Origin of the sequence: Nitrospira tepida (assembly GCF_947241125.1) — a bacterium.
In the GTDB taxonomy this organism is placed as follows: Bacteria; Nitrospirota; Nitrospiria; order Nitrospirales; family Nitrospiraceae; genus Nitrospira_G; species Nitrospira_G tepida.
In genome coordinates this window covers 2,233,701-2,290,879 of record NZ_OX365700.1, presented here as the reverse complement: position 1 = coordinate 2,290,879, position 57,179 = coordinate 2,233,701, and the positions used below count along the sequence as shown (strand labels likewise).

Below are 57,179 nucleotides of genomic sequence, written 5' to 3'. Positions count from 1 at the left end.
GCGCAAACCCTGGATGATTTTCCCTGCCCGACCTGCCCGTCGCGCCATGCCTGCCAGAAGGACCATCCGACGGCGCTCAAGCTCCGGCAGGAGATCGCCAGGACGACCAAAGCGATTCAAGCGCTTCGCACGAGCCTCTGGCACCGATTCCAGGAAAAGGTGGAAGTGCTCCAGCAGTTGGGGTATTTGACGCCGGCGGCGCAACTGACTGCGGACGGTGAATGGGCGCGGTTGATCAGGATCGATCACTCGCTGTTGATCACCGAGCTGATCCGAGCCGAGGCCTTCTCCGCGATCGAGCCGGCCTTGCTCGCGGCCGTGATGGCGAGCATCGCCCACGACGACGACCGGCCCGGCGCCTTTCCCCGCGCGAGCGCAGGACTCAGCACGGTTCTGAATCAGGTGCGACGGCTGGCGCATGAACTGGCCGCCTTCGATGACCCGCCTTTGCTCCGGGGCGACATCGCCGCGCTGACGGAACGGTGGGTGGGCGACCCGGCGTTGACCTGGATCGGCCTCTGCCGTGCGACCACCATGGCCGAAGGGGATATGTATCGGCTGTTCGCCCGCACCTTGGAATATCTGTCCCAGATCGAGAGCCTGCGCTCTTCGCACCCAAGTCTGGCCGACACCGCGGCCCGCGCCATCGCCAACTTGCGTCGAGGCGTGCTGGAGGAATTGCCGTGACGCAGCAAGACGCGTCAATCGTCATACGTCAATCGAGAGTGCGAAACTTCCTGGCTACTTCTCTTTCCGATTGACGGTTGACCCATGACGAATGACGGGGTGTTTTCGTGACAACCGAGGAACTGGAACAACTCATGGTGCAACAGCCGTTGGGCCTGCTGCACCGCCTGGCTCGCGGACGCATTCCACGTCATTTCCGAATGGGAAAGCGGCGCCTGATCGAGGCCCTGCTCAGACATTCGGCCGACAATCGTTCCGGCTTTGAATCGGACTTGCAAGCCCTTATCGGCGATCGCGCCCAACGGGACCGGCAGCAGCCTCACGGCCGGCAGCACGCACAGCCGGCTGCGCATTCGCACCCTGGGCGCACAGCGGCCTCCAAGGCCCGAGTCCACGAGCCGGAACCGCGCGAGCCCGGCGTCACGCTCGGAGCCTTTCTGGAGGGAATCGGTGTCCCGGAGCCAGCGCCTTTTGTGCCGGACCCCTGGCAGGAGGAGGCGCTGGAGGCGCTGGTCGAGACCGACGTCATCGTCAGCGTCCCGACCGGCAGCGGCAAGACCTACGTGGCGGTCGAAGCCGCGCGTCGCGCGATCGACGCCAACCGGACCGTGATCTACACGTCGCCGCTGAAAGCGCTGTCGAACACGAAGTTCACTGAGTTTTCCCGGATCTTCGGACCGGAGCAGGTGGGCATCCTCACAGGAGATCGGCAGGATAATGCGCAGGCTCCGCTGTTGATCATGACCACGGAGATCCTGCGGAACCTGCTCTACGACGCGGCGGGAGGAGAGATCGACCTTCGCCTCGACCAGCTAGGATTAGTGATTCTGGATGAATCACAATACCTGGCCGATCCCGAGCGGGGCGTCGTCTGGGAGGAGACCATCATTTTTTGTCCGGCGCAAGCCAGGCTGCTGTTGCTCTCGGCCTCGATCGGGAACCCGCAGGACATCGCCGACTGGTTGACGCACATTCGGCCTTCTCCCTGCCGGCTGGTGAGACATGCGCGGCGTTCGGTCCCGCTGCGCGCCGGATACCTGCATCCCAACGGCAAGCTCACGCCGTTGTTCCGCACCGTCGGGATTCCTCCCGGACACGGCCATCATCTGCACCCCGAAACCCTTCGCTTGTTCCAACAGTACGAACAAGAGACCCTGGGGCATCGGGGCTGACCGCCGGACCTCCGTCAAACGGCAAGCGTCAATCGTTAAAGCATAGGACGTCAGCGCCGATGTCTTCGGTTTTACAAACGATTGACGGATGACGCTTGACGACCATTCGAAACGGGCAGACTTGTAGAGCACCCGGCTAGAAGGCATAGCGCAGGCCGAAGGTGACCCCCTGGCGGCTCGTGCGGAATTGCGTCAAGGGAACCGTCACACCGCCCCCGCCGACCGGAAAATTCTCCCACTCGCCGTCCAGGGTCTGGTTCCACCAGAATCGATATCCGACATCGAAAAACAGCCGCGAGAGGATCTGGATGCTGGCGCCGCCTTCGAGTTGCGCGCCGAGTCCCCATCCCGTCATGCGGAAGCTGGGGTTCTGCTGAAGGTCCGTCCGCAGGTGATGCACATCTTCGTTGGTCAGCCAGGTCACGGGTAGAAAGGCGGCGCGCCCCGTGAGACTCACCCGTCGATGCAATCGGATCTCCGTATCCAACCCGAGTTCAATCGATCGCCAGACCTGGGTGTTCGTGATGACGGTTTCTCCCGCACTCGAGACGGTGCCGGCCGGGCTGCATTGGATCGGCGAAGGGGTCAAGGCCGTGCATTCCACCTGGGTCACGCCGGTGGCCTGGTGTCGTTGGGTCCAATAGTGAAAGCCGGCAAACAGATCCAGCCGGCCGCGGTGTCTGGGAAACGTCCAGACACGCCCGCCCACCTCGCCTTGCACGTACCAACTATGGCTGCCCTCCACGTTGCTGAACGTGCGCGAAAAGCGGTGGGCGCCTGTCACGGTGGTGCCGAACGATGCGGCCCCGTCCGCGCTCACGAAATCGTCATCCACCAACCGTCCGCCGCCGATATCCGCAAATCCGAACGACGCCCTCGCAAACCACCGGTCTCGCAACGTGGCCTTGGCGGAGAGTTCGACGAAATTCGCAGCCACATCTTTGTAGTCGAGTTTCGAAGAGGGATTGCCGAGCAGGGAACTCACGCCGGACGCATCGTGGCTCCAGGTCGTTTTGCCTGTGGAGATCCAGGCCGACAGCCCGACATCGACTCGCAGGGGACCGGTTTCTTTTCTTTCGACCGATGGGGACGCGGCATGAACCGGAGAGACATAGAACAGGAGGAGCGCGGCAGCCGTTGCAACTGTCTGGAATACCCTTCGCATCGTGACAGCGTACGGCTTGCACTAAGGGCGAAAGAAACGGTCTCGGCGGGAAGGAATCGCAACGGGTTGCGGCACTACCATACACCGGACCATATCACAGGATCTATCGTCTGGCTCCGCCGCGTTGGATGATCACGGTGTCGGCGCAACGTTCCCTGTTGTCCGGCATGAGTCGAGCGCAGGCGCCGTAGATGTCCTGCATCGCCATCCGATGATAGAGATACTGCGAAAACCACACCAGCCAGGTCCCCGCAAGCAGGAGCACCAGCAGCGTCAGCCCTGCATAGGTGAACAGGGCCGGACTGTGTGACGGCCCCTGCATCGGAGCAGGCCCGCCATCCTCCTCGCTCGCGCCCTCATTCGATCCGATTTTCCGAACGATTCGCATGAACGGTTCCAACTTTTTCGTCGTCCGGCCGATCCTACCTCACAATGATGGGTTTCCCTACTATCTCTTGTTTTTTTGACGGCGCCGTATCCATCGGCCTCTTCTGCCGCTCGTCGCGGATTGGTGGATGTACTGTCGCGGTTTCTACGACAGCCATTGAAGGTAGATGACTACACTTCTACAGATTCCACGCGAATGAGCACATGAGCGAGCAAATGAGATTGAACTGAAATACTCCAATATCTCTGTGAGTCTAAGGAAACAATCGGAAGAGCACGAGCGCCGCTTGACTGGCATGTGAATTGCTGTCCCCAAAGAGCACTTACCGCATATCGCTCACGGCCGGTTATCACACCTACAAGGGGTTGCACGATGAACTGGGGTCGGCCAGACCGGAGAAACATGCTGTTCCAAGCTCTTTGGCTCTACAGAGAATGGTGGCGCTTGTACCTATTGCTCGTCCTGACCATAGGAACGCAAGTCCTGTTTGCATCGGAGAGTCGCGCGTTTTCGTTGAGCCCATCCCAACTGACGTTCACCGCCACAGCGGGAGCCGGCGCGCCGGCGAGCCAGACCCTGTCGTTGACCGCGTCTGGTTCCAACGAATATCAGTGCGAATCAAACGCGTCTTGGCTGAAGCTCTCTACAAACTACGGGGTTTTGTCGGGCGAATCAGCTCAAATTTCGGTGTCAGTGAACACATCCGGGATGTCAGCGGGCATTTACACTGCGCAGGTTCAGTTCTGGGTATACGGTGGGCAGGATCCCAACACCTATACTCCCGCCATCACAGTTACACTCAACCTCACGTCGGGCAGCGGGAGTGGATCAAGTACAAACCCAATGATCAGCATCACACCGACAAACCTGAACTTCTCGGGGACAGTTGGCGGGAGCAACCCATCGGCACAGAGGATCAACCTGACCAATCCCGGCGGCGGCACCTTGAGCTGGAACATCGCCTCCAGCGAGCCCTGGCTGCTCGTGACGCCACTTTCAGGAACGACCACGACCGAAGCAGACAGGCCCACTGTGACGGCCAATATTTCAGGTCTGGCGGCCGGCACTTATAACGGGGTTCTCACGGTAAGCGGCAACGCCTCGAACAGCCCACAGCAGATTCCCGTGACACTGACGCTAGGGTCAGGACCGTCTCCGACTCAGCCACCGCCCACGACCTCGGGACTGAGTGCCAACCCTCCGAGCATCATGATCTCTGTTCCGGAGGGAACGACCGACCAACAGCTCTTTAGCTTTGACATCAGCAGTTCAGGCACAAGCACCGGTTGGACGATTAACGATCCTGCTTATTGGATGCTCCGAGATCCGACCTCCGGCACCACGCCTTCGAAAGTGTATGGGTACGTATTCCCTGGAGGCCTAGCCGTCGGCACCTATACCGCGACATTTGTAATTACTCCCTCGAATTCCACTCTCTCGCCCCTCTCAGTTCCCGTGACATTAACGGTCGGGAATGGAGGTTCCGCGAGCCAATCGCCTATCCTCACCGTGAATCCGACAAGTCTTAATTTCAGCTACTCATCAGGCAACCAGTCGTCTATCAGTCAGGCGTTGAACATCAGCAATACAGGCGGCGGGACTCTGAGTTGGACGCTTTCTGAATCGGCCTCCTGGCTGTCGGCGAGCCCACGCTCGGGGACCGGATCCGGCACATCGACCATCACCGTTGCCGGCGGATTGGCAGCAGGAACCTATACGACAAACATTACGGTTTCTGCCTCCGGAGCCTCGGGATCTCCCCGGACAATCCCGGTGACCGTGACGGTCGGCGCCACTTCCACGTCGGTCAACCTTTCGTGGGATGCCAACTCAGAATCGGACCTGGCTTCCTATAAGGTCTACTACGGGACGTCGCCAGGCAACTACACGACTAACATCAATGTCGGGAAAGTCACAAATTACACCGTGAATGGCCTGGCGACGGGCCGGACTTATTATTTTGCGGTTACGGCGCTGGACAATGCGGGTAATGAGAGCGGCTTTTCTAATGAAGCGAGCGCTCAGCGTTGAGCGGAATGACTGTAGTGGATCGAGTCAACTCCCAAGGAGCAGCCTAACCATATCACCCCTGCCAGAGATGGCCGCTTGTCTATTCCATGCGTGAGATAGGCAGGCGGCTCGTCCACTCTGTCCGACCTCACTTGACCAGGGAAGCTAGGATCTGTATAAAGCATCGTTTACTCGAAGTCTCGTGCGACTTCTCGCACGTTAGATAATGATTCCTGCGCCCGTAGCTCAATGGATAGAGCACCAGACTACGGATCTGGGGGTTACAGGTTCAAGTCCTGTCGGGCGCGCCATGAAATCAACCGCTTGCCTCCCCTCCCCGATCCCCGGTGATTCCTCGGTCCCGGTTTTGGGACAAACCTCTCTTTTATTGACGGCCATCATGAAGATGGCTCGAGGCCCGGCACACCCCCCTCACAAACCGAGGGTAACCGTGGGACGGCTTGACGGTCGTTAGCGGCCGCGCCGCTGGAAGGCCGATCCCCGTGTTTCGGCGGCCATTCGGCCCTTGACCTCGGGCCATACCGGAATTAATTCGTAGCGCGAGACTTTTATCACATTGAACAGCGATCCCCACGCGTCATGAGAATGAGCCGTCGCCTCCCATGAGGACTTTCGCATTCGCATAGGTCCGGCAACGTGCAGCCGAGGCACTGCTTCGAGAACAAGAGAAGGGATCCGTGTGCGGATCCCCTTATGGGGACGGTTCATCGAAGAGCCGACCTTCTCAAGCGCGTGGCCCTCCTCGAGTTTCCGCCAAGCGCTCCCCGCTCGTGCACGCCCCTCCTGTACTCCCTTGGTCGCCATGTGGCATGCCCTCTACCGCTGATCGCAATTGAACAGATGGCGCTGAGGCCGCCCGCCTCACTTGCCATTTAACACGTAGGTGTTATTTTTATCCATAGGGTTGCAGGCCGGCGCACCAGCCCAGACATCAGAGAGAGGAGGTCCGCGCCATGACATGGACACCGACACGCCTGCTTCTGATGCCAGGTCTGATTGCATTGTGGGTGACGTCGGCCGGTTCTCAAAGATGAAGAAATCAAGAGATGCGTCGAAGCCGCGCTCGCTCGGTCCCGGCCCTGAAGGACAGTAAGCTCAACAAAGTTACCGTATTGGTTCATGAGGGCGATATGGTGTTGAAAGGGGCAGTCGAGCAGCCGATACACCGGCGATTGGCCGAGAAGCCGACCGAATCGGTCTCCGGGGTTGCAGCAATTACGAACCTACTGAAAGTGGTCGGCGCCCCAAGGCCGGATCGTGAAATAGAAAAAGACGTCTTGGCTTATCTGAAATGGGCGCCGTACGTCGATCTGGACCAAATCGACTACAAGGTCGAAAACGGGGTCGTCAAACTGAAAGGGCCGGTGGATCACTACGCCAACATTTTCATGATGGTGAGCGATATCGAGAAGATTCGCGGAGTCCTAGACGTGGATGCGTCCGAAGTGCAACCGACGAAGGCCCAGAAACGGGCCTGATTCGACAGAGGCCGATACATACAATTTGTTTAAAGAGTTCACCATGGAACCGTTATGGAGAAGTTCCCATACGGTTTTCACGAGAGCGCTCGACGCGGCGGCAGCCCGTCACGCGCGTGACGATGCGAGGCATCAGCGGGAAAGCTACGATTTTCATCACCCATCCGTGCTACGGGCGGTTCCGCCTCCGACCGTGGCGTATGCCCGTCCTCTTCGCTGGTGGTCGCTGGATCGTCCCCAGCGGCTGTCCGCAGCCCTACGGCTTCGGGATCAGCTCCTTGAGGATGTCATGCGGGCGAGCCCAAGCGGAAGAAGGCACGCAGCCGCGACGCCGCTGGCGGAAGAAGATAAGTTAAAAGGAAGGAGAGCCGGCAATGAGAGATCTATTGGCCACGTTCCCGCGTACTGAAGTATTTGCCTTAGCAATTGTCAGCCTTGTTATCGTGGCATCTCTGGCCGGCATATGGCTGGCATGGCGTGAAGACCGCGGGCATACAAGGAAACGTTCCAAGGCGAAGGGCCGAATGTTTTCGGCTAGGGCGAGTTCGCTCCTGCTTCCTTCTGGTGTGCCTGGCAATGGTCCAAGCTTTGGACTGTGCGGATTTCTGGGATGTACGTGCTGCCTGCTTGCTTTCAATCCCGCCGTCGCGTTCCTAACACGATTCGGCGAGGGGCTGTTACGGATGACCTCCGGGATCGCTCCAGGCATGGAGTAGGCCAGGCCTGTTCTCCTCCCCATTCGGCATGATGACCTCTAAAACCGCGGGAAACGAAACGTGCTCAGGCACCGCATCATAAACTCCGTCATCTCGCGTTCCATGGCATCGAATCCATGGCAGAATGGGCATGAAAGTCCCGGGCCGCTCCTGAAGCCATGACAGAACCTGCAACGAACCGAGACAGGAGCCGCGATATCTTCGATCTCTTCCGCATGGACAGACGGTCTGACGAGCGGCTCCGGACCGCGAAACCGCGACGGCTGTTGGGTGGATGCAACCGGTTCAGGTCCGATGCCGCCTGAACCTCTGATTCGGCGCCGTCGCTCGATACTGGCGTCGTACTCTTTCCTTTTTCCCGGATCGGACAAGACTTCGTACGCCTCCTGGATGGCTTGAAACTGTTCTTTTCCTTCCATGCCCGCATGATCGGGATGGCACTGCTTGGCCAACCTGCGATACGCAGCTTGGATGCCTTGGAGACTTTCTCCGCGATCGACTCCTAGGACCGCATAGTAGTCGTTGGCGCTCACTTGATCACCTAGTAGTTATAGGTCTGGATCGCTGGTGATCACTCGCGCAAGCCACAGGGGCATCGGGATAGCGTCATGCGCCAGCCAGGCGGAAGGCCCGCGCCGGCCGCCTAGCCCGCATTATTCATGAGCACTTCTGCTGCAATTGTGGATTCGCCGCTGCGACAAGCCAACATGCGGCTTCGGCGGCATGTTGCCGGGCGGACTCGCCGCTCGGTCGGTCAACAGACTGTCTCAAGTCTGCCTCCCTTCCTCGCGGCTCCGTGCGCCCGTCTCGCCTGGCGACTCCGCAATTTCGCGACGAACTGTCATGAATAATGCGGGCTAGGCCACCATGACTTCAATAGATTTAGGTCTCGCCTTTTCGGATTTGGGCAGACGCACGGTCAATAATCCGTTCTTAAATTCCGCCGTAACCTTGTGTTCATCTACCGAATCAGGCACCGTAAAGCTCCGGGCAAAGTTGCCATAGGCGCGCTCGGTCCTATGATACCGCTTGCCTTTTTCTTCCTTATCCTGCTCCCGAGTGCCGGAGATTGTCAGGACCCCGCCCTCGACCGACAATTTGACAGCCTCCTTCTCCACGCCAGGAAGCTCGGCGCGGATCTGAAACTCGGCATCGGTTTCCAGCACATCTACGGCGGGGGCCCAATCAGCCAAGGCCAGGGATTCTTCCCCTCCATCGCCCAGAGTCCTCTGTCCTGTGAGCAGGCGGTTGAGCCGATCGGACATGTTCTCAATTTCTCGGAGTGCATCAAGGGGCATCATGGCTCGCATCAGGTCCATGGGGAGCCTCCTTCGTTAAAGGTGGGATAGATCATGATGGCTATCCGCTGCCAACCGTTGTCAAGAGGGGTGCCGACCTCAACGCTGTAATGCAAGGATGGGAAAGGGAGGGTAGGACTGTTGCCCTTTAAAACCAGAGCCTTAGCGCGGCGCTGACAGTACCGAGCCTGTGGGCTGAGTAAGGCCGACAGCAGGGAACCCAAAAGATATCATGTTGCGCATTGACGCGCCACGCCACTGAGGTTTCTCCCGCAACACGCTCAGACTCTCGCCTATCAAGCTGCTATTGACGGACTTCCTTGCGCCATCTTCCGTCGCTTGCGCACCGTATCGCTTGACATCCCTGCACCCGGAACCTAAGCTTTGAAGCGGATCGTTTCTCTTGGACTGATCGGGGATTCACCGAGTCATCATGAAAATGAAACGACGCGTGTGGATCATTCTGGCTGTCGTGTTGCTCGGTTCCCTCGTCGGATGCGGAGGATGGCGAAGCGGCTATCTGAACGATCAGGTGGGAAAGGCCGGCCAGCACGATATCGCGCAGGAACTCGGCAAACCGACGCACAGGATCCCGGAATCCCATGGCATCTCACAGTGGATCTATCAAGACTGCCCGCTCTATCAGGCCTGTTATGTGTGGGTGCTGACGTTTGATGAGAACAAGGTGCTCCAAACCTGGGAACGAGCCCCTGCGCAGTCATGAGACAACCGCACGAGAGAAGTTGCACTCAACGGCCGATCAGCCGATGGTTGATTGTCGCCTGGGCAGGCCTCTGCCTCACCGTTAGCGGTTGCGGCCCGCAGTCGGTCACCCTCCATAGCCAAACACGGCTGCCGATGATTCTTCAGGAGAGCGCCTACACGGAATCCGGCTGCCGCGAGCACCTCACCGACAGGGCCCGAGAGCTCGGCATGACCTTGCAGTCCGTCTCGGTCAAGGGCTGGTTCTTCGGCGACACCCTGTTGTGGCCGCTCTATAAGGGATACGTGTGCCTCGGCACCGATCGGGATCTTCCGGCCTTGATCGTCGGCTCTCCGACCACCGCCTACTATTACTGAGTCTTGCTCGCATCGCTTCGTCCGGTCCCTCGGCAAGATCAACGCCGCATACTCTGATCGCCTGTCAGTGGAGCGTCCATGTGGTACTGGATCGACATCATGGTGGGCCGATGGCGGTTTCTCTGGCTGGCTTGCCTGTTCATCATCGTCTGGGTCACCACCGTTCCGGGCAACGTGTTCGTCGGCCACTCCCACTGGTTTTTGGTCAAGTGGGTGCCCTTTCAAGACTTTCGCCTGTCGTTTGAATACCTGAGCGATCTCGCGGGCAACGTCCTCCTGTTTGTGCCGCTGGGCTTCTCACAGCTCCGCCTCGACTCGCGCCTGGGCCGCAGCGGCATCCCGGGCGCGCTCGCGGTCGCCATCCTGCTCTCGCTCTCGGTGGAACTCTTTCAGGTCTATTCGCATGGGCGCGCGCCGTCCGTGACCGACGTGTTGTGTAACGGCGTTGGCGCCTCGCTGGGAGCCTTGACGGCCCGGTGGGAAACCGGCCCCGTTACTTCCAGCCGACCACGTCATACCCGCGCTCTCGGAGACAGCGATTCACGTACTGCTTGTAAGCCTGACTTGGCTGGCGACGGCTGAACAGGGAACGCAGCAATCCGTGCGTCGCCCCTCCTGCCGCTCCCGCCGCCGCGCCGGTCATGGCGCCTCGTCCCGGATTGCCGCGAATCGCCCCGGCGACTGCGCCACCCGCCGCTCCCGCCGCCGATCCCATGGCTGCCCCTGTGGCGGTTCTCGTTGCGGTCTCCCCGGCCCTTCCCGAATCCGGCTCGGCGCCGGCTGCCGCCGCGGCCTCCTGGCAGAGCTCGATATCCTGTTCCGCCACGGCCTCACCGGCCGCCTGGAGGTGAGCATTCGGGTAGAGAATCGGCTTCGAACTGGAACAACCGGCCGAGAGGATACCGGCCAAGAGCAATGTCGCCGCGCCAGCGCCCACTCGCCGGTTGATCATCAGCCGGATCATCATGACGGGATCTGCAGCTCCCGACGCCGGAGCGCCTTCATCATCTGCGGATCGCTCAGTCCCACTTCGCTGAGCGCGTCCATGATGTGCAGGTTTCCGGTCTTGGCCAATTCTTTGGCCTTGGCATATTGCGCGCGATTGAACCGCGCCACCGCCGGTTGGTTGTTGACGATCTGGCAGGCCAACACCTCGCCTTCCACTTCAAGCACGCCTCCCTGCTCGATCAACGTGCGGGCCTGTGCCACGGTGATGCCGTGGAGCTGCGCAAACTCCGCGAGCCCGCCGGTTTCAACAAGCTCGCCGTTGGGCATGATGCACAGGCGCTTGAAATGCGGAGACCAATCTTTGCGGAAATCGATGTACTTGATGTCTCCCCCCCGTGCGACCGACCGGTCCAGCTTGCGATAGTCCAATCCCAGATTCTTCTGTTCGAGCCTTGCCTGGAGATCGGGCGGCAGCGTCCGGTAGAACACCCGCGCCGCCGCTTCCGCGAGCGGGATCGCGGCGGATCTGGCGAGTTGTTCCGCCTCGCACATCTGCATCAGGTCCAACAGCCAGGTCTGTTTCGGCTTCGCTCCCTCCGAATCGATCCGGCAGACGAACAAACCCTTTGTGATCAGGGAGCCTTCTTGCGGATAATGATAGAGCCCTCCTTCCCGGAGGACCTTTGTCATTTCTTCCAGCGGCACCTCGTAACTTTCCGCCAGCACCTTCGCATGGGCCGCGAGATCCTCTTCTTCCGTCATCGCGCAGATGGTCACATTGCCCGGCGCATCGAATTCCGTATAGTCCTCGATGATGTTGTACAGCGTCGGCGGCTTCGGTTGGACGGCTTTCTTCTTGATCTTAAACATGTTCCTCCGAACGCAGGCTGAGATTCAGGTCGAGGCCAAGGAAGACAGGTGCGGCGCCACATACACGTATCGGTCCTCAACCTCAGCCTTAACCTTGGGGTTGTCTCTCTCCATAGGGCGGCAGGGTCGTCAACCGATGGTCTTCCACCGGCCCGCCGACGGTAAAATGGTACAACGATTGAAACGTCCGGTCTTTGAGCCCGAACACCTCATGGACCGGATCATCGAAGAAACACCCGATCCCGGTCGCCCGCACGCCGGCCGCTTCCGCTTCGAGATAAAGCACCTGGCCGATCACGCCGCATTCCCAATAGAGCCGGGGATAGACCCAGGGACCGATCGTCTTTAACGGCTCCTCGAACTCGGCCAGCATGCCGAGCGAAAAGGCGCCGGCGCCGGCGATGTCCTGATGACAACTGACCTGCGCCGCAAGCCGGCGGCCGTCTCCTTCTGCCAGGCAAAACAACGGCAGCGTGGGCGGACAGCCGGCCGGTTGCACCCACATGAAGTCGTCATGCATCCGCCGTCGAAGGGCCGGGACCTTCTTCTCGTCGCGGACCAAACAATAGAGTCCCGGCGTCAGTCCCTCGATCAAGTGCACGAACAGGGCCAGATGCACCCTCGGTTCCCAGGTCAGAACATCCCAAGGGACTGCTGCATGACCTGCGGAAGATGCATTGACCCCGGCGGGCATGACCCGCTCAAGCATTCGATAGAAGGTCCGGTCGGTGATCGAGGTCCTGCTGTCGAAGGCCACGGCGCTGCGACGCTGATGGATGACCTGATGGGCGGTCATTGGCCTGGCCGGCGCATGAGGCCCGGAGGAGGCCACTCCACTTATCCGAATCGAGCTTTTGCTTCGCGGTTTGACTGTCGCCTCGGAAACCTCGTCGATGATGTCCCAGGACACCGGCTCCTCCGGACTGAGTCGATTGGCACGACCATGCCAGCGCGCCTGTTCCATGGCCGAGACCGCCTCTTCATCCAGCCCAAGGGGGAATTGCGCATGCCGATCAGATGGAGCGATGTTGCTCGCAGTCGGCCAGACTACGGCCAGGCAATCCGCCTGCTCCGCCTCGGCTGCTTCAAAATCCTGTGGGCGGGCGACTCCACAGAGCCTCGCGACCTCCTCGGTCGCCAGATCGTCAAGCAGGACCATCCGCCACCCGAGCGAAACAGCGGCAATCCTGGCACTACCGATGACGTGGCCCGTGTCGTGATGGCAATAGCGGAACGCGCGCTCGCCGTATTTCCAGGCCTCGCGCCAATAGACTGAGGTCAAGCCGAAGAGAAAGGCCTGGGGAGGAAAGGGATCGAGCAGGCTCCGGAAGACGTGATCCGGCACCAGTGCGCGCACCTCAAGCCCATGTTCCTTCGGCGCATAATGATAGAGCGCCGGACCATCCGCCAACCCATCCACCGGGCCGACCAGCACATAACCCTCGGTCGGATGCAGGTTGCCGCTCGATGGATTGCTGCGAAGCGCCCACCGGACGTCACCCGCCTGTTTCCAGGCCGTGATCGAAAGCGCGTACTCAAGAAAGCGCGAGAGCGATGTGCGGGTCACCGGCTGCGGCGTCACCGCCTCGGGGCGATAGAGATCGTCGTAGCGGGGTGTGACCGGCGGCTCTTGCGCATCCAACAGGGGAAGCAGGAACAGCGGCGCTCCGTCGAAGCGGCGAAAAGGGTCCGGTTGATTGGCCCAGTCCAGGTACCCCAACGACCGGGCATAGCGCATGAACTGGTGCTTGGTTTCTTCGTGATAGCGAATCACCTGCCCGCAAGGCGTCAAGCCTTCCGATCGGCGCGAGTGGCGGTGTTCGCGGGTGGCCTTCTCCATAGTCTTCCGATTGTGGTGAGTCTAGCCGCAGGCCTTGCCCAAAGTAAACGTAGGGGCTTCGGCAGACGTAGCCTCGCCGATTGACCTCCAGGTCTGTCGATCCGTACACTGCGCCGGACAATCACTCGTTTTGCCCATCGTGCCTATTCGATGAATTTCGATCCTGCCATCGAAGCCCAACTGGCCTTTCGCCGGGCCCAGGCCGCCCAAGAGCTGGGATCGGACTGGAATCTTGCGGAGGAACTGGAAGAGCGCTTTTCGTCTTCAGCCGGTGCGGAAGCCTCTCGGGCCTACCGTCAACTCGTGAGCTTGGGCGAGCAATACGAGGCCGCCGCCGCGTTCCAAGAGTTTTTGATTTACATCACCTGGCAGCAAGTCACTGAAGAGACCATTGCAGAGCACTTTGAGCGCGGCGCCATCCTCTGTGACCGGTTTCTGAATCGGCGCTACGACGGCCTGAGCGCCCAAACGCTGTCCCAGGTGCAGGCGCTTCATCTCTCGTTTCGACAGGGGCTTGGGCTCGGCGACCAGCATGATCTGGCCAAAGACTACGAGCGGGACACGCCAAAGGGCGGGGACTGATCGGCAATCGGCCGGTCTCGGCAGCCCGGCACTCGGCAGCTGCCTGCGAGGGAGCGGCTGCTTTCAGCGGCTACGGTCCGAAGGGAGAAGGGCGTCCCTTTTCAGGGTCGGTTGCTTCGTATCACGTGGGGGTTGCTCCGCAAGCCGTTGCAAGGTCCGTTTGACCGACGGATCGCCCTCCCGGTCGGCCGCCTGTTTCACCATCGCCATGGCCCCTTGATCCCTGGTGGCAGCCAAGGCTCTCCCGGCAGCCTCGCGGATCAACGGATCCTCTGACGACAGGTAGGGAGCCAGGGCAGGCACTGCCTTCCCGCGGGACACGGTCCCGTGCGAGTGCAGAGCCGAGCGCAACAGAACCGGATTCAGGCCCTTCTGATTGACCATGCCTTCCAGGAAGGCAGCCACGCGCGGCTCATCAGGGTAATGTCTGAGCAGCGAGAGGGCTCGGCTCCGAAGCAAGGGATCTTCCTCGGCGTTCTGCGCCACCTCCATGAGCAGTTGCGGCACGCCGCTTCCCAGGTCGGAGAGGGTCTCAGGCGTCACCCTCACTTCCTCGGCCGAGAGGAGCGCGCGCAGGGCCGCTCTCCTATCCGGTTCCGCTTGGGCAAGGTCCCGGCAACCGGTTACGCCGATGACGAAGAGCACGACAAGCCACAGCCTGATTCCCACCAGCGCCAAGCGCCTGCCTCCCCTCCTCTGTTTCATTCCTGCCGCCATCGGCCTACCCTCCTGTTCGCTTGCGCTCACTGAACCAGCGGGTTCCGTTGCAGCACAAAGACCTGACCCGCCGTGAGTCGATTCCTGACCTGCGGGGGAGACGGCTGAGTCCAGAACATCAGATTGAGCCCATCTGCCGCAAGACATTCGTCCGCCGTCACCTGACCGTCGCCGTCGGTATCAAACGAGGTCGGACACTCGGGTGTGTCTGGAATCGGATCGACGTTGAACGCAGCGATCGGAATCGTAAATCCTTCACACTGTGTCGCATCGGCACCGCACTGCTCCGTCGTATGAAAGAGACCGAGGTAATGCCCCACCTCATGCGCCATGGTCCGTCCCCGCCGCAGGAGCGCTTCGGTGGACAACAGCCCGATGCGGTTCGACGCAATCGCCACCGCCACTCCCGACTGGACCGTGCCGACGATCGGACCAGGCCCTGGAATCCCACCGGCGATCCCGGCGATAAAGATGCTGGCATCACCATCATTGTCGTCGATCTGTTGGACAAAAAAGATGCTGAGCCCTCTGGTTGTGACGTTCCCGCTCTGACTGAACAGGTCTTCCAACTCGTCCGGCAACCCATTCTGGTTGCCGTCCACGTCGTCGATCACGGCCAGCCTGGTCTGATCCGAGGCTGGGCAGTCATAGGTTCCGGCCACCTGGACTTGGATGCCGGCTTGCAACAGGATCCGGGAGAACTCCGAGAGCAGGACGCCGAACGAGGGATTGGCCATCGCGTTGCCGGCATTGAGATCGTTCAAGCCGCAGAAATGCACATTCACAATCAGCGAGCCGGCCGACAAATTCTGGCGCCGGTTCAACAGGGCATAAACCTTGGCGCTCTGGGTCGCAGATCCAAAATTCAGGACCGAAAACTGATAGGTCCCGAGCGGGACCGAATAGGTCGTGCTGTGGGGAAAGAGACCGGCCGCCACCGACTGCCCGGCCGCTTGAAGGGTCGTCCGGCCGATGGGATCAAGGTCATTAAATGAAGCGGTGATCCAGGTGGCGCCAAGCGGATCAACGATGGGAGCAATGTCGATATCGGGAGCCCGCCCCCCATCGGCCACCAGCATGAAGGTTGTCGAATCAACCGGAACCTGGAAGGCAAGGCTGGCATTGGCCGGCAAGGTGGCGGTGCCCAGGTCTCGAATCTCGGTCTGGCCGAAAAACGTGCTCGTGCCTCCCCCGCTCACACCCGGACCCGGAGTCCCTCCGTCACCATTTCCATCACAGCCGGTGACCGCGCAAAGGATTGCGAGCAATAGGACCGGCCAATCACACCAACGACGCTCCCATTGCTGATAAACCCCCCGAGCCGCCATGGGGCAGACGATACCATGCGGGGAGGATGAAACAACATGGGCTTGTCGATCCTCAGCCTTCCTCAAAAGAGGGAGTTCCCTCACGCCAGGTTCGAGGAGGCCGTAGATTCCGCCATCCGCCATGAGTATCCTGAATACATGCCGTCCGAGGCAGCCCAGAAGGCGCGCATCTTTTTCCATCGAGGGGATCTCGATCAGGCCCGTCATTGGTACGAGCAGGCGGTCCTGGCCGCTCGATCCGACGCCGACGAGGCCGCGTTGGCCGACAGTCTGGGCAATCTCGGCAACGTCTATGCGCTGTGCGGACGGCCCGAAGAAGCCGAAGCCTGTTATCGTGAGTTGCTGGCCATCCAACGGGAGCGCCACGACCAGCTCGCCATCGGTCAAACCCTGGTGAACCTGGGCAATCTTCAGAAGGACGCCGGCCGCTTCGGACCGGCACGGGCCCATTATATGGAGGCCTTGGACCTGCTGCTCCGGATCGACGATGATCGGTCGCTCGGGCTCCTCTATGCCAACCTGGGACTGCTGGACGCGGCGGAACAGCAACAAGCCAAGGCGGTCGAGTCCTTCACCCAGGCCTTGGACTATCACCGCAGGGTGGGAGACGAGGACGGTCTGGCGACCACCTATAGCCAGCTCGGCAGGACTTTCCTCGAAATGGGCAAGCTCCGCCGGGCCGAACGGTGCTTGAACAACGCCTCCGAACACTTCATCAAGCTCGGCGACGAACCGGGCGAAGCGGCGGTGCTGAGGTTGCTGGCCGAGGTCTACATTCGGAACGCCCAACCGCTCGCCGCCCGGCGCTGCCTGGAGCGGGTTGTGCTCATCGGCCGGCGTTATCGACTCCCAACCTTGGAAAGCGACCACGCGAAGCTCGTCTCGCTTCTGACCACTCCGCCAACTCCCGCCTGATCATTCCGAGCGGCTCTCGTCCTCCTCATTTCCCGCCCCTTCGATTCCGCCGATCTTGTCAAGAAAATGACGGCCGGAGAATGTGCCCTTTCCTAGACAGGTGAGAATCTTTTGCTACAGTTGTTCCAGAGTCGTCACACCTGACTGTTGAACCCCTCGACAGGCATTCATTCGATGCACTGGTTGTTGGCCGCGGTACTGTTGATCGTCTGGAGCGGAAGCCACTCGCTCCTGCCGGCCGGGGCCGAACATACCGTCGAGGGACCGGGGTTCCCCATGGGTACGCAGGAGGTCAGCCTGACCGCCGGCTATCTCTTGCCCCACCGACTGACCGACCGACACGAAACCAAACAATCGGGACCGGCCGTGATGCCGTCCTGGACGATCACGATCACAGATCCGGTCGGCAAGAGCTGGTACCGAGGCCAGTTTTCGATCGGGGCCGAAGTCGTCTATCTGGAATTTCGCGAGCCGGTCGTCACGCACGGCATCGGGTTCACCCCCAAGATCAAGTGGACCTGGCTCTTCTCCGAGCGCTTTCGCCCCTATTTCGAATTCGCCGGCGGCCCTTTCTGGACGGACCTGACCGACCGTATCCGCATCAAGGAAGAGGATTCCCAGTTCAATTTCATCCTCACGGCCGGGCTCGGCCTCTCCTGGTTTATCACGAAACAAACCGCTCTCAACGTGGGCTACCGGTTCCATCACATTTCCAATGCGGGAACCAATGTGCCGAACCTCGGGCTGAACTCCAGCCTGCCGTTTGCCGGATTTTCGTTTTATTACTGAACCACGCACCTGGGAGCACACTCGTGACACATGCTATACATCCCAGTTCCGCTCGCTTGATCATGACCCTGCTCGTGTTGGCCGTCGCTTCCACCGGTTGCAGCCGTTGGATGCAGATCAATGGCGCCCCGCCGTCGGAACTGCCTCCGGCGGCCCACAAGGCCGGCGCGGTGGGACCCATCCCCGCCGTCGTCACCGGCATCGTCGTGACCCAGAATGGGACGCGTCAGGTCGCCACGCCGGAATTGGAGCGCCGCGTGCTGGACCGGCTGGCACAGACCGAGTTGTTCGGCAAGTTACAGTATCCGGCCTACGCCGACGATCCTCCCTCCCGCGAACATGTGCGGGCCACCCTGACGGTGGACGCACAGAGTGATCCCCATTCGGGCGGGGCGGCCTTCAAGGGCATCGTCATCGGAGCGTCCATGTTCCTCCTGACTCCCCTGCTTCCTCTCGAACATGATTACGGCGCCACCATGACGCTGGAGGTGGAGCGGCCGGACGGAACGTCACATCGCTACCAGGCCCAGGCCCAGGGGACCGCCTTCTATCACCTATTCGGCGCCACACCGCTGGCGGTCGAAGAGCTTCGCGCCGAGGTCATCGAGACCTGCCTCGCTCAACTGCAACGGGAACTCGTCAAGGATCGGGAGTTCGTGCAGGCCGCCTATGTCGCCAAACAACAGACCGGGCAGGACGGCGGCCCAGCCTTCCAAACCGGCACGCCTGTCCTCAAAGCGAAACCGGCCTTGTCGATCATTCGTCAGACCGGACGGTAGCCCGTAGCCTCAACGGACCGAACATGGTATGATCCCCTCATTGCCCACGGCGGAGGGCTCATCATGACGGACGAGCAAGCCAGGCAACGGATCGAAGCCGCCATCGCCCAGTTCGGCCAGCATGCCGCGATGGCGATTGAATTGGTCATCAACGAAGTCCGGTCCGACCGAGGCCACGAGGCGGCCAATCAACTGATCGATGAATTCGACCTCGAGCTGCAATACAACATCACGCCATACGAATCCGGGTTCTCCAACGTCTGACCCATTCCCTTCACCTCCACCCAGGTAACGTCGGTTGCCGCTCCTCTGGTGCAGCATTTCCGGTCATGGTTTCGGCCATGCCGCCCAAGTCACCCCGATCCTGAACGAGCTGGGGGCCAGACTTCCGAATGTGCGCGCGATCATCCGCACGACGGTGCCGGCCTCCTTCTTCGAAGCCCGCCTGAGGATTCCCTGGACGATGAGCCCGGCCCGGCAAGACATCGGCTGCATCCAACATGGCCCGCTCGTGATTGACATCGAGGCCACGTGGCAAGCGCATCTGGAGTTTCATCACGACTGGGACCGATTGATTGAAATGGAGCGACGGGAGATGGCTGGGGCCGCGCCGGACCTGGTGCTCTCCGACATTTCCTACCTGAGCATCGTGGCCGCGGCGCGGTCAGGCCTACGCCCGATCGCGCTCTCCTCCCTCTCCTGGGACGCGATTCTCCGAGGATATGCCTCCCCGGCCGTCGCCGAACACCACGCGGCCATTGCGCATATCCAGCGTAGCTACGAATCGGCCGAGGTCCTGATCCGGCCGACCCCCGGCATGGACTTGCCGGCGTTTAAATCTATCGTGGACGTGGGGCCGATCGCCGAACTGATCGCGCCGGAATCCGCCAGGCTGCGGAACGTCATCGGCGCCGGACCGGAGGAACGGCTGGTCCTGGTCGGGTTCGGAGGCATCAGCCTGACTGATCTGCCCTATGAGCAAATGGAACAGATGGTTGGATACCGCTTTCTCATCGACGGCCGGCCTCCTCACTCGTTTCAGCGCATTCATTCCGCGCTGGATCTCGGCATGACATTCATGACCGTGCTGGCTTCCGTGGACATGATCATCACCAAGCCCGGCTACAGCACCATCGTCGAGGCGGTCGACAAGCGGAAGCCGGTCGTCTACGTCCGCCGACACCACTTCGGCGATGAAGCATCTTTGGTGGCGTATCTGCACCGCTACGGCCGCGGGGCCGAGTTGAGCCTCAGCGATTTTTCATCCGGACAGTGGGAGGCCGCGCTCGCCCAAGCCTGGCATGCACCCCAACCGGCCGAACCGCCTCCTGCCTCGGGTATCCCGAAGGCGGCGGATGTGCTGGCCCGCTATTTCTCCTGATTTTCCGTCCCACGCCCGCTTGACAAGCCTATGCCCGGTCGATAAGGTGCCCTTCGGCACTTCGTTTCAGTCTCTTCAGCAATACAAACCGGCCATGCGTTATCGCATTCCCGAAGATGTGGTGTTCCGCGAAGTCGGCGGCGAGGCGGTTCTTCTGAACCTCGCGACCGGCACCTACTTCGGGCTGGACGGAGTCGGCACCGAGATCTGGAACCTGCTCGCCCGCGAGGGCACGATCGACGGCGTTACCAACGCCCTGCTGGCCGGCTATGACATAGAGGAACCTCGCCTCCGCCTCGATATCGAACAGTTCATCCAACAACTCACGCAGAAGGGCCTTCTGGCCATCGAGCCGGCTCACACAAGCCATGACGGTACATGAACCACTCTCCGGGGGATCCGTCATACGTCAAGCGTCAATCGTGGGATTGCCTCATCCGGTTGACGATTGACCATTAGCGGATGACGACTGTTCACGATTGACGAATGACCATGGACGAGAGACTCCCTGCTGATCGGCCATGAGTGGCATCACCGGATTGCTCAACCTTGACGGTTCCCCGGCGGACCGATCGTTGGTCTCCCACATGACGAACCGGCTGGCCCACCGGGGCCCGGATGGATCGGACGCTTGGTTCAGCGGTCCACTGGGCATGGCCCATCTCCGGTTGCACAGCACGTCCGAGTCGCTCTTCGAATATCAGCCGCTCACGAATCCATCCGGAACCCTTTGCCTGACCCTTGACGGAAGAATCGACAACCGCGATGAGTTGTGCGGGCTCCTGGCCGATCTGTCCCGACGTGACGCCCCTCTGTCCGACGCCCAACTCCTGCTCCTGGCCTATGAACGGTGGGGGACGGCCTGCCCGGAGCGGATCATCGGTGATTTTGCCTTTGTCCTCTGGGACCTCCGCGAACGGCAGTTGTTCTGCGCGCGCGACGTGCTCGGAACCAGACCGCTGTTCTATGCGCATCACCGACGCCGCTTCCTGTGGGCGTCGGAGCCGCGAGCCCTGCTCGAAGATCCCGGCGTGCGGACGGCCCCGGACGAAGGCATGATCGGGGAATATCTCGCGGCTGCGATTACCAGCAACCGGGATACCCTCTTTCAGGAGATCAAGCGCCTGCCCCCCGCCCATTGCCTCACCGTCCATCCGGACCGGCCCGACGATCCGATCCGCATCTGGCAATTCTGGGATATCGATCCGAACCGTCGGATCCGCTATCGGCGCGACGAGGATTATGCCGCGCACTTTCTGGATCTGTTCAGGGACGCCGTGCGCTGTTCGCTCAGGAGCCACCGGCCGGTCAGAGCCGAGCTCAGCGGCGGGCTCGATTCCTCCTCGATCGTGGCCATCGCCTGCTCGCTGATCCGAGAGGGGTCCGTCACGAGCCCGGGATTCGAGAGCCTGTCCTTGACCTTTCCCGGCAAGGCCTGCGACGAGACTTCCTACATTCTGGACATGATGCATCGGTGGCGCCTGCGGGGAACCTTGGAGGTCGTGCCCGATTCGGACCCGCATGACTACCCCCTACAGGTGCGGGAAGATCTGGACCTGCCGGACTATCCGAACGGCATGATGTCGATGGGGCTCCTCGCCAAGGCCAGAGACAAGGGCGCGATCGTCGTCCTCAACGGAGCCGGCGGCGACGAATGGCTGGGAGGCAGCTACTACCATTACGCCGATCTCCTGCGCTCCGGCCGCCTGTTCGGACTCATGCGCCGGCTCTGGGACGACCGGAAGGCCGTGAGCATCGCGTTTCCCTCTTGCTCGATCCTTCGCCTTGGCCTCTGGCCGAACCTGCCGCGGAGTCTGCGGATCGCCATTCGTGCCGTGCTCGGAAGAAAAGGCCTGCCCCGCTGGATCGTGCCGGACTTCGCCCGTCGCATCGGTCTGCTCGATCGGCTCGGCATTGAACCGGGGCCGCGCCGCTGCGGCACGTTCGCCCAAGAGGATCTTTATCGCACGCTCTGGAGCGGTTGGCAGGCGCAAGGGAACGAGGCGGGAGACCGAGCGTTGGCGCGCTGTGGGATCGAGCAACGGTCGCCCTTCAACGATCGGCGGATCATCGAGTTCGCCTTCGCTATTCCCGAAGAGCAACGGTGGCGTCATGGCCAGCCCAAGTTTCTCTTGCGTCAGGCCATGATGGGGCTTTTGCCGGAATCGGTGAGGAACCGAAACACCAAGGCCGATTTCTCCCACGTCTTTGTCCAAGCGCTGCGGAGCCAGGGCGGCGCGCGCCTGTTCGAATCGTTGCAAACGGAGCGACTCGGCTGGATCGACGGCGAGGAGATTCGCCGGATGTATCGCCGGATGGACGAGGCCTACCGAGCCGGCAATCACCGATATACGAGTGAGACCTGGCCGCTCTGGATGGTCTATGGCATCGAACTGTGGCTCCGTGCGCTGACCGAACCGGAAGGAGTGCAATTCCATGAGGGAAGAAGACGGTCTTCCGACCAAGCAGGAGACGGTCAGGAAACCTTACAAGCCGCCCACCTTGGTGGAGTACGGTAACATCGCCAAGCTGACCCACACGGGATTCGGCAGCGGCGCGGACGGCGGCATGATGGGTAACATGATGGGGATGAATCCCATGATGATGTGCCTGTGAGGCCGGCCGCTCGCCACAGGAGACCCTCTCGTGTCGACCATCATCGATGAACATCGCGAATATCTCAGCGATGGCCCGCGCCTCGCCGCCTTTCGGCAGGCGATCGGAGCGCTCGTCACACCGGATTCGGTCGTGCTCGATTTGGGCGCCGGCACCGGGATCTTAGGAATGCTGGCCTGCCGCGCAGGCGCCAAGCGGGTCTACGCCGTCGATGAGGGCGGCATGATCGAAGTGGCGCGGAGCCTCTGCGAGGCGAATGGCTTCACCGATCGAATGAGGTTCATCAAGGGACTTTCCACCCAGGTCACGTTGCCGGAGCCGGTGGATCTGGTCGTGGCGGATCAGATCGGCCACTTCGGGTTCGAGGCCGGCATCTGCGAATATTTCCGCGACGCCCGCGCGCGCTTCTTAAAGCCGCACGGCCGGATGATCCCTGGTCGAATCGATCTTCATGTCGCTCCGGTCGAACACCAGGCGCTCCGCAACCAGGTGGACTTCTGGCAACAGACTCCGCAAGAAGCTCCAATCGAGTTCGATCTGAGCCCAGTCCATCTATCGGCCTTGAACAGCGGCTATCCGGCCAAGCTCCAGCCGGATCATTTGCTCGGTCCCTCCGTCATGGCCGTCTCGTTCGATCCCTCAGAGGCGCCGGAGCCGTTGCGGTTTCGTACGGAATTGACAGTGGGACGGCCTGGGCTGCTCCACGGCATCGGTGGCTGGTTCGTCGCGCAGCTCGCCCCCGGCGTGACACTGTCCAACTCGCCGCTCTTCGCCCAACGGATCAATCGCCGCAACGTCTTCTTTCCCATCGCCCGGCAGGTTCCGGTCGAGAAGGACGAACGGATCGACCTCTCGATGACGGTGCTGCCTTCGCAGACGCTCGTGTCCTGGAAAGTGCAAGTCTGGCGTGCCGAATCACCAACCCAGCCAGGCCCGCGGACCATCCTGGCGGAATCGTCCCATTCGACGATGCAGGGCCTGTTGCTGAGCCGGGAAGACCTTGAACGCACCAGGCCCGATTTTGTCCCTCGCCTGACTCCTTGGGGAGAGGCGAGACAGACTGTGCTTGCCTGCTGCGACGGCAGCCTCCCGCTCGCCGCGATCGAGCAGGAGGTCCTGCGTCGGCATCCGGATCTGTTCCCCAATCTTGCTGTTGCCTCGGCCTTCGTCGCCGAGGTCGTGATCAGGTACAGCCGGTGACGGTCCTGGGCCGTCTCATGGACGTCCCCTACCGGTACTCGTTTGCCGACCTGACCGTCCTCAGCGATACGATCCTGCCTGACCTCGCTCCTCAATCACGCGACTCGTTCCAAGCAGCCGATCAGGAAGCTCCGCTCGCCGTCACCTTCTCGAACCGCTCGTCCCGGTTTCCCCCGCCTGACCGCTGGCTGGCCCGAATCGGGCGAAGGCGGCGGCCCTGGATGTGCTCGGGCCTCACGAAACAAGGCTATCTGCTTCGATTCCCCGGTGTTGCAGACTTTCTGCTTGATCCCGATGGTCGAACGGTCCAAGGGCGACCGGACGGGCGGACAACCAAGCGGCATGTCGCTCACGTCTTGCTGGACCATGCGCTGCCTCTTGCCCTTTCGCTGAGACAGAAGACCGTTCTTCACGCCTCGGCGGTTGCCACCGAGCATGGCTGTTGCCTGTTTATCGGCCCCTCCGGCTCCGGCAAGTCCACGCTCGCGGCAAGTTTCCTGGCCGATGGGGCTGATCTCCTCAGCGACGACTGTGTGATGCTCACTGAACGATTCGGAACGGTCTGGGCCATTCCTACTTACACCAGCCTGAGGCTCTGGTCAGATTCATTCCGCCGGCTCGCTTTGTCCCGGCCCGCTGAACCGATCCGCTTCGGTTCGTCCTTCAAACATTCGGTCCTACTGGCAGCCGGAGGATCGCGCAGGGCTTATCCGGTGCGCCGGATCTACCAGCTTACTCCCCTTCCGGAACGACGTCGGGGACAGACTGGCGCGTTCGGAGTCGCCATCGCTAGGCTCAGCCCGCGCGAAGGTCTGATGCAACTGCTTACCTCACTGCGGCGGGTGAACATAATGGACCCTGCAGGCCTGATCCAAGCAATGGACGACCTCGGTCGCATCGTCGAGCTGGTCCCGGTCAAACGGTTGAATGTTCCCCGCCGCTATGACCGTTTGGATGAGGTTCGTCAAGTCGTCCGGCGGGACCTGCCACAATCCTGACGAGCGATGATTACAAGGACCCTCCATCCATTGCTCGTCGCCTCGCTCGGCCTTACGCGCGGTTCGGAACCAGCCGGGCTCCCATCGCCTACCGACTGGCCCGATGTGATCGAGCAGGCCGAGCGACATCGCCTGACTCCCCTGCTTCACCACTACCTGCTCCGGACAGGATTGTTTGCATCGTTGCCCGATGCCGCACAGGACGAGTTGCGGGATCGGATCGCCAGAATCACTGCGCGGCACCTCTCGATCACCCACGCGCTGACCACCATTTTGAAACGCTGCGCGGCCGCGGCCATTCCCTGCGCACCCCTCCGTGGACCGGCCCTGGCGACACTGCTCGATCCCTCCCTGACCATCAGGGCCATGGACGACCTCGATTTACTCATCCCCAAACGGTTGCTTGGCACGATGGTCGCGCTGTTGGCAGATCTGGGATACCGCCACATCGAACAACGACCCGGCTTCGCCCGGAGGTTTTCCTACGCGACCTCGTTCGTCGCGTCGGCGCCGACGCCGCTCTCTGTGGATGTCCATTGGACCCTGGCCTACCCGCCTGATCATGATCGGATCGAGATGGAGGGCGTCTGGCAACGAGCCGAACAGTGGGAATTCGACGGGTCGCCCGGTTGGGCGATCAGCCCGCCGGACCTGCTGATTCATTTGTGCGCCCATTGGCGTCATAAGGGCGGACAGGAACCGCTCTTGTGGCTTGTTGAACTGGACCGGTTCATTCGCCACAACCAGACCCTCGACTGGTCTCTTATGCGTGAGCTTGCCCGCGACAGCGGGCAGTGGCCCACGGTGCGCGAGACGCTGGTGGAGATGCAGAACCTTTGCGAGACACCGCTTTCGGAGTTTGTGCTCGATCCCGCTGCTCTCAGCGCCCAGTCGGCGTCCCCTCCTCTTGCAGAAGCCGGCCCGCGAGAGGAGTGGGCACAATTGGCGTCCTTGCCGGATCTGTTTACCAAGCTTCGCTATGCTGGCTCGCTCCTCTGGCCTTCGCCGGACTACATGAGCTGGCGCTATGGCGCCTTCACCCCGATGGCGCTGTTCCGGGCCTACCTGCGCCGTTCAGTGGAGCTGACCTGGTCCGTCGCGACCTGGCGGCTGGCGCGCCTCTGTTCCTCGATCGCGCGCCTCTCGCCTCGGCTCACATTCTTCAAATAACCCTGTCCAGCAACCGGCCGTTGGCAAGGCGACACCCTCCCCCCGCTTGTTCCGCATGTCTGCAACCCCATGTTATGATGTGTGTCGCTGGGCTTACCCCTCACCGCTCCTCTCCGGGGTGCCTGTTGCTCTCCCATTGCAACGGGCCATGGGAGAGGGGAAGACCCTGAAAGTTCGGTTCGGAGGCAGCTTCATCAATGGACGACCTGCACGACAAAGACCTCCATTACATGCGACTGGCGATCGATGAAGCCAGGCTCGCCTCTGCGCGCGGAGAAGTCCCGATCGCGGCGATCTTGGTCGGGAACGACAAGATTCTCGCTCAGGCTCACAATTTCAGAGAACTCTGGCAGGATCCGACAGCCCATGCGGAAATGATCGCCATCCGTGAGGCGGCCACAAGGCTCGGCACCTGGCGACTCACTGACATGACTCTCTATGTGACGCTCGAACCCTGCACGATGTGCGCGGGGGCGATCGTCCTGGCACGGATTCCCCGGCTGGTGTTCGCCGCGCCGGATCCCAAGGCAGGGGCCTGCGGCTCGCTGTTCAACATCACGCAGGATGAGCGGCTGAACCACCGGGTCGAGGTCGCGAGCAGGGTGCTTGAACCAGAAAGCCAGGAACTGCTCCAGAGTTTTTTTCGAAGTCTGCGCGAGAGGAATGACCAGCGCATCAGCCTGAAATCAGAGGTCTGATCACACCCAAGCCTGTTCACTCCCGTTCGTCCAACCAGCGACGGATCAGACGAAGGTCTGGTTGATAGTGCCCAACCCTCCATTCCGTTCCTTCGGCAGCCACGGCGCCGAGACACTCAACCGAGAGCGGCACAAATCGAACCAGCCAGGACCGCGCCTTCCCCTCCCCTTGAAGCCGTGCTGTCGCGGAACGGCCTCCCGGATGACCAATCACCTCGCAGCGTGAAAGGCCTCCGGCTAGGCCCAGACCGGTGGCCTTCAACACCGCCTCCTTCGCCGTCCAATACAGGATGAATTCCTTTTCATAGCGAGGTCGGGGCAGCGAAGCAAAGTGCGCCCGTTCGGCTGGAGCAAAATATCGCTCTACGATCGCCTGCGCCCGAACCGGGCGAGTCAGCGCCTCGACATCCACACCGACCGACCGGCCGCTCGCTATGGCAATCATCGTCATGTGACCGGAATGCGCCAGGTTGAACTCTAGACATAACGAGTCGGTTGCATTCAACAGCCTGGGCTTGCCGTTCGCGTGGGACTGAAACCGCAGTCGCTCGGGTTGCGCATGGAGGTACCGGCTCAGGACCAGACGCAAGAATCCGTGCGCGAGGATAAAGTGCATCCGATGGGCCGGATCGGCCAGACGAACCGCCCGCTTCCGTTCCTCCGCCGAAAGGAGACGAGTGAATCGCCGAACAACGGGACGGAACGTCCGGACATCCGCCGTCCACAGGTGCACCGAGCGGGCATCCAGCGCGGGCACCTCAATCGGCCTGACGCGATTCGGTTTCGGTCTTGTCGCGATCATATTCGGAAACTGACGGCCGCCGATGACAACCATTTGAAAATTGCCGCCGCGCCAGGTAATCTTCACGGACTTGTACGGCCAGAACGGAGAGGTGACGGAGTGGCCGAACGTGCCGGTCTCGAAAACCGGTGTCCGGGTAACTGGACCGAGGGTTCAAATCCCTCCCTCTCCGCCATACCAAGCTTCGCTTGAGCCGGCGGCTCACCCGGCGAAGCCGCTCTTCCTTGCGCCGCCGGAGAAACGCCTCCAGCGTTCTTCCCCTTCTCATGAACCACGCTTTGCGTGAACGGCGGGCTCTTCAAGCGCAGCTTCTCTCAATTGCCGCCCGCCGAGAAATACCTTTAACATCCTTCCGATTTGTTGCTTGAGCCGCCGGCTCTTCAGGCGCAGCCTCTCTTCATTAGGCGGCCGGAGAAGTACCTCAAGGAATTCCTTTCTTCCTTTCGATTGGTCCGCCATTGGAGCCATTTCATCGCCGGAAAGCAAGTAAAGAGGGAGGGATTTGAACAGGGGGTCTGCGGGGGATGTGTCCCCCGCATGGAGAGCGTACGAGGGGGCTGGCCCCCTCTGTAGGAGCGCGACTTCATATCCCTCCCTCTCCGCCATACCAACCTTCGGTTGTACCGGCCGCTCATCGGCCGAAGTCCCTCTTCATTGCGCGGCCGGAGAAACACCACCAGTGTTCTTTCCCTTCTGATGACTCTTGCTTGGCGTGTACGGCGGGCTCTTCAGGCGTAGCCTCTCTTCATTGACGCCAGCGGAGAAACCCCGTTAGCATCCTTCCCAATCTTATACCACGATTGAATTCAGCAACTGGATCTCCCGTCGTTTGAACTCTGGCGTGAACCGTCGTCGTTGGCCAATGTGGTACCTCCTCGGGGGCCTATCGTGTTCCCTTTTGAAGTGTCGGTCAAACTCGGCCCGGCTCAGGTTTCTTCCCGTTCCAGCATTGAACGAGATTGTTCTGAGAGGGGGCTCCGGAAATTCGGACAGTGTGGTAAGTGGTAGCCTGGCTTCACCACCGCCACCGCGAGGTGGCCGACGAGAGGAGCGAGGCAATGAAACGCACGAGACGGAATCATGGCGCCACCTTCAAGGCGCAGGTCGCATTGGCCGCGGTCAAAGGCGACAAGACGCTCGCCGAGTTGGCCGAGCAATTCAGCGTCCACCCCACTCAGATCACCGAATGGAAGCAGCAACTGGTGGGCCGGGCGGCGGACGTGTTTGGCGGGACGAAACCGTCGTCGGAGGCACCGGATCTCAAGACGCTTCATGCGAAGATCGGGCAACTGGCGTTGGAGAATGATTTTTTAGAAGGCGCGCTCATCAAGGCGGGCTTGCTGAGCGCAAAGCGATGATCGATCGCACGCATCAATTACCAATCGGGCGGCAATGCCAACTGCTGAAGCTGGCCCGGTCCACGGTCTACTACCAGCCCGTGCCGGTGTCGTCGGAGACGCTGGCCCTGATGCGCCGGGTTGACGAACTGCATCTGCAGTATCCGTTTGCCGGCGCCCGGATGCTCCGGGATGTCCTCCGGGGCGAGGGCCATGGAGTCGGACGGCGCCATGTGGCGACGCTGATGCGGCGCATGGGGATCACGGCAGTCTACCGCAAACCCCGCACCAGTCACCGGCATCCCGCCCACCGGATCTATCCCTATCTGCTGCGCCAGCTCACGATCACGCGTCCGAACCACGTGTGGGCGGCGGATATCACCTACATCCCGATGCAGCGCGGCTTCGTCTATCTCTGTGCCATCCTGGACTGGGCCAGTCGCCGGGTGCTGGCGTGGCGGCTGTCCAATACGTTGACGACGGACTTCTGCGTGGAAGCCGTGCGGGAGGCGATCACCCGGTATGGTTGCCCGGAGATCTTCAACACCGATCAAGGCTGTCAGTTCACCAGTCAGGAATTCACCGGGCTTCTGACAGCCCACGGCATTCAGATCAGTATGGATGGAACCGGGCGTTGGCGCGACAATGTGTTCGTCGAACGGCTGTGGCGGAGCCTCAAATATGAAGAGGTCTATCTCCACGCCTACGAGACCGTTACCACGGCCCAACAGGGGTTAGGACGCTACCTGACTTTCTATAACCAGACGAGACCCCATCGGGCTCTTGACGGGCGGACGCCGGATCGCGTGTACTTTGACAACCTGCCCGCACGGCACACTGCCGCGTAGGCAAAACACCGCGAGGCGCCACTTAAGAACTGAAAGATTCTGTCCAAACAAGCGGAGCCACCTCACTGGTCGGTTTGCCTCGATTGAACCGCTTTACGATCTCAAGTAGTATCTACACCGTATCTACTCTAAGGAATGGAGGTCGGCAGAGATGAAAACCACCGCCCAGAAGTGGGGCAACAGCTTGGCCATCCGAGTACCGAAGAGCATTGCCCAGCAGGCGGGGCTCAAGGTGAAAGATGATCTGGAGATCGAAGTACGAAAAGGCGCGCTTGTGCTAAGGCCGCACTTGCGTCGTGTCTATCGGCTCGAAGATCTGGTCAGGCGGATCACCCCGCGTAACGTCCACAGAGAGATTGACTTCGGCGGGCCAGTGGGCCGAGAGGCGTTGTGAAGAGCCGGCGGCCTTATGTGCCGGACCGTGGCGACATCGTCTGGCTGCAGTTTAGTCCACAAGTGGGCCATGAACAGGCCGGACATCGACCAGCCCTTGTGCTTTCTCCGGCCAGCTACAATCGCCGCAGCGGGCTCATGCTGTGTTGCCCGATGACTAGTCAGCGGAAGGACTATCCCTTCGAGGTGGTGATTCCGGGTGAACCGGATCAGAAAAGTGTCGTGCTCGCGGACCAGGTTAAGAGTCTGGATTGGAAAGCCCGGAAAGCGGTGAAAAAAGGGACTGCCCCGGTTGGCGTGATCGCGGATACACTCAGCAAACTTCAGACGTTGCTGTGACAATCACAAGGGTTATCGCTAACTCTGATGCATAGGCGATTCGGAGAGCGTTGAGAAGGAAACAATGAGAAGCCCGGCCTTCGTCCTCCTGGTTCTTCTCGGGGCCTCTGTAAGTCAATACTCATGCCTGACCCTATTTGTTTTAACATCCTTCCGATCTCTCGGTTGTACCCGCCGCTCACCGGGCGTAGCTCCTCTATACCAAGCTTCGCTTGAACCGGTGGCTATTTTGCGCCTTATCGTAACTGACGCCACCGGAGAGACACCTCAAGTGTCTTTTCTCTTCTAACCGACCTTCGGTTGAACCGCCGGCTCTTCAGGCGCAGCCTTCTTCATTGCCGCCCGCGGATAAACACCACCAGGGATTCCGCCCTTCCTTTCAATCCCAGTAAGACTCGATCGTACACCTATCGCTACCTACACTTTACCCACAAGAAATGGATCGACGAATGAGGCTGGTCAAGCTTACCTCACTCCCATCCCGCCGCCTGTAGCTTTTCCCCGATGTACTGGACCTGTTCATAAAGAAAACGATTCACTCGTTCCATGAAATCCTTGGAAAGAACGACTTTGGTTTCTTGCATGGTTACGGGTGCCCAGGCACTGATTCTTTCAATTGCTTTTATGGCTTCAACCTGTCGGTTCTTATCGGTGATGTTGGAATCATTGTGAACAATGAGATTCCGAAGAGCATTAAGATCTTTGAGTTTCTTCCAGGAGGCCGCTTCGAATGGTTGCGGTATCCCAACGACCTTCTTGATGTAGGTATAGGCACGATTGATTCCTTTATCTTTCAAATCCGACAGCTTCACATCGTTTGGATAATCCTTTTCCAATTCGGTGCACGCCTCGTTCATAGCGAACTCGAACTGGTTGTAAAGCGAGATGAATATGGCATAACGAACTGTGTTTGGATAAAGGGTGGCAAAGGCCCATGAATTCAAATCTTCTCTGGCGCTTCGTCGGGAGAGTTTTTGAATGTCAGCCCAATACTGTTCGCCTTCCGAAGTCAGATATTCTTCAAGTTTGGTAAACAGATTGATGTAATGCTGTGAGAGAAATTGATGAATAGTAAAACGAGCAATCGGATCGCCTTGTCTACCTGTACGGCGTAGATTGAGTTCTGGAAATCTATGGGACATAGCAGCCTCTCTAACTTCAGAAACCATCAATCGCGATCTGGCCGAATCCGTGCCCTCACGATTACGGATAAAGTTCAGAGGAGAGAGAACTAACAAAAACAGATTGGAAAGGATAGTTCCGTCACCGTTCAGCCCCAGTTAGGAATGTTGGAGTCTTTTGCAGGTCGGGCAGTTTCTCATGTGTTCAGACATCTCGGCGATTTTCTCCAGGGAAAGAGAAGAAGAGTCCAACATGTAGCCAGTTGCGACGGGACAAATCCCCATTTTGTCTGCGAGGCTGAACATTGAGGCTTCCTGACCAAGGGCCAATGCACTCAATTGTTCCCGGCGCGCATTTTCATCTTTTGGCAAAGCAGCAATTAAGGCAAATGCCTGCTTCACCGAGGACTGGATCAATGGTTGGTAGAGTTCCAGAACGGCGGCACCAATAACGGCGAGAGAATTAGAGTCCAAAAAATAGATAGTGATGCTCTGCGAAGAATTTAGACATTCAACGACCCGTCTGTGGTTTGGGTCAGCCACATTCCAAAAAATCTCGAACGACAAGCCGCTGCTAAGGTCGTCTTCCAGATTGAGAAACCAACGAAGTAACAGGTCGGTCTCGAATGGCTTTACACTGAGACATTCAAAGATAGGTAGGGGATCACTTATGACCCAGTGGTCTTTGGCCTCAATTTTTAAGAGTGCTATTAGGTCACCATCCTCGCCGAATGTGACTACGGATGTGCAGTCTGGATGCTTCAAGTCCGAAACGTCGACGTTCCCAAGATTCGCTCCCTTAATTAACGGAACGCAATTCCATTTCTTGACGTCCAGGTCGGCACCCGATGCGGAACAGAGCCACTTACCTGTGTCCCGGTCAAATTCAACTGGGGAGCCACAAATACACACTTTTCTAATCGTCGCCTTGAAAGATCCCCGGTCATCGATCTCGACCTCGTTTGGTACCTGGGTGTCCTTAACCCGAAAGGTCGCAATAGTCAGGTAGTGTGATTCGAACGAATCCATGATCGGGCAAGCATACTCGAATTGGCCCGCGGGGAGCCACATAGAATCGAGCGAGAAATCCGTGAAGTAAACATTCGCAGACTCCGCATAACCGATTGTGTACGGTCCCAGGGACAGGCAGGCAATTGAATTGGCTGGCAGCAATAGATTCCCCCGCCTTTACAGGCGGGGCCCTGCCGCTGGATTAGCAAGCCCTGAGGTTGGCGAGACAGTGTTACTCGTTACGTCCCTAGGAGTAACCCTGACCAAAAACATGCAGGCGGTACATATCTGGCTCTTCCCTCCACCTAGAGAAACCGTAACAATCGAGGACGTGGCGACGGCTAATATCCAAGAGCAAGAGCTTGAGGGTCTGCCTGACTGTTAACGGAACGCAGACAGGTCACCAGATTGATTATTGCTGATCATCCCTGACCTCACCTACTCTCAAAAGGCAGCAGCAAAGAACTCATCTGCACTCGTGTTTGCGAAGGGAGTTGGAGCCGCGCTGCCATCTGCCGGTATTGCAAACAAGTCCCGTGGGGTTGAGGAGATCTGCCCGCCGGTGCGTCGCTCATAAAAGATCATGCTGCCTAGAGATCCAACAAAGTCCTCGTTGTCCTGGCTTGCTGCGAGGGGTGTCAACCCCGTTCCATCTAACCGCACGCTGTAAAGGTCCAGTGGGCCAATCGGCGAGCTGCCTGGCTGTTGTCGTTGAAAAATGAGGCGATCACCGACGACAGCCGCGAATAACTCATCGAGAGCACTAGTCACAAGGGCTACTTCTCCTCCCGTGCCATCGGCTCGGATGGCGTAGAGGTCATCCTGGCCCCCATTATCGCGGCGGAAAATGATGCGGTCGCCAGCGACTCCAGCAGTGAATTCATCTCCCGGACCGGTAGCCAGGGGTACTTCTCCAGTACCATTCAGGTTGACGCTATAGATATCGGTTTGGCCATTCACTGTTCTTTCGTACACAACTCGATCACCAACCACCACAGCAAAGAATTCATTGCCTGGGTTGAGGGAGAGCGGAGTAGTCCCCGTACCGTCCAGATTGACCGCATAGAGATCAAACTGGCCGCCACCTGCTACTCCCCGCATGTAAATCATACGGTTACCCGCCACAGCCCCGAAAAATTCACTGTCCGGACTTCCGGCGAGCGTAATGGGGGCACCCGTACCGTCGATATTCGCGATAAGAAGGTCTGCGGGAGATGAGGGGTCATTGCGTCTCACAAAGATGAGCCGGTTTCCCACCGTGGCTTGATCGAACTCTTCGAGGGCAGTCGTTGCGATCGGACGAACGTCGGTTCCGTCAGCATTGATGCTGTAGATGTCCGTGTTGTTGCTTTGCGGGTTGACCTGGCTCCCGACCCGTCGTTCATAAATAACCCGCTCGCCGACGATACTTCTAAAGTATTCATCATCCCCGCTACTTGCCAAAACCCGTTGTGTCGATCCATCAAGACTTACACTGGCCAGATCCCTGAGTCCGCCTATCGTCTGGGAAATGCCATACACCAACCAGGTTGCTGTCACACCACTTGCGAATTCATCGGCCCCGGTACTGACCAACTGAGCGGCACCTGTGCCATCAAGATTGACCTTCCAAATATCGCGAGGAACAAGAGGTCCCACAGGGCTTGTATGATAGATGACTTGATTCCCAACTACGCGAGAGAACCGCTCGCTGATTGTGCTGTCAGCCGCGAGCGTGACTACTGCGCTACCATCGATGTTGCTGAGATACATATCGAGATTCCCATTGGTCGAACGACCAAGAATGACTTTCGCCAATGGAGATGGGCCGGGGGATTTTGTCCCCACAAAGATGAAGCCATTCGTTCTGGCGCTGTTAACAGCGGCACTATAGAGTCGATTCGATCCTGCGTCGAAGTACCCTATGCCGGTAACCGTGCTATTTCCGTTAGAACATACACCACCCCCGAAGGTGACTGTGACGTCGTACACATTCCCCTTTGCTCGTGGAGCGACGGTTCCCGTAAAGGTGCAGCCGCTATTCCCAACACCTGAAACGGCACCACTCTGTGAAATAGCCACAGTCGCAGACTCGCCGATGCTCCCTACAACAGCGGCTGTTCCTGAATAGGAACCCGCGATCGTGGCAAGAGACGGGGTTAGATCATAGGCAGCGTCATAGACACCGCTAAATGCAACGGCCTGGTTCAATGATGGATACGTGATGGTCCCGCTCAGCGACTGCTTTGCCACATAATTCCCTGCGATGGTGGCATTATTTATTCCACCCCCTTCAAGATTGAAGTCTCGTGCATCCATGGAAGAAAAGTTGCCATTGCTGGAGCTTGAGGTGCCTTGAACACCTCCTGCGATAATTGAGCTGTTGTTGGGCGCCGAGTAGAGAACCCAAAAACTGCCGTTGTCTAGGATAATGCCTGTGACAGTTCGAGCCGTGGTTGTAGTCCCGGTCCAGAGTCCTTCGGCTGTCACAGCGGAAACAGGCGGTGCGCTTGTCCCTTGGTCCCCTCCACTACTACATCCTGCGAGGCACAACAAGGCATTCGCCAGCATGACCTGAACGGAGGCCATTCGGTTGTTTTTCATCTCCATCCCTCGCAAATAGTTCCTGACCGTAGGACCAGGCTGTTTCGTCTCTCCAAGGTTTCGGAACCCTGAGAAGAGCGGGGCATTCTCGACCTCTGTCACGCATGTAGGCAATACCACGTTTAGGGAACATCTAAGGTTCCTTAGGGAAATTGGACCATTTAGTTGCCTCGCGTAATTTCCCAAATTTTCAAGACGGCTCTTCAGGAAATCGTGTGTGATGCGCCGCCGCTCCACCCGGTCGGTGACTTCCTGGCTGACATATTCATGACCGCTTCTACTGCAACCGCCGTGCGACCCGTTGCGATCAAAGAGCAACGGGTGGAACGTCACGAACCGTCATGAAGAATGTGGGCTAGACCATCCGGACATACTCCCCGGCCGCCGCCCCGTGATGGTCCTTCCGGAAAGTACAAGCGAACTGATGAGAAATCTTGTGCTCTCCTCGCCGTTGCGCTATCTTCGCACACCGTGACGCTTAAGATTGGGCTCGTACAGATGCGGTGCACGGGCGATGCGCGCGAGAACCAGGCGGCGGCCGAGGAGGGGATCCGCGCCGCGGCAAAACGGGGCGCGAAGGTCGTGTGTCTTCCCGAACTCTACCGCAGCCTCTACTTCTGCCAGAGCGAGGACCACGCGAACTTCGCGCTGGCGGAGCCGATCCCCGGGCCCTCGACGAACGCGCTCGGCGCGCTCGCGAAGAAGCTGAAGGTCGCGATCGTCGGCTCTCTCTTCGAGCGGCGCGCGGCGGGGATCTACCACAACACCGCGGTGGTGCTCGACGCGGACGGCTGCCACGTCGGCACCTATCGGAAGATGCACATCCCGGACGACCCACTCTATTACGAGAAATTCTACTTCACCCCTGGCGACCTCGGATTTCAGGCGTTCGACACCAAGCACGGCCGCATCGGGACCCTTATCTGCTGGGATCAGTGGTACCCGGAAGCGGCGCGCCTGACCGCGCTGCGCGGGCCGACGGTCCTGTTCTACCCCACCGCAATCGGTTGGCACCCGAGCGAGAAGAAGGAATGGGGCGAGTCGCAAATCTCCGCGTGGCAGACCATCCAGCGCTCGCACGCGATCGCCAACGGGGTCTACGTCGCCGCGGTCAACCGCGTGGGCCACGAGGGGGCGAGGACCGCGGGCATCGAGTTCTTCGGCGCCTCCTTCATCTGCGACCCCTACGGACGCATCCTCGCCGAGGCGTCGAGGAACCGGCCCGCGGTGCTAGTGGCGGAGGTCGATCCGAGGACCGTTGAGACCGCGCGTCAGCACTGGCCGTTTCTGCGAGACCGGCGGATCGACGCGTACGGCCCGATCACGGAGCGGAGCCTCGAGAAGCGATGACGGTCCCTCCCGCCCGCCGCGGGTACGCGATGCCCGCCGAGTGGGCTCCCCACCGCGCGACGTGGATCGCCTGGCCTCACCACCGGGCGGACTGGCCTGGCAAGTTCGCGGCCATCCCGTGGGCCTATGCCGAAATCGTCCGCATTCTCTCGCGCCACGAACGGGTCTGCATCCTCGTCCAAGACGCCGCCATGGAACACCGGGCTAAAGGCCTGCTGCGGAAGGCCGCCGTTGACCTAAAGCAGGTCGACTTCTTCCGGATCCCGACCGACCGCGTCTGGACACGGGACTCTGGACCCATCTTCGTGAAACATAAGGACGGCGGGAGGATCGCCACCCACTGGAAGTTCAACGGGTGGGCGAAGTATCCCAACCACAAGAGGGACGACCTGGTGGCCCCGCGAATCGCCAAGGCCGCGAATGTCCCTGAATACCGCGTCGTCCACGGCCGCCGCGATGTCGTGCTGGAGGGGGGCGCGATCGACGTCGATGGCCGCGGAACCCTGATGGCGACTGAGGAATGCCTGCTGTCGCCGGTCCAGGCGAGAAATCCCGGCCTCGGCCGCGAGGGGATCGAGCGCGTCTTTCGCGAGGTGCTCGGGATCACGCAGGTGATCTGGCTGGGTCGCGGCATCGCGGGGGACGACACGCACGGCCACATTGACGACCTGGCCCGCTTCGTCGGACCAGGCCAGATCGTGCTCTGTGAGGAGAAGAACCCCAAGGACGAGAACTATGTGATCCTGAACGAGAACCGCGAGCGCCTCCAGTCGGCTCGCGACGCGTCGGGACGGAAGGTGGATGTGATTCCGCTACCCATGCCGGCTCCGCTCCTGTTCGATGGGATGCGCCTTCCGGCAAGCTATGCGAACTTCTACATCGCCAACAACGTTGTGATCGTGCCGACCTTCAACGATCCGAACGACCGCCTCGCGCTGGGGCTGCTGGCCGAGCTCTTTCCTCGCCACGTCGTCGTGGGGATCCATTGCGTCGATTTCGTCTGGGGCCTGGGCACGCTCCACTGTGCGACGCAACAGGAGCCTCTGTAAGGAGCATGGAGCGATTCAACGCCACCTCAGGCCTTGCCATCGGGCATATACCCCTCCCCTTCACACTCCCCTGCTCTTCTCCCCTAACGCTCGCCTGAGTTCGACCATCCCCAACGTGTCTCTCGCGCAATAGGCGCGCAGCGCGTCCGCGATGCGCTGTCGCTCCACCCAGTCGGTGACTTCGAAGACCATCCGGACGTATTCGCGGGCCGCGACCGCCCCGTCGCCGATCTCGAGATCGTCATAGGACAAGCCCGGCACCACCGCCGGGAGCACTGACTTGATCGAATAGGAGCCGCCGAAGGCCGGATGGTAGTAATGCTCCTGGACGATCGCCAAGAGGTCCCACAAGCGCTTGATGACGGCCTGCAAGGCGGATCGATGCGGTGGAAATAATTCGGCCAACTGTTCGAGCACCGACCGTTCATATTGGGAATAGACGCAGATCGTCCCGCGGTCCCCGAGCGAGTCCAGCAAGCGCCGTGTGAATTCTTCGCGCGGATCCTCAGGGGCTTCAGAGAGATAATCCTGATGAAGGAGGCGCCCAGCCTCTGTCTCGATATGATCGGACCACTGGACCGGAATCAGTTGATAGGGGCGCGTCATCGGATAGCGCGGGATCGCCGGCATGAACGTTTCAAAATCGAGATGGTGGACGGGGTACCGCACCCTGGCCAGGGCGTCGGCCAGAGCCGGGCCGATCCATTCCCGGTTGTCCTTGACCCGGCGCTGAATGATCGTGAGCGACACGGATTCGGGAATCTCGTCGATCGTTTCCACCCCTTGATCGATCAGCACCTGCGCCGTTGTCTTCCGGCCCGGCAGATGGTACACCCAGCGAGCTGGTTTCGCTTGTGTGCAGTGGTCCCAATAGGGACATTCATAAGGCGTATGGCAATGCGCGCCGGGCTGGATCGCCGGAGAAGCGGGCGATTCGATCATCGCCCGCATCGCCGCCAGGCGGGCCGGCAAATCCTTGAGCCGGTCCATGACGAGCTCGGTCACATCGCACAGGGTGAACAACTGCGTGAGATCGATCTCACCGCCCGGATAGAGGTATTCGCTATTGAGGTGCATCAGGCAGACGCCGGACAGGGAAAGTCCGACTCCGATCGCGACATAAGCTTGGATGGCCAGATCGTCGAGGTGGTACCCTTTGAGGCGACCTGAGGACTTAACCTCAATCAAGCGCCAGCACGCTCCGTTCCCGTCCGCCGGCTCTTCGCGCTGGAACACGTCCACCCGTACGAGCGTGCGCTCGAAGAGCAGCGCCGCCTCGAAGATGGCCGGCACGGTCGGGTCCGCCATCAGCGCCGCCGTCTGGTCGAGCGCATCTTGCTTGTGCCGGTAATCGGCCTCGACCAGCTTGCCGCCGGGAAAATACCCGCGGGCTGTTTGGCCGACCGTCGAGCCCATGTCCAAGATGGCTTGGGTGGACGCATCCGGCGGCCGCGCCAGCTCCGGCGCGTGAATGTCTAGATAGAGCCGTTTGTGGCATTGGAGGCCGGCGAGGTAGCGAGATTTGGAAAGACGGGCCATGGAGAAAGGCGCGTGGAGAATGAAGTTGCGTATGCCGATCAACGTACAAGACCGTTTGTGATACTGTCCAGCCTCACCCTGTGTCCGCCTTGGTAGGACGGTGATCCTGTGAACGGTCGCGTGAATCAGATCCGTTGGTCGGTCTTGACCCTGGCGCTCCCGGTGACCGTGAGTAGTCTCCTGCAACGGGCCGAAGGCATTCTCGGGGTGTTTCTGGTCGGGGGCCTGGGCGCCGAGCCGATCGCGGCGGTGGGATTGAGCCAGCTCTTGATCTTCATCGCCACCACATTGCTTGCCGGATTTTCGGTGAGCGGCAACGTGCTGGTTGCACAGCTCTGGGGCGCCCGCCGGACCCGCGATGCCGGCGCCGCCGCCACGCACCTGCTGCTGATCGGCCTGGCGGTCGCCGGTCTCCTGGCCCTGATCGGGGCCTTGCTCAGCCCCATGCTGATGCGGCTCCTGGGCGCGGAGCCGTCGGTCGTGACCATGGCGCGGCCCTATGTGACCGTGATCTTCGCGATCCTGCCGATCACCGTGACCATTCAGATCTGTTCGGCCGTTCTCCAGGGCACGGGCGACACCCGCACCCCGGCCCTTGCGCTGATCATGGTGAACGCGGTCTATGCCGCTCTGGCCTATGTTTTGATCTATGGCAAAGCCGGTTTCCCGTTACTGGGCGTGCGGGGCGCGGCGATCGGCGCCGCCGTCGCCGAGCTCGGCGGCGCCCTCTTTCTCCTCCGCCGGAGCCGCCACCTGTTGAACTGGCCGGCCGGCGTCCGGTGGGACCTGCTCCGGTCCGCCTGGCAGGTGGGAGCACCGGCCTCCGGCGAACGAGTTGTCCAACAGGCCGGCGTGCTGCTCTATACCAAGCTCGTGATCGCCTACGGGACGGTCGCCTATGCCGCGCACCAGGTGGGTCTCTCGATCGAAGCCCTGTCGTTTCTGCCGGGCTACGGATTTGCGGTCGCGGCCGCCTCGATGGTGGGCCAGAGCATCGGGGCGGGCAAGTATCAGCGGGCCAAGATGGAAAATTGGGAGGCGAACCGCCAGGCGGCGCTCATGATGGCGGGGATGGGCATCGTGTTCTTTTTCTTTCCCTACGCCCTGCTCCGCCTCTTTACCGACGAGACCGCGGTGATCGAGCTCGGCACGTCGTTTCTCAAGATCGTGGCCCTGATCCAGATCCCGCTCGCGCTCACGATGGTCCTGTCCGGCTCGTTGCGCGGAGCCGGCGACACCCGCTTCATCATGGGGGCCACGTTTGTCGGGATGTGGGGCGTGCGGATTCCGGTCGCCTACGCGATGTCGCACCTGCTTCCCGGCACGGTGATCGCGGTCTGGTGGGGCATGGTCATCGACTGGACCGTGCGCATGGGGCTGCTCATCTGGCGCTATCGCTCCGAACGGTGGCAGCGGATCAAGGTCATTCGGTAGCTCTGACGCTGACATGTCCGATCGGAGCAAGTCATGTGAGGAAGCTTGACTTAGTCTCTATGATGATCCACTATATGGTCATGATTAAGATCAACATTCACGAAGCCAAAACCCATCTCTCCCATTACTTGGCTAAATTGAAAAAACAAGGGGAAACAATCGTGGTCTGCAATCGCAATCAACCGATCGCGGAGATTCGTCCCTTGCCGGCGCCTCCCGCTCGCAAGCGCCCGCTTGGATTGGCCAAAGGGCTTTTCACAATCCCCAAGGAGTTCTTTGAACCGCTGCCAGACGATCTCCTCGATTCGTTCTCCGGCAAGACAGGATGAAGCTGCTGTTAGATACCTGCACGTTTCTTTGGATAATTACCGACGATCAAGCCCTGTCGGGCCGTGCAAAGGATCTCTTCACCGATCCGGCCAACGAAGCCTATCTCAGTGCTGTTTCGGTCTGGGAAATGGCGGTCAAGTTCAGCCTTGGCAAACTCCCTCTCCCTGAGACGCCGGAACGGTTTATCCCGGAACAACGCGAACGCCACGCCATCGTTCCACTGGCACTTGAGGAGCAGGCCGTGCTTTACATCCATCGCCTTCCTGCGCTTCATCGGGATCCCTTTGACCGTATATTGATCTGTCAGGCCATCCAACATGAACTCACCTTGCTGACCCCTGACCCGTTGATTACACAATATGCGGTGAAAACCGTCTGGTAGGAACGCACCCGCTGCCGCATCGAGCAGCCCTGAAGTCACACCTGGAACTGAGCCCCGTAGAGGCCTGCGTAGACCCCTCCTCGCTCCATCAGCCGGTCGTGCGTGCCTTCCTCGACGATCCGCCCGTGGTCCAACACGATGATCCGATCGACGTCATGCAGGGTCGAGAGCCGGTGGGCGATGATGAAGGTGGTCCGTCCCCTGGTCAGCTCGCTGAGGGCCTCGCGGATTTTCACCTCGGTTTCGGTGTCGATATTCGACGTGGCTTCGTCAAAGATGACAATCGGAGGATTCTTGAGCAGCACGCGGGCGATCGACACCCGCTGCTTTTGCCCCACGGAGAGTTTGACACCGCGCTCGCCGATCCAGGTGTCATAGCCTTCCGGCAACGCCCGAATAAAGTCATGCGCCCGCGCCGCCTTCGCCACCGCCTCAATGCCGGACTGATCGGCCGAGAGGTCGCCGTAGGCGATGTTCTCGCGCACGGTCCCGTTGAAGAGAAACGGTTCCTGCTGCACCAGCCCGATCTGGCTCCGGAGAAAGGCCAGCGGCAGATCCCGGACATCGTACCCGTCGATCGCCACCGATCCGCCCTTCACGTCGTAAAACCGCATCAGCAGCTTCAACAGGGTGCTCTTGCCGGCCCCGCTCGGCCCGACCAGCGCCACCCGCTCCCCGGCTTTCACGGACAGGGTCACGTCCCGCAAGACCGGCACATCCGGCCGATAGTAAAAATGGACCCGGGAGAACCGGACGTCGCCTTCCAGACGATCGGCCGGGGCCGCTACGCCTGGTTTATCTGTCACCTCTGGAATTGTATCGAGCACCTCGAACACGCGCTCGCTCGCAGCCAAGGCATGTTGCAGCATGTGGTTGACGGAATGGATTTGGTTGATTGGCACGTAGAACAGAGCCAGGTACGAGAGGAACAGGACCAACTCGCCGAGCGTCAAGCGGCCTGCGAGCACCTCGCCCGATCCGTACCACAGGATCAACACCGTCCCCAGGCTTCCGACAAAGATCATGCTGGGGGAATAGACCGACCAGAGGTACATGGCCTTGAGGTTGCTCTGGCTGTACTCCTGACTTAGCCGATTAAAGCGGCCCTGCTCGTAGGCCTGCCGGTTAAAGCCCATCGACTCACGGATCCCGGAGATCGCATCCTGAAGGTAGGCATTCAGCTCAGCCAAGCCCTTCCTCACCAGGTGATAGTAGCCATGCACCTTGGTCGTAAAGCGGCTTGCGGAAAGGACGAGGATCGGGATCGGCACCAAGGCCAATAAGGCCAGCTTCCAATTCAGACTGACCAGCATGACCATGATGCCCAGCAGGGTCAGGGAGGCGGTCAGCACTCCCTCCAGGCCGTCGATGAAGATCCGCTCGACATGCTCCGTATCGTTGGAGATGCGGGACATGATCTCGCCGGTGGAACGGTTCTCAAAATAGCTGATCGACAGCCTTTGGAGCGCCGCGAAGACCTCCTTGCGCAGATCGTGAACGACCTGTTGCTCCAGCCGGTTGTTCAGCCTGATCCGAAAGGACGCAAACAGATTTTTTAACCCGTAGGCCAACACCAGGCCGGCCAGTATCCAGGGTAGCAAGGAGGGTTGATTCGCCTGGATCACGTCGTCGATGACGACCTTGATGAACCAGGGGGGCACCAGCTCCATGGCGGTCGCCGAGGCGGCGCAGAGCACGGTGGCCGCAGCCAGCCACCGGTAGGGACGAAGATAGTAGAGGACGCGTAAGAGGGACTTCACGAGGCCTTAATGAATGATCGTTCCCTCATGATACAACATCGGCGTGCGCGGGACAGACCGTTCGAAGATTTTTCTCAGGCGGGCTGGCCCTATCAGCAATGGGTCCGTTCTGTCAGGGACGGTCTCGTGTCCTTGCCGGTTCCCACACGGACTTCGATCCGGCCGACGCCCTTCACGTTGGCACAGAGGTCGCCAAGGCCCGGCGTGACCAATCTGAACGGACCGCCTTTCGCATCAGGCAAGGGCTCTCCATCCAGTTCGTAAATGAGCAACCCATGCTCGCGCGCCTGCTGCAACGTCAAGGTGGCGGCGTACCTGCCGTCCAGCGAATGAAACGTCACATGATCGGCCTCGATTTCCAACGCCGGCACGTTGAGCAGTCCGCTCACCCTGATCGCCCGCCCCTTCATCCCCGACGTGACGGTCCCGACGTCGGCCACCTGGTGGTCCTGCGGCAATTGACCGATTGCCTGTCGATCAAGGGTCACCGGTTGGACCACGGCCCCGTCGATCCGGAGGATGCCCGGTCCTGTCCGGTCTTTGGTGGTCACAACCTTGATCATCGCCGTCAACGCCTCGTTGACCGGCGTGGGGATGCCGAGTTCGCGTGCCTTTTGTACGATGTAGCCGTTCAAGTAGTCGATCTCGGTCGGCCGGCCCGCCTTCCAATCGTCGTACATGGAGGTATGGATGTCCCGCAACTCCTGCGACCACTTGACGACCCGGTCCGCCATGTCCGGCGCGAGCGGCACCTTCAGCGCGGCCGACACCGCCATGACTTCCTGGACGATCGTATGGATGACCCGCAACAGTTCCGGATGGTCCAGCGCCTTCGCCACCCGATCGTTGACGAGGACCGTGAGCGGGTTGAACACGCAATTCCAGCACATCTTCTCCCATTTGCTGCGTCGTACGTCCTTGGAGAGTTGGCAGGGAATGCCGGCCTGTGCAAAGAGATCGCGGATCTGCAACAGGCGCTCGGTCTCGTGCCCCATCAGCTCGCCGATCGCCACCGCGCCCTTCTTATAGTGCTCGATCACGCCCGGCTCGGCGATTTTGGAATAGATGAACGCCACCCCGCCGACGACGCAATCTCGTTTGAGCCGGGCGATCAGCCGGTCCTCTGTATCCACGCCGTTTTGCAGGGTCAACAAGACGGTCTTCTCGGTCATGACCGGCTCCAGTTGCGCCATCGCCTCGTCGAGGTCGTAGGCCTTGACCGACAGGATGATCAGATCCGGTGCGGACAATTCCCTGGGATCGGAGGCGGCGGGCGGATGCACTGTGAACGAGCCTCCGGCGCTGCGAATGGTCAGGCCGCGCGCCTTCACGGCCGCCAGGGTCCTGGACCGCAATAGGAACGAGACGTTCGGATTGACTTTGGCGAGATGGGCCCCGAAGAAACCGCCCACGGAACCTGCCCCCACGATCATCACATTGCGCATGATTCATCCCCCCGACGAGACAAATGAGAGCGGTACTATAGCACGGAGGAGAAAACCCCGACACCGGCGTATAATCGCGTCTCGTCATGAGCAACAGGATTGCTGAGGTCAGGGAACGAGTGGCGGGGGCGCAACGCGTGACCGTCCTCACAGGCGCCGGCGTCTCGGCGGACAGCGGCGTGCCGACATTCCGCGGGACGGACGGGCTCTGGCGGAACTTTCGCGCCGAGGATCTGGCCATGCCGGAGGCATTTGAGCGAGATCCTCGGCTCGTCTGGGAGTGGTACAACTGGCGCCGGGAGTTGATCGCCACCAAGAAGCCGAACCAGGCCCACGAGGCTCTCGCGACCTTGGAGCAGCAGGTCCCGGACTTCTGGCTGATCACTCAAAATGTGGACGGCTTGCATCGAGCGGCTGGCTCGACCAAGCTCTCGGAGATTCACGGCAACATCTGGAAGGTCCGTTGCACCGGTTGCGGCGCGATCGGAGAAAACCGTGAGGTCCCGATCCGCCTGCTCCCCTATTGCCCGGGCTGCGGAGGGCTGCTCAGACCCCATATCGTCTGGTTCGGGGAATCCCTGGCGCCGGAGGATATCAATCGGAGCTATGCCGCACTGGAAGGTTGCGAGGTCTTACTGATCGTCGGCACGTCTGGGATTGTCTATCCCGCCGCCTCGTTCGCCCCCATCGCCAAGGCAGCCGGGGCCTTCGTAGTTGAAATTAACCTAGACCCGACGCCCAACTCCACCCTCGTGGATGTCTCATTGCAGGGGCGTGCCAAGGATGTGGTTCCGCTGCTGGTTCCCTGAGAGGGCTCCACGGATCGGTCGACACTTGTCTGCATCGACGGCTTGGACCGCCCATCGGTAGACTCTCGACTATCGTGGATTCAGCAAGTCCGACAGTTCAGACAAGGTTTTGATCGTCTGAAACGGATTGAGCCCCTGAGGCGGCTCGCTCTCCGGTTGCTCGCCCTGACGCTGGATCAACAGGCCGGCCAGGCCTGCCCTCTGCGCGCCCACCACATCGTCCCGAAGACTGTCTCCAATATGCAGGGCTTCCTCCGGGTCGAGCGCATGTTTTTCCAAGGCCAACCGAAAAATCCCTGGTGCCGGTTTTGCGGACCTGGCCAACGACGAAATTGTGACCGTATCGAAATAGTCGGCGATCCCGAGCCCCTTAAGGACGCCGAACAGTCGCGAGTCAAAGTTCGAAATGATGCCCAGTTCCAATCCGCGATCCCGCAGGCCCTTCAATGCGTCGATCGTTTCCGGATACAGCTCCCAAAATTCCGGACCGTCGAAGCGCCGAAACACCTCTTCAAAAAAATCGTCGAACCGGTCGAACATGCCCACGCGATAGAAGACATTGTGCACGACATCGAACCACCAGAGCCGCTCGCACCGTTTGATCTCGGCCGGATCGGTGACCTGGAAAGCCGGCGGCGGCGCATCCTGCATCGCGCGCTTGAAGGCTCCCTTGATCGCCTCGCGCGAGTCCGGTCCGCGGCGGAACCCATACGGAACCGCCAGATCAAGGTAGATGTCGGCGACGGACCGCTTCACCCGAAACAGCGTCCCGGCCGCATCAAAGAACACGACGTGGATCGGCGAATCCGTCAATGCCATCCCCGGCTGGTCCCCGCACCGATCAAACACACCTCGATGCTCACTTGGCAAATCGTCATGCTAACCACGTGAAATCGGGCATTTCTTTTGACAAGGTCCACCCCCTCTGCTAGCGTCGATTCCATTGACAACAAGGGGTTTCTCATGGCGTCCAAACTCTTTGTCATCGACAGCAGCCCGGCCGTCCGCCGCATGATCGAACAACTGTCCTCCGACCAAGGATACGAAGTCTACAGTTTCCTGGACGGCCCCTCCGCCCTGGAGGCTGCCAAGAAGATGGCGCCGAAGGCCGTCATCGCGGACTATCACCTGAACAAGATCACCTTCTCCAGTTTTTGCAAGGAACTCAACAAGCTGGATAATCTGACCGACACCCCGATCATCTCGCTGATCGACTCCGCCGATCACCCGGACGAAGGATTGTACCGCTCGCTCGGCGTCGCGGTCTTCCTCACCAAGCCGATCCAACCGGGCAGCCTACTGGACACTCTGCAGTCTCTGGAAACATCCGGACAGGCGGCAGCCAAGAAGAGCAAAGCCAAACGGACTTGGCCCCCCACCTCACAGGCCACCGACCTGGAGGAAGGTGACAGCCCGGCCGAAGACGGTGAGGAGCTGAATTTCTCCTTCGAGCCTGCCGGCTCCAAGGAGGCCTCCCCCCAGGGACCATCAGCCGATCCACCGGCACTCGCGCCACACATCGATCAACCGTCGCCGCCGGATCAGCCTCGCGCCACGGCCCTTACGCAAGCGACCGAAGCCCGCCCCTCTGAGACCCGTTCCTCCCAACCCTCATCGTCGCCGAGACCTCCCATTGCACCGCCGCACTTGGAGATGGCCAGCAAGACCTTCTTCGATGCCATGGCCTCGGGCGTCGCCAAGCAGGTGACCGAGTCCCTGACAACGTCGGTTCAGAGCCTCGTGTCCCGTGAGGTGGACCGTCAGGTCAACGAGAAGGTGCAGGATGCGGTGCGCGCGCACTTGGCCGAAGTCCTCTCGCCGACCGCCGTAGCCGGTTCAATCGAGCCGATCGTGCGGCGGGAGTTGCCCAGTCTGGTCAGCCAGCAGATCTCGAGCCATCTCGTCTCGCTGGAGCCGACCGTCCTTCAGCGGATGGAGGAAACCACCAAACCCGCCATCGAATCCGCCGTCCAAGCTGCGGTGGAGCAAGCCGTCCTGACTGCCATCGAACAGGCCGTGCAGGAGATCGTCCCCGCCGTGGCGGAAACTCAGGTGAGTGAAGAAATCAAACGCTTGAGTGCGCTCGAATAGCCACCTCCAAGCAGGAATCCAGACCGTCAGGACTTCTTCGTTTTCTTCGCCGCGGCCCGTCGCGCGCGGGCCAATGCCTTCATCCGTTGCACATTCTTCCGGTGTTTCCGCCTGACCTTCCGATCCTTCTCTCGTCCTCTCGGCATCGTGATCCTTCTCCGGGTTAAGTGGGCGCGCCCGCATTCCGTCGCGGCGGAGGCGCTCGATCTATAACACAGGAGTTTCGGACGTACAAGCCGGATCCGGCCGGTGCGCGCTTCTTGTTGCGCTCCGGCACGCATGCTAAGATGCGCTCCTTCATCGCCCGTCACGAAGCTCCATGAGCCATCGCGAACTTCCCAAAACCTACGATCCGCACGAGGTCGAGCAACGCTGGTACGAGTTCTGGGCCGGACGGGGCTATTTTCATGCCCGCGTGGATGACCCGGCGCAACCCTATACGATCGTAATCCCGCCGCCCAATGTGACCGGGTCGCTCCACGTCGGCCATGCGCTGAACAACTCCTTGCAAGACATCCTCATCCGCTGGCGACGGATGCAGGGGCGCAACACGCTCTGGGTCCCGGGCATGGACCACGCCGGCATCGCCACGCAAAACGTGGTTGAGCGGCAACTGGCGGCGGAGGGCCTTTCGCGGGAAACTCTGGGACGTGAGAAATTCATCGAGCGGGTCTGGGCCTGGAAGGAACAGTCCGGCGGGACCATCCTGCGCCAGCTCAGACGGTTGGGAGCCTCCTGCGATTGGGAACGCACCCGTTTCACGATGGATGCCGGGCTGTCGAAGGCCGTCCGCGAGGTCTTTGTCCGGCTCCACGAGGACGGGCTCCTCTATCGGGGCGAACGGTTGATCAACTGGTGCCCGCGCTGCCTGACCGCTCTCTCGGACATTGAAGTCGAACATGAGGAGACCACGGGAAAGCTCTACACGATTCGGTATCCGCTGGCGGACGATCCGTCTCGATGGCTGTTGGTCGCGACGACCCGTCCGGAAACGATGCTCGGCGATACGGCGGTCGCCGTGCATCCGGAAGACGACCGGTATAAGGATCTCATCGGCCGGCAAGTCGCGCTGCCGCTCACCAGCCGAACCATCCCAATTGTGGGGGATGCCATCCTCGTGGACCGCGAGTTCGGAACCGGCGCGGTCAAGATCACGCCGGCCCATGACTTTAACGACTTCGAAGCAGGCGAGCGGCATGCACTCCCCCGGATCAAGCTCCTGGATATCCACGCCCACCTCAAGGCCGGCCTCCTCGCGGAAGGCGCCAAGGCCGACCAAGGCGTGATTCAGGCCGTCGGCGATCTTCCGGTCGCGAAGGCTCGTCCGAAGATCGAACAGTTGCTTGCAGAACGAGGTCTCTTGGAAAAAGTCGAGCCGCACAAAATGGCGCTCGGCAAGTGCTACCGCTGCAAGACCGTGGTCGAGCCCTTTCTGTCAGACCAATGGTTCGTGAAGATCAAGCCGCTGGCCCGGCCCGCCATCGATGCGGTTGAGCAGGGCGACATTCAGATCATCCCCGAGGCTTGGAAGAACAACTATCTGGGCTGGATGCGCGACATCAAGGACTGGTGCATCTCCAGACAAATCTGGTGGGGACATCAGATCCCCGCCTGGTATTGCGAGACCTGTCATGGGAAATCCTTCATCCGTCGAGCCTCTGACGGAGTTCCGGTCATTCCATCCGATGCCGTGCCGCTCGTCGGCTTATCGAAACCGGCCTCCTGTCCCAAAGGGCACGGCGGGAGTCTCGTGCAGGACCCCGATGTGCTCGACACCTGGTTCTCCTCCGCCCTCTGGCCCTTCTCCACGCTGGGCTGGCCGGACAAGACACGGGATCTTGAGAAGTATTATCCGACCTCAACGCTCGTGACCGGGCTCGACATTCTGTTTTTTTGGGTCGCGCGCATGATCATGATGGGTCTGAAATTCATGGGTGAGGTGCCCTTCCGCGAAGTCTATATCCACGCGTTGGTCCGCGACGCCGAAGGGCAAAAGATGAGCAAGTCGAAGGGGAACGTGATCGACCCCCTCCATGTGATGGAACAGTACGGCACCGATGCCTTGCGCTTTACCCTTGCCTCCATGTCCACCCCGGGCCGCGACATCAAGCTCGCCGAGGAGCGGATCGAGGGCTATCGCAACTTCGCGAACAAGATCTGGAACGCCGCGCGGTTCATCCTGATGAACCTGGAAGGGCCGCGAACAGCAACACCGGCGAAAGAGCGCTCACTGCCGGATCGATGGATTCTTGCGCGGTTAAGCGAGACGATTGGATCCGTGTCGCAGTCGTTGGAACACTATCGCTTCGATCAAGCCTGCTCGTCTCTCTATCAGTTTGTCTGGCATGAGTACTGCGACTGGTACCTTGAGCTCGCCAAGGTTGCGTTGCAACAGCGGGACTCACCGGAAGCCAAGGCCACGAGGCAGACCTTGGAGGAATCCAGCGAAGCGCTCATGCGGCTGTTGCATCCCTTTATGCCCTTCTTAACGGAGGAGATCTGGCAGACGCTCCCCCACGAAGGTGAGAGCGTGATGATCCAGAGCTACCCTCGCCCCGATCCGGCCTGGGAGGACAAGGAAGCGGAAGAGGCGCTCTTACTGCTTCAACAGGCAGTCAGCCTCGTCCGCACCGGACGATCGTTGCTGAATTACAGTCCTGCCGTGCAGGTGGCCTTCTTCGTCGAATGCCAGCAGGCCGGGAACACCAGCGCGCTGTCCCGAATGACTGCCTATCTCTCTGCCTTGGCCAAAGGACCGGCGCAAGTCGCCGCCTCCCAAGGCTGGCCAAGCGAGAAGTTGCTGCAGCTGACCAGACAGGGCACGACCATCGGCCTGACCGTCATGGGCCAGGTGGACCTGCAGAAGGCCCTCGCGCGCATCGCCAAGCAGCGCGATGATGAAGCGCTCGAGCGTACTCGTCTCGAAGGCAAGCTCAAGAATCAGGAGTTTGTCGCAAAGGCGCCCCCCGAAGTCGTGGCCGAGCACCAGCAGCGGCTGGTCTTGATTCAAGACAATCAAGCCATCCTCGACAGCAGCCTTACCCAGCTCACGAACATGCTGGAACGGTAACCCGATGCAGCCTCTTTCGCCTGACCAGCTTCACGGCATTGTGATGGCGGCCTTGCAGGAAGATGCGCCCTTCGGCGACGCGACCACGGCCGCCCTGTTTCCCGATCCTGTGTCCGCCTCCGCAGTCGTGCTGGCCAAGCAGCATGTGACCGTGGCGGGGCTCGCGGTCGCAATTCAGACGTTTCGAGAGGTTGATGCCGCCTTGACCATGACCGAGCACGTTCCCGACGGCTCGACGGCGCAAGCGGGCGCTGCCCTGCTTACGATCGCCGGAGACGCCCGGTCTATCCTGCGGGCGGAACGGGTCGCGCTGAATTTCTTACAGCACCTCTCCGGGATCGCCACGCTCACGCGCGCCTATTGCGACGCAATCCGCGGCTATCCGGCCAAGATTCTCGATACGCGGAAGACGCTGCCCGGCCTCCGAGCCTTGGAAAAATGGGCGGTGAGCCTGGGCGGAGGGACCAACCACCGCTTTTCGCTGAGCGACGGCATTATGGTCAAGGACAACCATATTGCGTTGCTCGCGCAGGCGGGATTGTCGCTGGCGGAGGGTTGCCGCCTTGCGAGAGAACGGGCCCCGCATCGCCTGCGGATGATTGTCGAGGTCGATGCGCTGGAGCAGATCCCAATGGCGCTCGACGGCGGAGCGGACGTGATCCTCCTGGACAACATGATTCCTGCCGACGTACGAAGGGCCGTTGATCTGATCAAGGGCCGGGCGCTGGTGGAAGTCTCGGGGGGCATCACGCTGGCGACGGTCCGGGACTATGCGGCGGCCGGGGCCGACTTCATCTCGATCGGAGCCTTGACCCATTCGGCGCCGGCGGCGGATATCAGCCTTGACCTCACCCCGGCGTAAGTGCATAAGCGGATGATCTTCGCGGCGGTCTTGCCGCTTGTTGGCTTTCGCCGCCTCGCTTGTTGAATGATCTGACCCAAGAAGCCGTCGCCTCGTCATTGCGAACCCGTGTCTTCGGACGGCATTTGCACGTCCTCTCGCAGACCGACTCGACCAATTCCGCCCTGCTCAAGCTGGCTCAAGCAGGAGCCGAACATGGCACGGTAGTCTGCGCCGATCACCAGACCGCCGGCCGCGGCCGTCGGGGCCGGTCGTGGTTCTCCCGTCCCGGCGACGGTCTCTGTTTCTCGCTGCTGCTCCGTGGCCGCCGGCTTCTTTCTGATGATGTCCACTGGCCCGCATGGGTTCCCCTTGCCAGCGGCACGGCCGTTGCGCTGGGCATCGCCGATACGGTCGCCATCACTCCACAGCTCAAATGGCCGAACGATCTCCTCCTCGGCGGCCGCAAGCTGGGCGGGATCCTGTCTGAAAGCCTGTTGACGACTCAGTCTCCTCCGTTCTTCATCGTCGGCATTGGACTCAACGTCAACCTGCCGCAGAAGGACCTGCCGGAAGATCTGCACGACACAGCCACGTCATTGATCATGGCCACCGGCCGGCCGGTTGACCGCGCGCGGCTTCTTTCCAATATTCTTGAGCGGTTGGAAGAACAGCTTGAACCGGTGCTGGACGGCGAGATCGCGCAGGCCATTTCGGCCTATACAGGGTTGTGCGCCACGATCGGCCGGCAGGTCAGCATCGAGTTCGCGGCCGCGCCTCCCTTGATCGGGCTGGCCGAAGCCGTGGCGCCGGATGGAGCCCTCCTCGTTCAATCCCTCTCCTCCAGCTCCGGCCCCCGGAAGGCGGAGACGGTTGCAGTCCGGGTTGGAGATGTGGTCCACTTACGATGACGGGTGAACGACAGGCACGTATCCATGCTGCTCGCGATCGATATCGGCAACACCAATCTCGTGTGCGGGTTGTTCGAGGGGCCGCGCCTCCAGGGCCATTGGCGGCTTGCCACCAACCACCAGAAGACCGCCGACGAATACGGGCTCGACCTTCGCGGGCTGCTTCAATTGGCCGGGTTTCAGGTCGAACAGATCCATGGGGTAATTATCTCAAGCGTCGTCCCCTCGCTCACCTCCACGATCGAGGCAATGAGCGAGGCGTTTTTCCACCGCATTCCCTACCTCGTCTCGTCCGACACCGATTCCGGCTTGCAGCTCCGGTATGCCAATCCGAAAGAGATCGGGAGCGACCGGATTGTCAACGCCGCCGCAGCCTACGCCCAGTACCGGACGGACCTCATCATCATCGATTTCGGCACCGCGACGACGTTCTGCGCCGTCACGAGACGGGGGGAATATTTGGGCGGCGTCATCGCTCCCGGGCTGGGGATTTCCGCGGAGGCGCTCTGGTCCCGGACGGCCAAGCTGCCCAAGGTCGCCTTGATCAGCCCCAAGACCGTCATCGGGCGCGACACCGCGAGCAGCATTCAGTCCGGCCTCATCTTCGGCTATGCGGGACTGGTGGATGAAATCGTGGACCGGATGCAGCGGGAGCTCTGCACGACCCCGACGGTCATCGCGACGGGCGGGCTCGCCTCCGTGATTGCACCGGAATCGAGACGCATTCAGGCGGTCAAGCCGTTTCTGACGCTCGAAGGTCTCGAACTCCTCTATCGCCGCAATCGAGGCGACCTCGTCGATCGAGGAGAACCGGCCTGACCCGAAGGTTCGATTTCTTTCTCGCCTCTTTTCCCTGCCTGTCCTGCTCGCATGTCTGCTCGTCCAGATTTTCTGCGCTGTTCCTGTTGACTTTACCGACCCGGTGGCTATCTACCAACAACCATAGGTATACCCAGTGGATGAAAACATGGAAAACGGCAACAGTCTCAACGACTTATCCGATCAGGACACGGCTGAAGTGGCATCAAGCGACGGCCAGCAGGTGAGTGATCTGCAGCAACTTCGTGAGAGCCTCGCGGCAAAAAGCGACGAGGCGAAGGCGAATCACGATCGCTACCTCAGGACCGTGGCGGAGCTGGAAAATTACAAGCGGGTCTCCCAGCGCGAACAGCGGGAGAGCATTCGCTACGGCAACGAATCCATCCTGAAGGAACTGCTTCCGGCGATCGACAATCTGGAGCGTGCCATTCAGGCCGCCAAGACCAGCGCCGGAACGGACGCCTTGATCCAAGGGGTGGAATTGACCCTCAAGCAACTGCAGGAGGCGATCGGCCGATTCGGGGTCAAACCGATATCCTGTATCGGTAAACCCTTCGATCCGACCTGCCAGCAAGCGGTGACCCAGGTCGAAAGCTCACGCATCGCGCCGGGATGCGTGGTCGAGGAGTTTCAAAAGGGCTATCTATTGCACGACCGTGTCTTGCGGGCCGCGATGGTGAGCGTGGCGACAGCCCCTTCGGCCCCAGACTCGGAGTCCGGCCAGGATTCTTGACGCAACGGAAAACGAAGCGGTCCGCTCGTCGGGTCATCCGGCCGGCGGGTGGCAGCGCCGCTTCGTGAGGAAGGAGAGACCCAATGGGAAAAGTTATCGGCATTGATTTGGGAACCACCAACTCCTGTGTGGCCATCATGAGCGGCGGCGATCCCGCCGTCATCGCCAATGCGGAGGGGAGCCGCACCACGCCGTCGGTGGTCGCGATCACCGACAAGGGCGAGCGACTGGTCGGCCAAATCGCCAAACGCCAGGCCATTACCAACCCCGAGAACACGATCTATTCGGTGAAGCGCCTGATGGGGCGCAAGTTCCGCAACCGCGAGGTGCAGGACGCCATGAAGCGCCTCCCCTACAAGGTGGTGGAAGCCGACAACGGCGACGCGCACGTGGAGATTCGTGGCAAACGGTACAGCCCTGCCGAAGTGTCGGCGATGATTCTGCAAAAAATGAAGCAGACCGCGGAGGACTATCTAGGCGAAAAAGTGACCGAGGCGGTCATCACCGTCCCGGCCTATTTCGACGACAGCCAGCGTCAGGCCACCAAAGACGCCGGCCAGATCGCCGGCCTGAACGTGTTGCGCATCATCAACGAGCCGACCGCCGCCTCGCTCGCCTACGGCCTGGACAAGAAAAAAGACGAGCGCATCGCGGTTTACGACCTGGGAGGCGGCACCTTCGACATTTCGATCCTTGAGATCGGCGAAGGCGTCTTCGAGGTGAAGTCCACCAACGGCGACACCTATCTCGGCGGCGACGACTTCGACCTGCGGATCATGGACTGGCTCGTCGAGGAGTTCAAGAAGGATCAAGGCATCGACCTTAAGAAGGACCGCATGGCGCTCCAGCGGTTGAAGGAGGCCGCCGAGCGGGCCAAGATCGAGCTGTCCTCCTCCCAAGAGAGCGAGATCAATCTGCCGTTCATCACGGCCGACGCCAGCGGTCCGAAACACTTGGTGACCAAACTCACGAGAGCGAAGCTCGAACAGCTCGTCGATGACCTGATTCAGCGCACGATCGAACCCTGCCGGAAGGCCTTGGTCGATGCCGGGGTCGGCGCGCGGGACATCCACGAGGTGGTATTGGTCGGCGGCATGACCCGCATGCCGAAGGTCATTCAGACCGTCAAGGACTTCTTCGGCAAAGAACCCCATCGGGGCGTCAACCCCGATGAGGTGGTCGCGGTGGGGGCCGGCATTCAAGGCGGCGTCCTTAAGGGCGAGGTCAAGGATGTCCTCCTGCTGGACGTGACGCCGTTGACCCTCGGCATCGAAACGCTCGGCGGGATCTTCACCCACTTGATCGAGCGGAACACCACAATTCCGACTAAGAAGAGCCAGGTGTTCTCCACCGCCGCGGATAACCAGACCGCGGTCACGATCAGGGTCTTCCAAGGGGAGCGCGAGATGGCCAACGACAACAAGCTCCTCGGCCAGTTCGATCTCGTGGGCATTCCGCCGGCTCCGCGCGGCGTGCCGCAGGTCGAGGTGACGTTCGACATCGACGCCAACGGCATCGTGCACGTCTCGGCCAAGGACCTTGGAACCGGCAAGGAACAGTCGATCAAGATCACGGCATCAAGCGGCCTCAGCAAGGAGGAGATCGAGAAGCTCGTCCGCGACGCGCAAAGCCATTCGGACGAGGACAAGAAGCGCCGGCAGTTGGCCGAAGCCCGCAACCAGGCCGACACGCTGATCTACGGGACGGAGAAAAATCTGAACGAGCACGGCGACAAGATCTCGGAGGACGAGAAGACCAAGATCAAGGATGCGGTGGCCGCCTTGCGCAAGGCGATGGAAGGCAACGACCTCGACGCCATCCAATCCGCCACCCAAACCCTCACCTCCGCCTCCCATAAGCTGGCCGAGGAGATGTACAAGAAGGCCAGCGCCTCCGCCTCCCCGGGCGGCTCCGGAGGACCGGAAGGCAACGGCGGTGCGACCGGGAAAACCGATGAAAAGGTTGTGGACGCGGAGTTTGAAGAAGTAGACAAGGACAAAAAGTAGTTTACAATCTCAACGACGGGGCCGATCTCCGAACCGGAGGTCGGCCCTCCTATTGACCGACTTTCCAACCGGCCGTGGCATCCGTGAGCAAACGCGACTATTACGACGTCCTCGGAGTGGAACGCACCGCCTCCGACGACGAGATCAAGAAAGCCTTCCGGAAGTTGGCTCGCCAACATCACCCCGACCTCCACGCGGCGGACAAGGACAAGAAACAGGCGGAAGAAAAATTCAAAGAAGCCAACGAAGCCTACGAGGTCTTGAGCGATCCGGAGAAGCGCAAGCGCTATGACATGTTCGGCCATAGCGGGGCCCAGGGCGGGGCCGGGTTCGAGGGATTCGACTTCGGACAGGGCGGCGGATTCGGGGACATCTTCAACGACATCTTCGAGGACTTCTTCGGCGGGACGCGCGGCGGACGCCAGCGGGGCGAGCGAGGCTCCGACCTTCAATACAATCTTGAGCTGACGTTCGAAGAGTCGATCTTCGGCAAGGAAGCCAAGCTGAAGATTCCCCGCTGGGAGGTCTGCCACGACTGCAACGGCACCGGCGCCAAGTCGGCCGCCTCCATCAAAACCTGTCCGAGTTGCCAGGGATCAGGCCAGATCCGCCTGCAACAGGGATTCTTCAGCGTCAGCCGGACCTGCCACCATTGCGGCGGAAGCGGCCATGTCATCACCGAGCCCTGCAAGACCTGCCAGGGGCGCCAACGGGTGTATAAGGAACGGCTGCTGGCCGTCCACATTCCCCCCGGCATCGAAGGAGGGATGCGGCTCCGGCTGGCCAATGAAGGGGAGCATGGGGTCAACGGCGGTCCTCCCGGCGACCTCTTTGTCGCCGTCTCGGTCAAGCCGCACCCCGTATTCTCTCGAAAGGGGCAAGAGATCTACTGCGACGCGCCGATCAATTTCGTCACGGCCGCCCTCGGCGGACAAGTGGAGGTGCCGACGCTCCATGGGACGGCGACGATCAAAATCGCTCCCGGCACCCAGCACGAAAAACAGGTCCGCATCAAAGGCGCAGGCGTGCCCAGCCTCAAGGGCGGGCAGCCCGGCGATCAGGTCTGCGTCGTCAAGATCCACATTCCCACCAAACTCACGCAGCGCCAGAAAGACCTCTTGGCCGAGTTTGCCAAAGAGAGCGGCCTCACCGCCGCGACGGAAGGAGATGGATTTTTCGACAAGGTCAAAACGCTCTTCGAGTAACGTGCTCGCCCCTTGCGTCCTGGTTGACCCTCTTCTATCGTCTCCCCATGCCGGCTTTCTTCGTCTCGAGTGAACAGGCGGTCGGGACCACCATCGTCATCCGCGGCGATCTGTTGCGCCATCTT

Annotated in this window: 55 protein-coding genes and 2 tRNA genes (2 of these 57 cut by a window edge); 40 read left to right on the top strand and 17 right to left on the bottom strand. The window is 60.6% G+C overall.

The features are described 5' to 3' along the window. Together QWI75_RS10825 and QWI75_RS10820 are read left to right on the top strand one after the other, a co-directional pair. On the top strand, positions 1–687 hold the end of the coding sequence (locus QWI75_RS10825) for a helicase-related protein (RefSeq protein ID WP_289268592.1). 1,176 nt of this gene lie to the left of the window's left edge; only the last 687 of its 1,863 coding nucleotides appear in the window; the start codon falls outside the window, past its left edge; its stop codon occupies positions 685–687. A 107-nt stretch (positions 688–794) separates the two neighbouring features. After that, complete coding sequence (locus QWI75_RS10820; protein WP_289268591.1) at positions 795–1,859, top strand: DEAD/DEAH box helicase; 1,065 nt, start codon at positions 795–797, stop codon at positions 1,857–1,859. 136 nt (positions 1,860–1,995) lie between these two features. On the opposite strand, the gene QWI75_RS10815 is transcribed toward QWI75_RS10820, so the two are convergent. Next, complete coding sequence (locus tag QWI75_RS10815) at positions 1,996–3,024, bottom strand: hypothetical protein (RefSeq protein WP_289268590.1); 1,029 nt, start codon at positions 3,022–3,024, stop codon at positions 1,996–1,998. 103 nt (positions 3,025–3,127) lie between these two features. Then, the gene (locus QWI75_RS10810; RefSeq protein WP_289268589.1) at positions 3,128–3,412 is read right to left on the bottom strand and encodes a hypothetical protein; all 285 of its coding nucleotides are present in this window, start codon (positions 3,410–3,412) and stop codon (positions 3,128–3,130) included. 402 nt (positions 3,413–3,814) lie between these two features. On the opposite strand from QWI75_RS10810, the gene QWI75_RS10805 reads away from it, so the two are divergent. The 3 genes from QWI75_RS10805 to QWI75_RS10795 all read left to right on the top strand — a co-directional run bounded on the left by QWI75_RS10805 (position 3,815) and on the right by QWI75_RS10795 (position 6,921). Continuing rightward, positions 3,815–5,443, top strand: coding sequence for a BACON domain-containing protein (locus tag QWI75_RS10805; protein WP_289268588.1), 1,629 nt, complete (start codon positions 3,815–3,817; stop codon positions 5,441–5,443). Positions 5,444–5,657: 214 nt separating this feature from the next. Continuing rightward, positions 5,658–5,733, top strand: a tRNA-Arg gene (locus QWI75_RS10800). A 756-nt stretch (positions 5,734–6,489) separates the two neighbouring features. Next, entirely contained in the window at positions 6,490–6,921 is a 432-nt protein-coding gene (locus QWI75_RS10795; protein WP_289268587.1) for a BON domain-containing protein, read from the top strand. Positions 6,922–7,675: 754 nt separating this feature from the next. Here QWI75_RS10795 and QWI75_RS22815 read toward each other — a convergent pair. Together QWI75_RS22815 and QWI75_RS10790 are read right to left on the bottom strand one after the other, a co-directional pair. Then, positions 7,676–8,170 (bottom strand): J domain-containing protein, encoded by a 495-nt coding sequence (locus QWI75_RS22815; RefSeq protein ID WP_370693568.1) that lies wholly within the window; start codon positions 8,168–8,170, stop codon positions 7,676–7,678. Positions 8,171–8,494: 324 nt separating this feature from the next. Next, on the bottom strand, positions 8,495–8,956 hold the full coding sequence (locus tag QWI75_RS10790; RefSeq protein ID WP_289268586.1) for an Hsp20/alpha crystallin family protein: 462 nt from the start codon (positions 8,954–8,956) through the stop codon (positions 8,495–8,497). A gap of 412 nt (positions 8,957–9,368) precedes the next feature. Here QWI75_RS10790 and QWI75_RS10785 point away from each other — a divergent pair, with 412 nt between their 5' ends. From QWI75_RS10785 to QWI75_RS10775, 3 genes are all read left to right on the top strand, one after another. Next, entirely contained in the window at positions 9,369–9,659 is a 291-nt protein-coding gene (locus tag QWI75_RS10785; RefSeq protein ID WP_289268585.1) for a hypothetical protein, read from the top strand. Beyond that, positions 9,656–10,015 (top strand): hypothetical protein, encoded by a 360-nt coding sequence (locus QWI75_RS10780; RefSeq protein ID WP_289268584.1) that lies wholly within the window; start codon positions 9,656–9,658, stop codon positions 10,013–10,015. Before QWI75_RS10785 ends, QWI75_RS10780 begins: the two co-directional genes overlap by 4 nt. Positions 10,016–10,093: 78 nt before the next feature. Then, positions 10,094–10,597: a VanZ family protein gene (locus tag QWI75_RS10775; RefSeq protein ID WP_289268583.1), complete on the top strand. Its 504-nt coding sequence runs from the start codon at positions 10,094–10,096 to the stop codon at positions 10,595–10,597. Here QWI75_RS10775 and QWI75_RS10770 read toward each other — a convergent pair. The 3 genes from QWI75_RS10770 to QWI75_RS10760 all read right to left on the bottom strand — a co-directional run bounded on the left by QWI75_RS10770 (position 10,509) and on the right by QWI75_RS10760 (position 13,673). Beyond that, positions 10,509–10,982, bottom strand: coding sequence for a YMGG-like glycine zipper-containing protein (locus tag QWI75_RS10770; RefSeq protein WP_289268582.1), 474 nt, complete (start codon positions 10,980–10,982; stop codon positions 10,509–10,511). The two genes, QWI75_RS10775 and QWI75_RS10770, sit on opposite strands and share 89 nt — an antisense overlap. Beyond that, entirely contained in the window at positions 10,979–11,833 is an 855-nt protein-coding gene (locus tag QWI75_RS10765; RefSeq protein WP_289268581.1) for a hypothetical protein, read from the bottom strand. The genes QWI75_RS10770 and QWI75_RS10765 overlap by 4 nt, the downstream gene beginning before the upstream one ends. A gap of 88 nt (positions 11,834–11,921) precedes the next feature. Further along, entirely contained in the window at positions 11,922–13,673 is a 1,752-nt protein-coding gene (locus QWI75_RS10760) for a SagB/ThcOx family dehydrogenase (RefSeq protein WP_289268580.1), read from the bottom strand. Between the two features lie 150 nt (positions 13,674–13,823). On the opposite strand from QWI75_RS10760, the gene QWI75_RS10755 reads away from it, so the two are divergent. After that, the gene (locus tag QWI75_RS10755) at positions 13,824–14,255 is read left to right on the top strand and encodes a hypothetical protein (RefSeq protein ID WP_289268579.1); all 432 of its coding nucleotides are present in this window, start codon (positions 13,824–13,826) and stop codon (positions 14,253–14,255) included. 63 nt (positions 14,256–14,318) lie between these two features. On the opposite strand, the gene QWI75_RS10750 is transcribed toward QWI75_RS10755, so the two are convergent. Further along, on the bottom strand, positions 14,319–14,960 hold the full coding sequence (locus QWI75_RS10750; protein ID WP_289268578.1) for a HEAT repeat domain-containing protein: 642 nt from the start codon (positions 14,958–14,960) through the stop codon (positions 14,319–14,321). 38 nt (positions 14,961–14,998) lie between these two features. Further along, a complete protein-coding gene (locus tag QWI75_RS10745; RefSeq protein WP_289268577.1) occupies positions 14,999–16,171 on the bottom strand; it encodes a zinc metalloprotease in 1,173 nt (390 codons plus the stop codon). Positions 16,172–16,336: 165 nt separating this feature from the next. On the opposite strand from QWI75_RS10745, the gene QWI75_RS10740 reads away from it, so the two are divergent. The 12 genes from QWI75_RS10740 to tadA all read left to right on the top strand — a co-directional run bounded on the left by QWI75_RS10740 (position 16,337) and on the right by tadA (position 26,846). After that, complete coding sequence (locus QWI75_RS10740) at positions 16,337–17,215, top strand: tetratricopeptide repeat protein (protein ID WP_289268576.1); 879 nt, start codon at positions 16,337–16,339, stop codon at positions 17,213–17,215. A 174-nt stretch (positions 17,216–17,389) separates the two neighbouring features. Beyond that, complete coding sequence (locus tag QWI75_RS10735; protein ID WP_289268575.1) at positions 17,390–18,004, top strand: acyloxyacyl hydrolase; 615 nt, start codon at positions 17,390–17,392, stop codon at positions 18,002–18,004. Between the two features lie 23 nt (positions 18,005–18,027). Next, positions 18,028–18,783: a hypothetical protein gene (locus QWI75_RS10730; RefSeq protein WP_289268574.1), complete on the top strand. Its 756-nt coding sequence runs from the start codon at positions 18,028–18,030 to the stop codon at positions 18,781–18,783. A gap of 63 nt (positions 18,784–18,846) precedes the next feature. Beyond that, positions 18,847–19,047 carry a hypothetical protein gene (locus QWI75_RS10725; protein ID WP_289268573.1) on the top strand — a complete coding sequence of 67 codons (201 nt, stop codon included), beginning with the start codon at positions 18,847–18,849 and terminating at the stop codon, positions 19,045–19,047. Positions 19,048–19,081: 34 nt separating this feature from the next. Then, the gene (locus QWI75_RS10720) at positions 19,082–20,164 is read left to right on the top strand and encodes a hypothetical protein (RefSeq protein ID WP_289268572.1); all 1,083 of its coding nucleotides are present in this window, start codon (positions 19,082–19,084) and stop codon (positions 20,162–20,164) included. Next, on the top strand, positions 20,139–20,546 hold the full coding sequence (locus QWI75_RS10715) for a PqqD family protein (RefSeq protein WP_289268571.1): 408 nt from the start codon (positions 20,139–20,141) through the stop codon (positions 20,544–20,546). Before QWI75_RS10720 ends, QWI75_RS10715 begins: the two co-directional genes overlap by 26 nt. A gap of 139 nt (positions 20,547–20,685) precedes the next feature. Next, positions 20,686–22,683: an asparagine synthase-related protein gene (locus tag QWI75_RS10710; protein ID WP_289268570.1), complete on the top strand. Its 1,998-nt coding sequence runs from the start codon at positions 20,686–20,688 to the stop codon at positions 22,681–22,683. Further along, complete coding sequence (locus tag QWI75_RS22810) at positions 22,601–22,780, top strand: lasso RiPP family leader peptide-containing protein (RefSeq protein ID WP_370693567.1); 180 nt, start codon at positions 22,601–22,603, stop codon at positions 22,778–22,780. The genes QWI75_RS10710 and QWI75_RS22810 overlap by 83 nt, the downstream gene beginning before the upstream one ends. Positions 22,781–22,810: 30 nt before the next feature. Then, complete coding sequence (locus tag QWI75_RS10705) at positions 22,811–23,980, top strand: 50S ribosomal protein L11 methyltransferase (protein WP_289268569.1); 1,170 nt, start codon at positions 22,811–22,813, stop codon at positions 23,978–23,980. Next, entirely contained in the window at positions 23,977–24,978 is a 1,002-nt protein-coding gene (locus QWI75_RS10700; protein ID WP_289268568.1) for a phosphoenolpyruvate carboxykinase (ATP), read from the top strand. The genes QWI75_RS10705 and QWI75_RS10700 overlap by 4 nt, the downstream gene beginning before the upstream one ends. A 6-nt stretch (positions 24,979–24,984) precedes the next feature. Further along, positions 24,985–26,148, top strand: a complete 1,164-nt coding sequence (locus QWI75_RS10695) for a nucleotidyltransferase family protein (protein WP_289268567.1) — start codon at positions 24,985–24,987, stop codon at positions 26,146–26,148. A gap of 197 nt (positions 26,149–26,345) precedes the next feature. Continuing rightward, positions 26,346–26,846, top strand: coding sequence for a tRNA adenosine(34) deaminase TadA (gene tadA, locus QWI75_RS10690; RefSeq protein ID WP_289268566.1), 501 nt, complete (start codon positions 26,346–26,348; stop codon positions 26,844–26,846). Positions 26,847–26,862: 16 nt separating this feature from the next. Here the strand turns inward: tadA and QWI75_RS10685 are convergent, their stop codons facing one another. Further along, positions 26,863–27,714, bottom strand: a complete 852-nt coding sequence (locus QWI75_RS10685; RefSeq protein ID WP_289268565.1) for a 4'-phosphopantetheinyl transferase family protein — start codon at positions 27,712–27,714, stop codon at positions 26,863–26,865. Between the two features lie 19 nt (positions 27,715–27,733). Between QWI75_RS10685 and QWI75_RS10680 the strand changes: the two genes are divergently transcribed. From QWI75_RS10680 to mazF, 4 genes are all read left to right on the top strand, one after another. Further along, a tRNA-Ser gene (locus QWI75_RS10680) sits at positions 27,734–27,823 on the top strand. An 883-nt stretch (positions 27,824–28,706) separates the two neighbouring features. Continuing rightward, positions 28,707–29,833, top strand: a protein-coding gene (locus QWI75_RS10675; RefSeq protein ID WP_289268564.1) for an IS3 family transposase whose coding sequence is annotated in 2 segments (ribosomal slippage) — positions 28,707–28,953 and positions 28,953–29,833 — 1,128 coding nt in all. Because the reading frame shifts where the segments join, the coding sequence is not laid out codon by codon here. A gap of 151 nt (positions 29,834–29,984) precedes the next feature. Then, positions 29,985–30,227 (top strand): AbrB/MazE/SpoVT family DNA-binding domain-containing protein, encoded by a 243-nt coding sequence (locus QWI75_RS10670; RefSeq protein ID WP_289268563.1) that lies wholly within the window; start codon positions 29,985–29,987, stop codon positions 30,225–30,227. Further along, positions 30,224–30,565: an endoribonuclease MazF gene (gene mazF, locus QWI75_RS10665; RefSeq protein WP_289268562.1), complete on the top strand. Its 342-nt coding sequence runs from the start codon at positions 30,224–30,226 to the stop codon at positions 30,563–30,565. The genes QWI75_RS10670 and mazF overlap by 4 nt, the downstream gene beginning before the upstream one ends. 470 nt (positions 30,566–31,035) lie before the next feature. Here the strand turns inward: mazF and QWI75_RS10660 are convergent, their stop codons facing one another. The 3 genes from QWI75_RS10660 to QWI75_RS10650 all read right to left on the bottom strand — a co-directional run bounded on the left by QWI75_RS10660 (position 31,036) and on the right by QWI75_RS10650 (position 35,280). Then, positions 31,036–31,734, bottom strand: coding sequence for a hypothetical protein (locus tag QWI75_RS10660; RefSeq protein ID WP_289268561.1), 699 nt, complete (start codon positions 31,732–31,734; stop codon positions 31,036–31,038). A gap of 111 nt (positions 31,735–31,845) precedes the next feature. After that, positions 31,846–32,715, bottom strand: coding sequence for a hypothetical protein (locus QWI75_RS10655; protein WP_289268560.1), 870 nt, complete (start codon positions 32,713–32,715; stop codon positions 31,846–31,848). A gap of 426 nt (positions 32,716–33,141) precedes the next feature. Then, positions 33,142–35,280: a DUF5050 domain-containing protein gene (locus QWI75_RS10650; protein ID WP_289268559.1), complete on the bottom strand. Its 2,139-nt coding sequence runs from the start codon at positions 35,278–35,280 to the stop codon at positions 33,142–33,144. A gap of 471 nt (positions 35,281–35,751) precedes the next feature. Between QWI75_RS10650 and QWI75_RS10645 the strand changes: the two genes are divergently transcribed. Continuing rightward, positions 35,752–36,630, top strand: a complete 879-nt coding sequence (locus QWI75_RS10645) for a carbon-nitrogen hydrolase (protein WP_370693566.1) — start codon at positions 35,752–35,754, stop codon at positions 36,628–36,630. Then, a complete protein-coding gene (locus QWI75_RS10640) occupies positions 36,627–37,679 on the top strand; it encodes an agmatine deiminase family protein (protein ID WP_289268557.1) in 1,053 nt (350 codons plus the stop codon). The genes QWI75_RS10645 and QWI75_RS10640 overlap by 4 nt, the downstream gene beginning before the upstream one ends. A 60-nt stretch (positions 37,680–37,739) precedes the next feature. On the opposite strand, the gene QWI75_RS10635 is transcribed toward QWI75_RS10640, so the two are convergent. Further along, positions 37,740–39,218, bottom strand: coding sequence for a DUF2779 domain-containing protein (locus QWI75_RS10635; protein WP_289268556.1), 1,479 nt, complete (start codon positions 39,216–39,218; stop codon positions 37,740–37,742). A 108-nt stretch (positions 39,219–39,326) separates the two neighbouring features. On the opposite strand from QWI75_RS10635, the gene QWI75_RS10630 reads away from it, so the two are divergent. The 3 genes from QWI75_RS10630 to QWI75_RS10620 all read left to right on the top strand — a co-directional run bounded on the left by QWI75_RS10630 (position 39,327) and on the right by QWI75_RS10620 (position 41,364). After that, positions 39,327–40,652 (top strand): MATE family efflux transporter, encoded by a 1,326-nt coding sequence (locus tag QWI75_RS10630; RefSeq protein WP_289268555.1) that lies wholly within the window; start codon positions 39,327–39,329, stop codon positions 40,650–40,652. 80 nt (positions 40,653–40,732) lie between these two features. Then, entirely contained in the window at positions 40,733–40,981 is a 249-nt protein-coding gene (locus tag QWI75_RS10625) for a type II toxin-antitoxin system Phd/YefM family antitoxin (RefSeq protein ID WP_289268554.1), read from the top strand. Continuing rightward, complete coding sequence (locus tag QWI75_RS10620; protein ID WP_289268553.1) at positions 40,978–41,364, top strand: type II toxin-antitoxin system VapC family toxin; 387 nt, start codon at positions 40,978–40,980, stop codon at positions 41,362–41,364. The genes QWI75_RS10625 and QWI75_RS10620 overlap by 4 nt, the downstream gene beginning before the upstream one ends. A 35-nt stretch (positions 41,365–41,399) precedes the next feature. Here QWI75_RS10620 and QWI75_RS10615 read toward each other — a convergent pair whose 3' ends face one another. Further along, positions 41,400–43,124 (bottom strand): ABC transporter ATP-binding protein, encoded by a 1,725-nt coding sequence (locus tag QWI75_RS10615; protein WP_289268552.1) that lies wholly within the window; start codon positions 43,122–43,124, stop codon positions 41,400–41,402. Between the two features lie 92 nt (positions 43,125–43,216). After that, a complete protein-coding gene (locus QWI75_RS10610; RefSeq protein WP_289268551.1) occupies positions 43,217–44,569 on the bottom strand; it encodes a 2-dehydropantoate 2-reductase in 1,353 nt (450 codons plus the stop codon). An 86-nt stretch (positions 44,570–44,655) separates the two neighbouring features. Here QWI75_RS10610 and QWI75_RS10605 point away from each other — a divergent pair, with 86 nt between their 5' ends. Next, on the top strand, positions 44,656–45,378 hold the full coding sequence (locus QWI75_RS10605; protein ID WP_289268550.1) for an SIR2 family NAD-dependent protein deacylase: 723 nt from the start codon (positions 44,656–44,658) through the stop codon (positions 45,376–45,378). A 69-nt stretch (positions 45,379–45,447) separates the two neighbouring features. Here the strand turns inward: QWI75_RS10605 and QWI75_RS10600 are convergent, their stop codons facing one another. Beyond that, complete coding sequence (locus QWI75_RS10600; RefSeq protein WP_289268549.1) at positions 45,448–46,197, bottom strand: HAD-IA family hydrolase; 750 nt, start codon at positions 46,195–46,197, stop codon at positions 45,448–45,450. A 144-nt stretch (positions 46,198–46,341) separates the two neighbouring features. Between QWI75_RS10600 and QWI75_RS10595 the strand changes: the two genes are divergently transcribed. From QWI75_RS10595 to QWI75_RS10555, 9 genes are all read left to right on the top strand, one after another. After that, complete coding sequence (locus QWI75_RS10595) at positions 46,342–47,469, top strand: response regulator (RefSeq protein ID WP_289268548.1); 1,128 nt, start codon at positions 46,342–46,344, stop codon at positions 47,467–47,469. 319 nt (positions 47,470–47,788) lie between these two features. Further along, positions 47,789–50,539 (top strand): valine--tRNA ligase, encoded by a 2,751-nt coding sequence (locus tag QWI75_RS10590; RefSeq protein ID WP_289268547.1) that lies wholly within the window; start codon positions 47,789–47,791, stop codon positions 50,537–50,539. A 4-nt stretch (positions 50,540–50,543) separates the two neighbouring features. Continuing rightward, positions 50,544–51,401, top strand: coding sequence for a carboxylating nicotinate-nucleotide diphosphorylase (gene nadC, locus QWI75_RS10585; protein WP_289268546.1), 858 nt, complete (start codon positions 50,544–50,546; stop codon positions 51,399–51,401). Positions 51,402–51,499: 98 nt separating this feature from the next. Beyond that, on the top strand, positions 51,500–52,291 hold the full coding sequence (locus QWI75_RS10580; protein WP_289268545.1) for a biotin--[acetyl-CoA-carboxylase] ligase: 792 nt from the start codon (positions 51,500–51,502) through the stop codon (positions 52,289–52,291). A 24-nt stretch (positions 52,292–52,315) separates the two neighbouring features. Then, positions 52,316–53,110: a type III pantothenate kinase gene (locus QWI75_RS10575; RefSeq protein ID WP_289268544.1), complete on the top strand. Its 795-nt coding sequence runs from the start codon at positions 52,316–52,318 to the stop codon at positions 53,108–53,110. A gap of 148 nt (positions 53,111–53,258) precedes the next feature. Continuing rightward, positions 53,259–53,843 (top strand): nucleotide exchange factor GrpE, encoded by a 585-nt coding sequence (grpE, locus tag QWI75_RS10570; RefSeq protein WP_289268543.1) that lies wholly within the window; start codon positions 53,259–53,261, stop codon positions 53,841–53,843. 83 nt (positions 53,844–53,926) lie between these two features. Next, positions 53,927–55,849: a molecular chaperone DnaK gene (dnaK, locus tag QWI75_RS10565; protein ID WP_289268542.1), complete on the top strand. Its 1,923-nt coding sequence runs from the start codon at positions 53,927–53,929 to the stop codon at positions 55,847–55,849. Between the two features lie 83 nt (positions 55,850–55,932). Next, entirely contained in the window at positions 55,933–57,054 is a 1,122-nt protein-coding gene (gene dnaJ, locus QWI75_RS10560; RefSeq protein WP_289268541.1) for a molecular chaperone DnaJ, read from the top strand. Between the two features lie 47 nt (positions 57,055–57,101). Beyond that, on the top strand, positions 57,102–57,179 hold the 5' portion of the coding sequence (locus tag QWI75_RS10555) for a 16S rRNA (uracil(1498)-N(3))-methyltransferase (RefSeq protein ID WP_289268540.1). 663 nt of this gene lie beyond the right edge of the window; 78 of the gene's 741 nt are visible here — the first part of the coding sequence; the start codon lies at positions 57,102–57,104; its stop codon lies beyond the right edge, outside the window.

What these genes read in the sequence shown, in the direction of transcription:
- QWI75_RS10635 (WP_289268556.1), bottom strand. Translation starts at nt 39,218, where the DNA reads ATGGCCCGTCTTTCCAAATCTCGCTACCTCGCCGGCCTCCAATGCCAC.
- QWI75_RS10660 (WP_289268561.1), bottom strand. Translation starts at nt 31,734, where the DNA reads ATGGTTTCTGAAGTTAGAGAGGCTGCTATGTCCCATAGATTTCCAGAA.
- QWI75_RS10735 (WP_289268575.1), top strand. Translation starts at nt 17,390, where the DNA reads ATGCACTGGTTGTTGGCCGCGGTACTGTTGATCGTCTGGAGCGGAAGC.
- QWI75_RS10640 (WP_289268557.1), top strand. Translation starts at nt 36,627, where the DNA reads ATGACGGTCCCTCCCGCCCGCCGCGGGTACGCGATGCCCGCCGAGTGG.
- QWI75_RS10575 (WP_289268544.1), top strand. Translation starts at nt 52,316, where the DNA reads ATGCTGCTCGCGATCGATATCGGCAACACCAATCTCGTGTGCGGGTTG.
- dnaK (WP_289268542.1), top strand. Translation starts at nt 53,927, where the DNA reads ATGGGAAAAGTTATCGGCATTGATTTGGGAACCACCAACTCCTGTGTG.
- QWI75_RS10780 (WP_289268584.1), top strand. Translation starts at nt 9,656, where the DNA reads ATGAGACAACCGCACGAGAGAAGTTGCACTCAACGGCCGATCAGCCGA.
- QWI75_RS10670 (WP_289268563.1), top strand. Translation starts at nt 29,985, where the DNA reads ATGAAAACCACCGCCCAGAAGTGGGGCAACAGCTTGGCCATCCGAGTA.
- QWI75_RS10770 (WP_289268582.1), bottom strand. Translation starts at nt 10,982, where the DNA reads ATGATGATCCGGCTGATGATCAACCGGCGAGTGGGCGCTGGCGCGGCG.
- QWI75_RS10710 (WP_289268570.1), top strand. Translation starts at nt 20,686, where the DNA reads ATGAGTGGCATCACCGGATTGCTCAACCTTGACGGTTCCCCGGCGGAC.
- QWI75_RS10755 (WP_289268579.1), top strand. Translation starts at nt 13,824, where the DNA reads ATGAATTTCGATCCTGCCATCGAAGCCCAACTGGCCTTTCGCCGGGCC.
- QWI75_RS10650 (WP_289268559.1), bottom strand. Translation starts at nt 35,280, where the DNA reads ATGAAAAACAACCGAATGGCCTCCGTTCAGGTCATGCTGGCGAATGCC.
- QWI75_RS10590 (WP_289268547.1), top strand. Translation starts at nt 47,789, where the DNA reads ATGAGCCATCGCGAACTTCCCAAAACCTACGATCCGCACGAGGTCGAG.
- QWI75_RS10595 (WP_289268548.1), top strand. Translation starts at nt 46,342, where the DNA reads ATGGCGTCCAAACTCTTTGTCATCGACAGCAGCCCGGCCGTCCGCCGC.
- QWI75_RS10725 (WP_289268573.1), top strand. Translation starts at nt 18,847, where the DNA reads ATGACGGACGAGCAAGCCAGGCAACGGATCGAAGCCGCCATCGCCCAG.
- QWI75_RS10760 (WP_289268580.1), bottom strand. Translation starts at nt 13,673, where the DNA reads ATGGAGAAGGCCACCCGCGAACACCGCCACTCGCGCCGATCGGAAGGC.
- QWI75_RS10805 (WP_289268588.1), top strand. Translation starts at nt 3,815, where the DNA reads ATGCTGTTCCAAGCTCTTTGGCTCTACAGAGAATGGTGGCGCTTGTAC.
- QWI75_RS10790 (WP_289268586.1), bottom strand. Translation starts at nt 8,956, where the DNA reads ATGGACCTGATGCGAGCCATGATGCCCCTTGATGCACTCCGAGAAATT.
- QWI75_RS10620 (WP_289268553.1), top strand. Translation starts at nt 40,978, where the DNA reads ATGAAGCTGCTGTTAGATACCTGCACGTTTCTTTGGATAATTACCGAC.
- QWI75_RS10715 (WP_289268571.1), top strand. Translation starts at nt 20,139, where the DNA reads ATGTGCTGGCCCGCTATTTCTCCTGATTTTCCGTCCCACGCCCGCTTG.
- QWI75_RS10655 (WP_289268560.1), bottom strand. Translation starts at nt 32,715, where the DNA reads ATGGATTCGTTCGAATCACACTACCTGACTATTGCGACCTTTCGGGTT.
- QWI75_RS10795 (WP_289268587.1), top strand. Translation starts at nt 6,490, where the DNA reads ATGCGTCGAAGCCGCGCTCGCTCGGTCCCGGCCCTGAAGGACAGTAAG.
- QWI75_RS10750 (WP_289268578.1), bottom strand. Translation starts at nt 14,960, where the DNA reads ATGAAACAGAGGAGGGGAGGCAGGCGCTTGGCGCTGGTGGGAATCAGG.
- QWI75_RS10810 (WP_289268589.1), bottom strand. Translation starts at nt 3,412, where the DNA reads ATGCGAATCGTTCGGAAAATCGGATCGAATGAGGGCGCGAGCGAGGAG.
- QWI75_RS10695 (WP_289268567.1), top strand. Translation starts at nt 24,985, where the DNA reads ATGATTACAAGGACCCTCCATCCATTGCTCGTCGCCTCGCTCGGCCTT.
- QWI75_RS10785 (WP_289268585.1), top strand. Translation starts at nt 9,369, where the DNA reads ATGAAAATGAAACGACGCGTGTGGATCATTCTGGCTGTCGTGTTGCTC.
- grpE (WP_289268543.1), top strand. Translation starts at nt 53,259, where the DNA reads ATGGAAAACGGCAACAGTCTCAACGACTTATCCGATCAGGACACGGCT.
- QWI75_RS10765 (WP_289268581.1), bottom strand. Translation starts at nt 11,833, where the DNA reads ATGTTTAAGATCAAGAAGAAAGCCGTCCAACCGAAGCCGCCGACGCTG.
- QWI75_RS10605 (WP_289268550.1), top strand. Translation starts at nt 44,656, where the DNA reads ATGAGCAACAGGATTGCTGAGGTCAGGGAACGAGTGGCGGGGGCGCAA.
- nadC (WP_289268546.1), top strand. Translation starts at nt 50,544, where the DNA reads ATGCAGCCTCTTTCGCCTGACCAGCTTCACGGCATTGTGATGGCGGCC.
- tadA (WP_289268566.1), top strand. Translation starts at nt 26,346, where the DNA reads ATGGACGACCTGCACGACAAAGACCTCCATTACATGCGACTGGCGATC.
- QWI75_RS10775 (WP_289268583.1), top strand. Translation starts at nt 10,094, where the DNA reads ATGTGGTACTGGATCGACATCATGGTGGGCCGATGGCGGTTTCTCTGG.
- QWI75_RS10600 (WP_289268549.1), bottom strand. Translation starts at nt 46,197, where the DNA reads ATGGCATTGACGGATTCGCCGATCCACGTCGTGTTCTTTGATGCGGCC.
- QWI75_RS22810 (WP_370693567.1), top strand. Translation starts at nt 22,601, where the DNA reads ATGAGGGAAGAAGACGGTCTTCCGACCAAGCAGGAGACGGTCAGGAAA.
- QWI75_RS10740 (WP_289268576.1), top strand. Translation starts at nt 16,337, where the DNA reads ATGGGCTTGTCGATCCTCAGCCTTCCTCAAAAGAGGGAGTTCCCTCAC.
- QWI75_RS10625 (WP_289268554.1), top strand. Translation starts at nt 40,733, where the DNA reads ATGATTAAGATCAACATTCACGAAGCCAAAACCCATCTCTCCCATTAC.
- QWI75_RS10610 (WP_289268551.1), bottom strand. Translation starts at nt 44,569, where the DNA reads ATGCGCAATGTGATGATCGTGGGGGCAGGTTCCGTGGGCGGTTTCTTC.
- QWI75_RS10815 (WP_289268590.1), bottom strand. Translation starts at nt 3,024, where the DNA reads ATGCGAAGGGTATTCCAGACAGTTGCAACGGCTGCCGCGCTCCTCCTG.